The 57,671-nt window shown below is 62.6% G+C and carries 39 protein-coding genes (1 of these 39 running past the window's edge); 14 read left to right on the top strand and 25 right to left on the bottom strand.

Annotated elements, in window-relative coordinates; translation table 11 throughout:
* The 6 genes from HX803_RS13725 to HX803_RS13750 form a co-directional block, all read right to left on the bottom strand.
* A partial coding sequence (locus tag HX803_RS13725) for an acetyl/propionyl/methylcrotonyl-CoA carboxylase subunit alpha (RefSeq protein ID WP_178921279.1) occupies positions 1-1,268 on the bottom strand: 1,268 nt, incomplete at its 3' end.
* 132 nt (positions 1,269-1,400) lie between these two features.
* Positions 1,401-2,162, bottom strand: a complete 762-nt coding sequence (locus HX803_RS13730; protein ID WP_178921281.1) for an enoyl-CoA hydratase/isomerase family protein — start codon at positions 2,160-2,162, stop codon at positions 1,401-1,403.
* Entirely contained in the window at positions 2,159-3,316 is a 1,158-nt protein-coding gene (gene atuD / locus HX803_RS13735; RefSeq protein WP_178921283.1) for a citronellyl-CoA dehydrogenase, read from the bottom strand. The genes HX803_RS13730 and atuD overlap by 4 nt, the downstream gene beginning before the upstream one ends.
* Positions 3,317-3,329: 13 nt before the next feature.
* Positions 3,330-4,946, bottom strand: a complete 1,617-nt coding sequence (gene atuC / locus HX803_RS13740; RefSeq protein ID WP_178921284.1) for a geranyl-CoA carboxylase subunit beta — start codon at positions 4,944-4,946, stop codon at positions 3,330-3,332.
* A 3-nt stretch (positions 4,947-4,949) separates the two neighbouring features.
* On the bottom strand, positions 4,950-5,822 hold the full coding sequence (locus HX803_RS13745) for an SDR family oxidoreductase (RefSeq protein WP_178921286.1): 873 nt from the start codon (positions 5,820-5,822) through the stop codon (positions 4,950-4,952).
* Positions 5,823-5,834: 12 nt separating this feature from the next.
* Complete coding sequence (locus HX803_RS13750) at positions 5,835-7,613, bottom strand: acyclic terpene utilization AtuA family protein (protein WP_178921288.1); 1,779 nt, start codon at positions 7,611-7,613, stop codon at positions 5,835-5,837.
* 154 nt (positions 7,614-7,767) lie between these two features.
* Between HX803_RS13750 and HX803_RS13755 the strand changes: the two genes are divergently transcribed.
* Together HX803_RS13755 and HX803_RS13760 are read left to right on the top strand one after the other, a co-directional pair.
* Complete coding sequence (locus HX803_RS13755; protein ID WP_178921290.1) at positions 7,768-8,391, top strand: TetR/AcrR family transcriptional regulator; 624 nt, start codon at positions 7,768-7,770, stop codon at positions 8,389-8,391.
* A gap of 93 nt (positions 8,392-8,484) precedes the next feature.
* Positions 8,485-9,273 carry an ABC transporter substrate-binding protein gene (locus HX803_RS13760; RefSeq protein WP_178921292.1) on the top strand — a complete coding sequence of 263 codons (789 nt, stop codon included), beginning with the start codon at positions 8,485-8,487 and terminating at the stop codon, positions 9,271-9,273.
* Positions 9,274-9,443: 170 nt separating this feature from the next.
* Here HX803_RS13760 and HX803_RS13765 read toward each other — a convergent pair whose 3' ends face one another.
* Entirely contained in the window at positions 9,444-9,995 is a 552-nt protein-coding gene (locus HX803_RS13765; RefSeq protein WP_176998039.1) for an RNA polymerase factor sigma-70, read from the bottom strand.
* A 302-nt stretch (positions 9,996-10,297) separates the two neighbouring features.
* Here HX803_RS13765 and HX803_RS13770 point away from each other — a divergent pair, with 302 nt between their 5' ends.
* From HX803_RS13770 to HX803_RS13780, 3 genes are all read left to right on the top strand, one after another.
* Entirely contained in the window at positions 10,298-11,050 is a 753-nt protein-coding gene (locus HX803_RS13770) for a thioesterase II family protein (protein WP_178921294.1), read from the top strand.
* A gap of 54 nt (positions 11,051-11,104) precedes the next feature.
* Positions 11,105-23,983: a non-ribosomal peptide synthetase gene (locus tag HX803_RS13775; RefSeq protein WP_178921302.1), complete on the top strand. Its 12,879-nt coding sequence runs from the start codon at positions 11,105-11,107 to the stop codon at positions 23,981-23,983.
* 151 nt (positions 23,984-24,134) lie between these two features.
* Positions 24,135-26,837: a hypothetical protein gene (locus HX803_RS13780; protein ID WP_178921304.1), complete on the top strand. Its 2,703-nt coding sequence runs from the start codon at positions 24,135-24,137 to the stop codon at positions 26,835-26,837.
* A gap of 95 nt (positions 26,838-26,932) precedes the next feature.
* Here the strand turns inward: HX803_RS13780 and dsbG are convergent, their stop codons facing one another.
* The 3 genes from dsbG to dsbD are packed head-to-tail and all read right to left on the bottom strand — an operon-like array spanning position 26,933 to position 30,242.
* Positions 26,933-27,694 carry a thiol:disulfide interchange protein DsbG gene (gene dsbG, locus HX803_RS13785; RefSeq protein WP_178921306.1) on the bottom strand — a complete coding sequence of 254 codons (762 nt, stop codon included), beginning with the start codon at positions 27,692-27,694 and terminating at the stop codon, positions 26,933-26,935.
* Positions 27,670-28,512, bottom strand: coding sequence for a TlpA disulfide reductase family protein (locus tag HX803_RS13790; protein WP_178921308.1), 843 nt, complete (start codon positions 28,510-28,512; stop codon positions 27,670-27,672). Before HX803_RS13790 ends, dsbG begins: the two co-directional genes overlap by 25 nt.
* Positions 28,512-30,242, bottom strand: a complete 1,731-nt coding sequence (gene dsbD / locus HX803_RS13795; protein ID WP_178921310.1) for a protein-disulfide reductase DsbD — start codon at positions 30,240-30,242, stop codon at positions 28,512-28,514. Before dsbD ends, HX803_RS13790 begins: the two co-directional genes overlap by 1 nt.
* A 174-nt stretch (positions 30,243-30,416) precedes the next feature.
* Here dsbD and HX803_RS13800 point away from each other — a divergent pair, with 174 nt between their 5' ends.
* From HX803_RS13800 to HX803_RS13820, 5 genes are all read left to right on the top strand, one after another.
* Positions 30,417-31,100, top strand: coding sequence for a response regulator (locus tag HX803_RS13800; protein WP_176998046.1), 684 nt, complete (start codon positions 30,417-30,419; stop codon positions 31,098-31,100).
* Entirely contained in the window at positions 31,097-32,419 is a 1,323-nt protein-coding gene (locus HX803_RS13805) for an ATP-binding protein (protein ID WP_178921312.1), read from the top strand. The genes HX803_RS13800 and HX803_RS13805 overlap by 4 nt, the downstream gene beginning before the upstream one ends.
* A 125-nt stretch (positions 32,420-32,544) precedes the next feature.
* Positions 32,545-33,312, top strand: coding sequence for an N-acetylmuramoyl-L-alanine amidase (locus tag HX803_RS13810; protein ID WP_178921314.1), 768 nt, complete (start codon positions 32,545-32,547; stop codon positions 33,310-33,312).
* Positions 33,313-33,559: 247 nt separating this feature from the next.
* The gene (locus HX803_RS13815; protein WP_178921316.1) at positions 33,560-34,954 is read left to right on the top strand and encodes an aspartate aminotransferase family protein; all 1,395 of its coding nucleotides are present in this window, start codon (positions 33,560-33,562) and stop codon (positions 34,952-34,954) included.
* 82 nt (positions 34,955-35,036) lie between these two features.
* Entirely contained in the window at positions 35,037-35,258 is a 222-nt protein-coding gene (locus HX803_RS13820) for an MbtH family protein (RefSeq protein ID WP_135292242.1), read from the top strand.
* A gap of 122 nt (positions 35,259-35,380) precedes the next feature.
* Here HX803_RS13820 and HX803_RS13825 read toward each other — a convergent pair whose 3' ends face one another.
* From HX803_RS13825 to minC, 7 genes are all read right to left on the bottom strand, one after another.
* On the bottom strand, positions 35,381-37,549 hold the full coding sequence (locus HX803_RS13825; RefSeq protein ID WP_178921318.1) for a mechanosensitive ion channel family protein: 2,169 nt from the start codon (positions 37,547-37,549) through the stop codon (positions 35,381-35,383).
* 72 nt (positions 37,550-37,621) lie between these two features.
* Positions 37,622-37,798: a hypothetical protein gene (locus HX803_RS13830; protein WP_176998052.1), complete on the bottom strand. Its 177-nt coding sequence runs from the start codon at positions 37,796-37,798 to the stop codon at positions 37,622-37,624.
* A gap of 209 nt (positions 37,799-38,007) precedes the next feature.
* Positions 38,008-39,297, bottom strand: coding sequence for a M18 family aminopeptidase (locus tag HX803_RS13835; RefSeq protein WP_176998053.1), 1,290 nt, complete (start codon positions 39,295-39,297; stop codon positions 38,008-38,010).
* Between the two features lie 195 nt (positions 39,298-39,492).
* Positions 39,493-40,128, bottom strand: a complete 636-nt coding sequence (locus HX803_RS13840; protein WP_003192838.1) for an RluA family pseudouridine synthase — start codon at positions 40,126-40,128, stop codon at positions 39,493-39,495.
* A gap of 93 nt (positions 40,129-40,221) precedes the next feature.
* The gene (minE, locus tag HX803_RS13845; RefSeq protein ID WP_010208824.1) at positions 40,222-40,476 is read right to left on the bottom strand and encodes a cell division topological specificity factor MinE; all 255 of its coding nucleotides are present in this window, start codon (positions 40,474-40,476) and stop codon (positions 40,222-40,224) included.
* A 3-nt stretch (positions 40,477-40,479) separates the two neighbouring features.
* A complete protein-coding gene (gene minD / locus HX803_RS13850) occupies positions 40,480-41,292 on the bottom strand; it encodes a septum site-determining protein MinD (RefSeq protein WP_016970146.1) in 813 nt (270 codons plus the stop codon).
* 165 nt (positions 41,293-41,457) lie between these two features.
* Positions 41,458-42,195 carry a septum site-determining protein MinC gene (gene minC / locus HX803_RS13855; protein ID WP_034117002.1) on the bottom strand — a complete coding sequence of 246 codons (738 nt, stop codon included), beginning with the start codon at positions 42,193-42,195 and terminating at the stop codon, positions 41,458-41,460.
* 119 nt (positions 42,196-42,314) lie between these two features.
* Between minC and HX803_RS13860 the strand changes: the two genes are divergently transcribed.
* A complete protein-coding gene (locus HX803_RS13860) occupies positions 42,315-43,250 on the top strand; it encodes a lipid A biosynthesis lauroyl acyltransferase (RefSeq protein ID WP_176998054.1) in 936 nt (311 codons plus the stop codon).
* A gap of 97 nt (positions 43,251-43,347) precedes the next feature.
* Positions 43,348-44,478 carry a patatin-like phospholipase family protein gene (locus tag HX803_RS13865; RefSeq protein ID WP_178921320.1) on the top strand — a complete coding sequence of 377 codons (1,131 nt, stop codon included), beginning with the start codon at positions 43,348-43,350 and terminating at the stop codon, positions 44,476-44,478.
* Positions 44,479-44,588: 110 nt separating this feature from the next.
* Here HX803_RS13865 and HX803_RS13870 read toward each other — a convergent pair whose 3' ends face one another.
* The 8 genes from HX803_RS13870 to puuE form a co-directional block, all read right to left on the bottom strand.
* Positions 44,589-45,374 carry an outer membrane protein OmpK gene (locus tag HX803_RS13870; RefSeq protein WP_178921322.1) on the bottom strand — a complete coding sequence of 262 codons (786 nt, stop codon included), beginning with the start codon at positions 45,372-45,374 and terminating at the stop codon, positions 44,589-44,591.
* Positions 45,375-45,397: 23 nt separating this feature from the next.
* The gene (locus HX803_RS13875; RefSeq protein ID WP_178921324.1) at positions 45,398-45,766 is read right to left on the bottom strand and encodes a hypothetical protein; all 369 of its coding nucleotides are present in this window, start codon (positions 45,764-45,766) and stop codon (positions 45,398-45,400) included.
* A gap of 44 nt (positions 45,767-45,810) precedes the next feature.
* Positions 45,811-47,157, bottom strand: a complete 1,347-nt coding sequence (locus HX803_RS13880; RefSeq protein WP_178921326.1) for a nucleobase:cation symporter-2 family protein — start codon at positions 47,155-47,157, stop codon at positions 45,811-45,813.
* A gap of 142 nt (positions 47,158-47,299) precedes the next feature.
* Positions 47,300-48,595: a urate hydroxylase PuuD gene (locus HX803_RS13885; RefSeq protein ID WP_176998059.1), complete on the bottom strand. Its 1,296-nt coding sequence runs from the start codon at positions 48,593-48,595 to the stop codon at positions 47,300-47,302.
* Between the two features lie 51 nt (positions 48,596-48,646).
* On the bottom strand, positions 48,647-49,150 hold the full coding sequence (locus HX803_RS13890; RefSeq protein WP_016976354.1) for an ureidoglycolate lyase: 504 nt from the start codon (positions 49,148-49,150) through the stop codon (positions 48,647-48,649).
* Between the two features lie 120 nt (positions 49,151-49,270).
* On the bottom strand, positions 49,271-50,266 hold the full coding sequence (gene alc / locus HX803_RS13895) for an allantoicase (protein WP_178921328.1): 996 nt from the start codon (positions 50,264-50,266) through the stop codon (positions 49,271-49,273).
* Between the two features lie 80 nt (positions 50,267-50,346).
* Positions 50,347-50,862 (bottom strand): 2-oxo-4-hydroxy-4-carboxy-5-ureidoimidazoline decarboxylase, encoded by a 516-nt coding sequence (gene uraD, locus HX803_RS13900; RefSeq protein ID WP_178921331.1) that lies wholly within the window; start codon positions 50,860-50,862, stop codon positions 50,347-50,349.
* Complete coding sequence (gene puuE / locus HX803_RS13905) at positions 50,859-51,785, bottom strand: allantoinase PuuE (protein ID WP_178921333.1); 927 nt, start codon at positions 51,783-51,785, stop codon at positions 50,859-50,861. Before puuE ends, uraD begins: the two co-directional genes overlap by 4 nt.
* 429 nt (positions 51,786-52,214) lie before the next feature.
* Between puuE and uraH the strand changes: the two genes are divergently transcribed.
* Entirely contained in the window at positions 52,215-52,568 is a 354-nt protein-coding gene (gene uraH / locus HX803_RS13910; RefSeq protein ID WP_178921335.1) for a hydroxyisourate hydrolase, read from the top strand.
* Between the two features lie 144 nt (positions 52,569-52,712).
* Positions 52,713-57,671: the 5' portion of a dermonecrotic toxin domain-containing protein gene (locus tag HX803_RS13915; RefSeq protein ID WP_178921337.1), read on the top strand. Its footprint extends 204 nt past the window's final position; 4,959 of the gene's 5,163 nt are visible here — the first part of the coding sequence; the start codon lies at positions 52,713-52,715; its stop codon lies off the right edge, out of view.

Genomic DNA, 57,671 nt, shown 5'->3' on the forward strand with positions numbered 1-57,671 from the left:
ACCAGCAGCTGCTGGTTGGTGGTCACGCCCAGCAACAAGGTGTCTTCCACCGCCCGCAGCAGTTTGCGTCGCGCCTCTTCGCGGGTGCGGCCGTGGGCGATGATCTTGCCGAGCATGGCGTCGTAGAACGGGCTGATGCACTGGCCCTGGCTGACACCGTGATCAATACGGGCACCGGGGGCCGGCTCCCAGCGCAGCACCTCACCGGTTTGCGGCAGGAAACCCTGGGTCGGGTCTTCGGCGTACAGGCGCACTTCCATGGCATGGCCGTTCAGGGTCACCTCCTGCTGGGTCAGTGGCAACGCGTGGCCGGCAGCGATCTGCAACTGCCAGCCCACCAGGTCGAGGCCGGTGATCAGCTCGGTGACCGGGTGCTCCACCTGCAGGCGGGTGTTCATCTCCAGGAAGTAGAACTGGCCGCTGCGGTCGAGCATGAACTCCACGGTACCGGCGCCCACGTAGTTCACCGCGCGCCCGGCCTTGAGGGCGGCTTCACCCATGGCGTGGCGCAGTGGCGCGGTCATCACCGGGCAGGGCGCTTCCTCGATGACCTTCTGATGGCGACGCTGGACCGAGCAATCTCGCTCGCCAAGGTGGATCAGGTTGCCATGGCTGTCACCGAACACCTGGATTTCCACATGGCGCGGCTCAATCAACGCCTGTTCGAGGATCAGCTCGTCGCTGCCAAACGCGTTCCGGGCTTCGGAGCGCGCCGTGTGCAGGTTGTCCAGCAGGGCCTCGGCGCTGTGCACCAGGCGCATGCCACGCCCGCCGCCGCCGGCGCTGGCCTTGATCATCAGCGGGTAGCCGATGCGCTCGGCCTCGTGTTGCAACGTGGCGTCGTCTTGGGCGCTGCCTTGGTAACCGGCGATGCACGGCACCCCGGCGTCGAGCATGGCGAGTTTGGACAGGCGCTTGCTGCCCATCAGTTCGATCGCCTCGGCGCTGGGGCCGATAAAGGTCAGGCCGGCGTGCTGGCAGACGCGGGCGAATTCGGGGTTTTCCGAGAGGAAGCCGTAGCCCGGGTGGAGGGCGTCGGCGCCGGTGAGTGTGGCGGCGTTGAGGATGGCCTGAATGTTGAGGTAAGACTGTTGCACCGGGGCGGGGCCGATGCACACGGCTTCGTCGGCCATCTGCACGTGCGGGGCCTGGGCGTCGGCGTCGCTGTAGACGGCCACGGTGCGGTAGCCCAAGGCTTGGGCCGTGCGCTGGATGCGGCAGGCGATTTCGCCGCGGTTGGCGATGAGGATTTTGCTGAATGCGGGCATGGGGTTATCCCTTGGCTGGTGGGGTGTCGGGTCTGGCCTCATCGCCGGCAAGCCGGCTCCTACAGTTCAAGGTGTTCACCTCTTTATCTGTGAACGCATTCAACTGTGGGAGCTGGCTTGCCGGCGAAGGCGTCATTTGCACCACCTTGGCTTTCTCTTCTGCACAAACGCCTGTGTCCCCTCTATCCCTTCCTCACTCCTTACGGACTCGGCAAACCACTGCGCCCCGCGATCCAGCACAGCCTCCAGCGGCTCCTCCACGCTGGCCAGCAACAAGGCTTTGGTCCGCGCATTCGCCCCCGGCGCACACTTGAGCACCTGGCCCAATACCTCATCCAGCCGCTCCGCCAACGCCTGTGGATCGTGCTCGGTAAAGTGCACGACACCCAGTCGCTCCGCCTCCACCCCATCAAACCGCGCCGCCGTCAGCGCCAGCCGGCGAGCCTGGGTCAAACCAATCCTCTTCACCACAAACGGTGCAATCTGCGCTGGCAGCAACCCAAGGCTGGTCTCCGGCAAGCCGAACTGCGCCTGGTGGTCGGCAAGCGCAATATCACTCACACAGGCCAAGCCAAAACCACCCCCCAGCACCGCGCCTTGCAGCACCACGATGACGACCTGCGGCACGGCTTCGGCCTCTTGCAGCAAGGTGCCGAACGCGCGGTTCAGCGCTTCCAGTTGATTGCCTGCAGTGACCAGGTCCTTCACATCCGCCCCGGCACAGAAATGCCCGCCGGCGCCGCTGATCACCACCGCCCGGGTCTCACCGTCCAGCTGCGCCAGCACGCTGCGCAGCTCGTTGACCATCTCCAGGCTCATCGCATTGCGGCACTCAGGGCGGTTGAGGGTGATGTGCAGCACGCCGTTGTGAGGTTCGAGCAGCAGGGTGTTCATGATTTTTTCCCGGGCAGGGTGCCCATCAGTTTGCAGATGATGCCCAGCATGATCTCGTCGGCCCCGCCGCCAATCGACACCAAACGCACATCGCGATACGCCCGTGCCACCGGGTTGTCCCACATGAAACCCATGCCGCCCCAGTATTGCAGGCAGCTGTCGCTGACTTCGCGGCCCAGGCGCCCGGCCTTGAGCTTGGCCATGGAGGCCAGGCGGGTCACGTCCTGGCCCTTGATGTATTGCTCGGTGGCCTGATAGACCAAGGCGCGCAGGCATTCGATTTCGGTGGACAGTTCAGCCAGGCGAAAGTGGATGACCTGGTTGTCGATTAGCGCCTTGCCGAACGTTTGGCGTTCCTTGCAGTAGTCGATGGTGCTGTCGATGCAATACTCCAGGCCCTTGATCATATTGGCCGCGCCAAACAGGCGTTCTTCCTGGAACTGCAGCATCTGCATCATGAAGCCTGCGCCTTCGTGGCCGATGCGGTTGCGCTGCGGCACGCGCACGCCGTCGAAGAACACTTGGGCGGTCTCCGAGCTGTGCATGCCGAGCTTTTCCAGGGGCGGGCTGACGCTGATGCCGGGGGTGTTCATCGGCACCATGATCAAGGATTTGTTGATGTGCGGCTTGTCGTCGGAGGTGTTGGCCAGCAAGCAGATAAAGTCGGCGTTGGGGGAGTTGGTGATCCACATCTTGCTGCCGTTGATGACGTAGTCGTCGCCGTCTTTGCGCGCATGGGTCTTCAACCCGGCCACATCGGAACCGGCCCCGGTTTCCGACACGCCGATGCAACCTACCTGCTCGCCGCTGATGGCCGGGCGCAGGAACTCCTCGCGCAGTTCATCGGAACCGAAGCGGGCGAGGGCGGGGGTGCACATGTCGGTCTGCACGCCGATGGACATGGGGATGCCGCCGCAGCGCACGGTGCCGAACTCTTCAGCGGCGACGATCGAATAGCTGTAGTCCAGGCCCATGCCGCCGAATTGCTCCGGCTTGGAAATGCCCAGCAGGCCGAGTTCGCCGGCCTTGCGGAAGATGTCGTGGATGGGAAAGCGCCCGGCTTTTTCCCATTCGTCCACGTAGGGGTTGATCTCGCGGTCGACGAAGGCACGCACGGTGCGGCGCAGTTCCTGGTGTTCCTGGGTAAAGATCATTTTTATTGTTCTCCTAAAAACGCCCTACACCGAAGGTATTGGCGTGCAACTCACGCACCTCGGCCTCGTGGCAGATATCCAGCAAAAAACCGAGCAAGGTGCGGGTGTCCCGAGGGTCAATCAGCCCGTCATCCCACAGGTTCGCGCTGCCATACAGCGCAGTGGACTGGCTGTCGAGCTTCTGCGCGGTGACCTGCTCCAGCATGTCCAGCACCTTGGGGTCGGGCACCAGGCCGTCTTTCAGCTGCTTGGCCTCGGTGACGATGCGCAGCACCTTGCCCGCCTGCGCGCCACCCATCACCGCCGTGCGGCTGTTGGGCCAGGCGAAGATGAAGCGCGGGTCCAGGCCACGGCCACACATCGCGTAGTTGCCGGCGCCGTAGGAACCGCCAACCACCACCGTGAGTTTAGGCACCCGGGCGTTGGCCACCGCCTGGATCATCTTGGCGCCGTGCTTGATCACGCCTTGTTGCTCCGACTCGGTGCCCACCATGAAACCGGTGGTGTTGTGCAGGAACAGCAGCGGCGTGCGGCTCTGGTCGCACAGCTGGATAAACTGCGCGGCCTTGCTCGCGCCCTTGGGCGTGATGGGGCCGTTGTTGCCGATCACACCCACGGCGCGGCCCTGGATATGCAGATGGCCGCAGACGGTGTGGGCGTCGAACTCGCCCTTGAATTCGAGAAACTGCGAACCGTCGGCCAGGCGCGCGAGGATTTCGCGCACGTCGTAGGGTTTTTTCGGGTCGTCCGGGATCAGGCCCAGCAGCTCTTCGATGGGGTACAAAGGCGCTGCATAGGTCTTTTGGGGCGTCAGTGGCAGGCGATCATTCCAGGGCAACAGGCCCACGATCTCCCGGGCGATACGCACGCCGTCCGCATCGTTTTCCGCCAGGTATTCGGCGGTGCCGGCGATTTGCGCGTGCATCTCGGCGCCGCCCAGTGCCTCATCCGTGGCCACTTCGCCGGTGGCGGCTTTAAGCAGCGGCGGCCCGGCGAGAAACAGCTTGGCCTTGCCGCGCACCACCACCACGTAATCCGACAGCCCCGGCTGATAGGCGCCGCCCGCCGTGGCCGAGCCGTGCACCACGGTAATCTGCGGCAGGCCCATGGCCGACATGCGCGCCTGGTTGGCAAAACTGCGTGCGCCTTCGACAAAAATCTCGGCGGCGTAGTTGAGGTTGGCGCCGCCGCTTTCGGCGAGGGTCACCACCGGCAGTTGGTTTTCCATGGCGATCTGTTGCAGGCGCAGGGACTTTTTCAGGCCGGTGGGGGAAATGGTCCCGCCCTTGATTGCGCTGTTGTTGGCCACCACCAGCATGCGCACGCCGCTGACGTAGCCGATGCCGGCGATCAACCCGCCACCGGCGGCGCTGCCATCCTTGTCGTCGTGGAGTTTGTAGCCGGCCAGGCCTGCCAGTTCCAGAAAGGGTGCGCCGGGGTCCAGCAGCAAATTCAGGCGCTCGCGTGGCAACAGTTGGCCGCGCTTGTCGAACTTGGGCTTGGCCTCATCGGCCTTGGCCAACAGGTCTTGTTCCAGCTGACGCAGGTGGGTGAGGGCGGCGAGCATGGCCTCGCGGTTTTGGGCGAACTGGGCGCTGTGGCTGTCGATCAGGGATTCAATCACCGGCATGGTTTATTGCTCCGCCTTGAGTACATCCGGCAGGTACGCACGGTGGAAGCCATTGAACGGCTCGCTCGGTGGCTGCGCCTTGTGCAGCGGCCAGGCGCGGTTGCCCAGGCTGGCAGCGCCGTCGATGCGCAGGGTGCTGCCACTGATGAAGGCGGCGGCGGGGCTGAGCAGGAACACAATGGCCGCGCTGACTTCCGACTCAGTGCCGATACGCTTGAGCGGCACGTGCTCCCGCAATGTCGGGATCACGGACTTGAACGCGCCTTCGTAGGTGTCCATGCCGCTGGAAGCAATCCAGCCCGGCGCCACGGCGTTGACCCGCACCCCGGCATAACCCCACTCGAAGGCGGCGGTCTTGGTGAAGTTGTCCATGCCCGAACGTGCCGCGCCCGAGTGGCCCATGCCGGGCATGCCGCCCCACATGTCGGCGAGCATGTTGACGATGGCGCCGCCGTGTTTGCTCATCGACTGGTTGAACACCTCGCGCGCCATCAGGAAGCCGCCCACCAGGTTGGTGCGCAGCACGGTTTCAAAGCCCTTCTGGTTGATCGAGGCGAGCGGCGACGGGTACTGGCCACCCGCGTTATTCACCAGACCGTGGATCGGGCCATGCTCGTGCAGGACCTGGCTGACCAGCGCCTTCACGGCGTCTTCGTCGCGAATGTCGCACGCCAGCCAATGGGCCGTGCCGCCGTCTTCGCTGATTTCGGCGGCCACCTGCTGCAGCTTCTCGGGCTTGCGTCCCACCAGCATCACCGTGGCGCCGAGTGCCGCCAGTTCATGGGCGGTGCAGCGGCCAATGCCACTGCCGCCCCCGGTGACTATCACGGTTTGCCCCTGGAACAGGTCGGCTTTGAAGATCGAGTCGAAGGCCACGGTGACGGTCCTTTAGCGGAGTTGATCGGCGATGTGTTGCGGCACGGCGATGGGAATTTCCAGCAGCTGCTGGGCGAAGGCCTTGCCCTGGGGGTCGATGCGCAGGCTGGCGATACCGCCGCCGCCCAAGGCGTTTTCCAGCAGGAAGTTGAGGCTGTGGCTGCCGGGCAAATACCAGCGTTCGACGCGGCCCTGCACAGGGTCGAGCACGTGGCCCATCCAGTCGACGATCACTTCCGGGGTCAGCGCCTCGGCGATCCACGGCAGGTAGTCGGGGTGGCGGGCGATCACGCCGATGTTGCTGTGGTTGCCCTTGTCGCCGGAACGCGCCACCGCCAGTTTCACCAGCGGCACGCTGGCGTCGGCGGCGCCTTGGGGTTTGGGCGGATCAACCGGTGCGGCGAGCGGAGCGAGGGCGGTGTCGGCAGGCAATACGCAAAGGTGGCGCGCACCTTGGAACTCGACCACGGGCTCGCAGTGGGTTTTGTCGATCAAGAAGGAAAACAGCCGAATCAGCGGGTACACCGTTGGCCGCCCGCCGACGATGCCCGTCAGCCCTGGCGCCATGCCGGTGGCCGCCTGGGCGATCTCGCGGGCGAACAGCACCAGCGCCTGCTTGTTCGGGTGACGCACCGCCAGTTTCACCACCACCTCGCGGCAGTCGCGGCGCAAGGCGTGGGCGCCGTAGGTGGCTTCACTGCCGAGCAGTTCGATATTCACTTCGGTGTAGGGCGCCCAGCCGCGCTGGCTGAACAGCTCCGAGGTCTTGTTGATGATCGCTTGGCTGATGCGCTCGGCCTTGGCCACGGCGTCGATCCCCGCCAGCAGGCAACTGGCGGTGCAGCGAAAACCATCCGGGTAAGTGGCGCTGACCTTGTAGTGAGCGGTGGGCGGCGAGCCCTTGGCGCCGTGCACGCGCACGCAATCGAGGCCGTGTTGCTGCAACTGGACCTGGCTGAAATCGCAGATCACGTCGGGCAGCAAATACGCACGCGGGTCGCCGATTTCATACAGCAGCTGCTCGGCCACACTCAATTCGCTGATCAGCCCGCCCGTGCCGTCGGCTTTGTTCACTGTGAACGTTCCGTCGGCGCTGACCTCGACGATGGGAAAACCGATGTGCTCGTAGTCGGGGACGTCGCGCCAATCGGTGAAATTGCCACCGGTGCACTGGGCGCCACATTCGATGATATGCCCGGCCAGCGCGGCGTGGGCGAGGCGGTCGTAGTCTTGCCAGGACCAGTTGAATTCATGCACCAGCGCTGCGCTGACCACGGCGCTGTCCACCACGCGGCCGGTGATCACGATGTCAGCGCCCAGTTCAAGCGCCTGGGCGATGCCGGGGGCGCCGAGGTAGGCGTTGGCCGAGACGCACATGGGTGGCAACGGCGCGCCGTTGAACATGTCGTGGATGCCGTGCAGGTGCTTGAGTTGGGGGTGCAGGTCGTCGCCCAGCAGCACGGCGATTTTCAGCGGGACTTGCGCCTTGTCGCAGGCAGCCTGGAGGGCGGCGGCGCATGCCTGGGGGTGAATGCCGCCCGCGTTGCTGATGACGCGAATGCCCTGGCGCTGGATATCGGCCAGCAGCGGTGTGAGCACCTCGACAAAGTCCGTGGCGTAGCCGGCCTGGGGATCTTTCATCCGGGCGCCGGCGAGGATCGACATCGTGACTTCCGCCAAGTAGTCGAACACCAGGTAATCCAGCGCGCCGCCGTGTACCAATTGGGCGGCGGCGGTGCAGGTGTCACCCCAGAACGCGCTGGCGCAGCCGATACGAACCGTCTTGCTCATGAGAAGTCCTTCTCCAGAGGGCTGGCGTCGAGACTACCAAGCAAGCGCTTGGTTTGTAAACTCTCGACACAAGTTTTGACCCAAGCGCTTGCTTGGTTGGCGACCACGGCCTAAATTGCCGGCCAAGACGTCAGTAGCAGTGAAGGAGAGAGACATGGATGAGCACAAAGCCCTGCGGGTGATGCGCACCATGGTCGACGAAGGCCGTTTGACCGACCCTGACAGTGCGCGGGGCAAGTTGCTGCAAACCGCGGCCCACTTGTTTCGCAACAAGGGCTTCGAGCGCACCACGGTGCGCGACCTGGCCAGTGCGGTGGGCATTCAGTCCGGCAGCATCTTTCATCACTTCAAGAGCAAGGACGAGATCCTGCGGGCGGTGATGGAAGAAACCATCCACTACAACACCGCGATGATGCGTGCCTCGCTGGAAGAGGCGAAAGACGTGCGCGAGCGCGTGCTGGCGCTGATTCGCTGCGAATTGCAGTCGATCATGGGCGGCAGCGGCGAGGCCATGGCGGTGCTGGTGTACGAGTGGCGCTCGTTGTCGGCCGAGGGCCAGGCGCAGGTGCTGGCATTGCGGGATGTGTACGAAGAGCTGTGGCTGCAGGTGCTGGGCGAAGCCAAGGCGGCGGGCTATATCAAGGGCGATGTATTTATTACCCGACGCTTCCTGACCGGCGCCCTGTCCTGGACCACCACCTGGTTCCGCGCCCAAGGCAGCCTGACGCTCGAGGAGTTGGCCGAAGAAGCCCTGTTGCTGGTTCTGAAAGCCGACTGACGCGCAAGCTATTAATTTGGCGGTGGAAAGTTGTCTCGCCTGACAAAAACGCCTAGCTTATCGCCATCAATGTGTTGAACGGTGTGTGCCTCGATGTTTTCGCCATGGCGGCTGGCTGCAGGACTAACTCTATGGGCACTGGGTACCGCGGGGTGGATGCCGGCTTCGGCTGCGCAATTGGTGAGGATTGGGGCGGCGCATTTTCCGCCGTACACCGTACGCCCTGAACAAGGCGCCGACACCGGTTTGTTGCCGCAACTGGTGGAAGCCCTGAACGCCTTGCAAACCGACTACCAGTTCGTGCTGGTGCCCACTTCCATTCCGCGTCGCTTCCGTGATTTCGAACAGGGCCGGGTCGACATGGCCATCTTCGAAAATCCCGAATGGGGCTGGAAGGCGATTCCCCACACCAACGTCGACATGGGGCTGGAAGATGCCGAAATCTTTGTTGCCCAGCGTGCGACCGGTCGCGATCAGAGCTATTTCGCCGACCTGACCGGCAAGCGCCTGGCAGTGTTCAGCGGTTATCACTACGCCTTCGCCAACTTCAATCCCGACCCCAAGTACATGGCCGAGCACTTCAACGCCACGTTGACCTATTCCCATGACAGCAATTTGCTGATGGTGGCGCGCGGGCGAGCCGATATTGCGCTGGTCACGCGCTCGTACCTGAGTGATTTCATGGTGCGCAACGCGGACATGGCCGGGCAGTTCCTGGTGTCCGAGCGTATCGATCAGATCTACCACCACTACGCGTTATTGCGACCGAAGGCGCCGATTACCGGCGAAGCGTTTTCCGCGTTGCTCAAGCGCTTGCGGGACAACGGGCAGATGCTGAAGATTTTCGAGCCGTATCGCATCGACGTGATGGCGACGCCCTGATAGGTACACCACATAACCAAATGTTGGGGCTGTTTTTTGTGGGAGCGGGCTTGCTCGCGAAAGCGGTGCGTCATTCAACCGATTAGTGACTGAACTACCGCATTCGCGAACAAGTCGAGTCGTCGCACCGCCGCTCCCACAAGCCGGCCCCTACAGGTTCCTGTGGCGTGTCAGACCCGGCGCGCAAACGTATCGCTATGGCTGCCCGACACCTTGCGGCAGTGCACCAGCGCATCGCGGATCATGAAGTTCACCAGCGTGGGCGAAACGCCCAATTCCTTGGCGATGTCCTTTTGCGGTACGCCGTGCAGGCGGTACATCTCGAACGCGTAGCGGGTGCGTTGTGGCAGCTCCGTCAGGGCGTCGGCGATGTTTTCCAGGGTGTTGAAATTGATGTGGGAGGTTTCCGGTGAAGCGCCGTGAATGACCACATTCAAGCCTTCCTCTTCCGTCCCGGAGTACTTGAGCTCCAGGGCTTGCTTGCGGTAGTGATCGATCGCCAGGTTGCGCACGATCTGGAACAGGTAACTCAATTGGGCCTTGAACGATGAGGTGATCGTCGGCGCCGATTGCAGCCGGAAGTAGGCGTCCTGCACTACGTCTTCGGCACGGGAGCGGCACCCGGTGATGCGTGCCGCGATCTTCACCAGAATCAGTCGATTGTCGACGAATGCCTGGAGAAGCGGTGAGTCGCACCTGCCTGTGGTTACTTGTTCCGTCATGGAAATCACCTTGTCGCAAAAGAGGTTAGGGGAGGGCGTCCTTGCTGAGGCCTCCTACACATCGGGCAACAAATTATGCTTAATGATAATGATTGTCAAATGAGAAGGCGAACTAATCTTATGCTTTCTTGTTCGGTGTGAACCACGTCTCGCTCGTCCCCGGCGACTAATTATTTGTCGGGGCCGTCCGTTCTTCTGGGTGACAGGCCCGTTAGCCAAACGGCCAAGGATCCGTACCCGCAGGAGAACGAAATGGGTTTTTATCGTGCATACAGCGTGTTTCAGTTTGGAGTCGTCACGCGATGACTACGCCGACTCGACTGCGCCTGTTCTGCCTGCCCTATTCGGGCGCCAGCGCCATGGTGTATGCGCGCTGGCGTCGAGCCCTGCCTGACTGGTTGCAGGTGTGCCCGCTGGAATTGCCCGGCCGTGGCATGCGTATGGATGAGCCTTTGCAGCGCGATATCAAGGCCTTGGCCGCGCAACTTGCCGATGAAATCAGCCGCGACCTGGTCGGCCCTTATGCGCTGTTCGGCCATAGCCTCGGTGGCCTGCTGGCGTTCGAATTGGCGCACGCGCTGAACGCACGCAACGTTCCCGCACCACTGGCCTTGTTTGCGTCCGGCACGGCGGGCCCGGCGCGTCGCGACGTCAGCGAATACGCCATCGAAAAGACCGATGAACAACTCATCGCCCGCCTGCGCGAGCTGCAAGGCACCGCCGAAGAAGCCCTGGCCAACCCTGAACTGATGCAGTTGATGCTGCCGATCCTGCGCGCCGATTTCCTGCTGTGCGGCAGCTTCACCTATGGCCAGCGTGCGCCGCTGGGCATGCCGATCCATGTGTTCGGCGGCAAGCAAGACAGCGTGCGCGCCGACCAGTTGCTCGACTGGCAGGCAGACGCCGCCAGTGGTTTCTCCCTCGACCTGTTCGACGGTCACCACTTCTTCCTCGTGCAGCACGAAAGCGCCGTGCTGCGCTGCATACGCCGTTATGCCGACGAACACCTGGCCCGCTGGCGCAATGGCGCAGCGCGGCAACGCGTAGCTGGCTGAACACGCCCCACGAATTCCCGATTTTCCCGTAAGCCGCTTTCAGGCAGGAACCCCATGATGGACGCCTTCGAACTCCCCCAAACGCTGGTCCAGTCCCTTCAACGTCGCGCCGCGCAGACGCCGGACCAGGTCGCCCTGCGCTTCCTCGCCGACGCTGCCGAGCACAACGTGGTGCTCAGCTACCGCGAGCTGGACCAACGCGCCCGCACCATCGCCGCCGCCTTGCAGGCCAATGCGGATTTGGGCGACCGTGCCGTGCTGTTGTTCCCCAGCGGTCCGGACTACGTCGCGGCGTTCTTTGGTTGCCTGTACGCGGGCGTGATCGCGGTGCCGGCGTATCCGCCGGAATCCACGCGCCGTCACCATCAGGAGCGCCTGCTGTCGATCATCAGCGACGCCGAGCCGCGCCTGCTGTTGACCATCGCCAGCCTCGCCGAGGGCTTGTCGCAGATTGAAAATGCGCCACCGGTCTTGAGCGTCGACAGCCTGGAAAATACCGGCGATTGGACTGGCCCGGTCCTGCACCCCGACGACATCGCTTTCCTGCAATACACCTCCGGTTCCACCGCCTTGCCCAAAGGCGTGCAAGTCAGCCACGGCAACCTGGTGGCCAACGAAGTGCTGATCCGTCGCGGGTTTGGCATCGACCTCAATCCGGACGACGTGATTGTCAGCTGGCTGCCGCTGTACCACGACATGGGCTTGATCGGCGGCCTGCTGCAACCGATCTTCAGCGGCGTGCCCTGCGTGCTGATGTCGCCGGCCTACTTCCTCGGCCGGCCGTTGCGCTGGCTTGAAGCGATGAGTGAATACGGCGGTACCATCAGCGGCGGCCCGGATTTCGCCTACCGCCTGTGCAGCGAGCGGGTCAGCGAATCGGCCCTGGAACGCCTGGACCTGAGCCAATGGCGTGTGGCCTATTCCGGCTCCGAACCGATCCGCCTCGACACCCTGGAACGCTTCGCCGAGAAGTTCGCCACCTGTGGGTTCACCCCGAACAATTTCTTCGCCTCCTACGGCCTGGCCGAGGCGACGCTGTTTGTCGCCGGTGGCACCCGTGGCCACGGCATCCCGGCGCTGCGTGTTGATGAGCAAGCCCTGGCCGCCAACCGCGCCGAACCGGGGCAGGGCAGTGCGATCATGAGCTGCGGCACCCGCCAGCCGGACCATGCGGTGCTGATCGTCGACCCGCACACCCTCTCAGAACTGGCCGACAACAGCGTCGGCGAACTCTGGGCCACCGGCCCGAGCATCGCCCACGGCTACTGGCGCAACCCCGAAGCCACCGCCAAGACCTTCGTGCAACACGCCGGCCGTACCTGGCTGCGCACGGGCGACCTGGGTTTTATCCGCGAGGGCGAGGTGTACATCACCGGTCGCCTCAAAGACCTGCTGATCGTGCGTGGCCACAACCTGTACCCGCAGGACATCGAGCAGACCATCGAGCGCGAAGTGGAAGTGGTGCGCAAGGGCCGTGTCGCGGCATTTGCCGTCAATGACCAGGGCCTGGAGGGCATCGGTATCGCCGTTGAAATCAGCCGCAGCGTGCAGAAAATCCTGCCACCCGAAGCGCTGATCAAGGCGATCCGCCAAGCCGTGGCCGAGGCCTATCAAGAGGCGCCAAGCGTGGTGATGCTGCTCAACCCCGGCGCCTTGCCGAAGACGTCCAGCGGCAAGGTGCAACGTGCGGCCTGTGCCCTGCGCCACGCTGATGGCAGCCTCGACAGCTACGCGCTGTTCCCTGGCCTGCAAGCGCACGCTGGTGACGCCGCGCTGGAATCCGAATTGCAAAATCAGATCGCAGCGATCTGGTGCGAGCAACTGCACGTGGCAACGGTCGCGGCGGATGATCACTTCTTCCTGCTCGGCGGTAACTCCATCACCGCCACCCAAGTCGTGGCGCGCCTGCGTGAGGCCCTCGGCCTGGAGCTGAACCTGCGCATGCTGTTCGAAGCGCCGACCCTGCAAGGTTTTGCCGCCAATATCGCGCAATTGCAGCAGGACGGTGGCGTCGCCCAAGGCGCGATTCATGCGTTGTCGCGCCAGGACGAGTTGCCCCAATCCCTGGCACAGAACCGCCTGTGGATCACCTGGCAACTGGACCCGCAGAGCAGCGCCTACACCATTCCCGGTGCCCTGCGTTTGCGTGGCGAACTGGACGAAGACGCGGTGCGCGCCAGCTTCCAGCAGCTGATCGAGCGCCATGAAGCCCTGCGCACCCGCTTCTACGAACGAGACGGGCAAGCCTGCCAGCGTGTCGACGCAACCACCGGGTTCGACCTGCACGTCATCGACCTCAGCGACCTGCCCGCCGCCGAGCGTGAGGCCCGCGCACAACAGATCCGCGAGGACGAAGCGCGCACCCAGTTCGACCTGGAAAAAGGCCCGCTGCTGTGGGTGACCCTGCTGCGCCTGGACGATGAAGAGCACCACCTGCTGGTGACGTTGCACCACATCATCGCCGATGGCTGGTCGCTGAACATCCTGATCGACGAATTCTCCCAGCTGTACGCCGCGGCCACCCAAGGCCAACGTCTGGAGTTGCCGGCACTGGCCCTGCAGTACGCCGACTACGGCAGTTGGCAGCGCCAATGGCTGGCTGAAGGCGAAGGCCAGCGCCAACTGGCGTACTGGAAAGCGCAATTGGGCGATGAGCATCCGACGCTCAGCCTGGCCACCGACCATCCGCGCTCGGCACAACACCGCCACACTGCCGCGCGCCACACAGTGCGCCTGGGCGCGAGCCTCAGCGAAGCCATTCGCCAGACCGCCCAGGCCAACGAATCCACGCCGTTCATGCTGTTGTTGGCCGCGTTCCAGAGCCTGCTCTATCGCTACAGCGGCCAGCGTGATATCCGCATCGGCGTGCCCAATGCCAACCGTCCGCGCCAGGAAACCCAAGGCCTGGTCGGGTTCTTCATCAACACCCTGGTGTTGCGTGCCGAGCTGGACGGGCGCCTGCCGTTCACTGAACTGCTGACCGCAACCCGCCAAGCAGCGCTGGGTGCGCAGGCTCACCAGGACCTGCCGTTCGAACAGCTGCTGGAAGCCTTCCCCCAAGCCCGCGAGCAAGGCTTGTTCCAGGTCATGTTCAACCACCAGCAGCGCGATTTGAGCGCCTTGCGCCGTCTGCCCGGCATGCTCGCCGACGAGTTGCCGTGGCACAGCCGCGAAGCCAAGTTCGACCTGCAACTGCACACCGAAGAGGACCGCAACGGGCGCCTGAGCCTGTCGTTCGACTACGCCGACGAACTGTTCGACAGCGCGACCATCGAGCGCCTGGCCGAGCACTACATCCACCTGTTGCAGGCCGTCTGCGAGCACCCCCAGCAAGCCATCGGCGACCTCGTACTGATGCAGCACGACGAACAGGCGCGTTACAGCGAAGCCCCCTGCGCGCCGGCCCGGCAGTGGTTGCCCGAACTGCTCAACCAGCAGGTCTCGGATAACACCGCCGTGGTCTGGGACGGCGGCAGCCTGACCTTCGCCCAACTGCACACCCAGGCCAACCGCCTGGCCCATTACCTGCGCGACAAAGGCGTCGGCCCGGACGTGTGCGTGGCCATCGCCGCCGAGCGTTCGCCGCAGTTGCTGATCGGCTTGCTGGCGATCATCAAGGCCGGTGGCGCCTACGTGCCGCTGGACCCGGATTACCCCGCCGACCGCCTGGCCTACATGCTCAAGGACAGCGGCGTACACCTGCTGTTGACCCAGACCGCGTTGCTGGAACACCTGCCGACGGCCGAGGGCGTGTGCGTCATCGCCATGGACAGCCTGCACCTCGATAGCTGGCCGACCCAGGCCCCCGGCCTGCACCTCGACGGCGACAACCTTGCCTACGTGATCTACACCTCCGGCTCCACTGGTCAACCCAAAGGCGTGGGCAACACCCATGGCGCCTTGGCCGAGCGCTTGCAGTGGATGCAAGCCACGTATCAACTCAACGACACCGACGTGCTGATGCAAAAGGCGCCGATCAGTTTCGACGTGTCGGTGTGGGAATGCTTCTGGCCACTGATCACCGGTTGCCGCCTGGTACTCGCTGGCCCGGGTGAACACCGTGATCCGCACCGCATCGCGCAGTTGGTGCAAGAACACGGCGTGACCACCCTGCACTTTGTGCCGCCGCTGTTGCAGCTGTTTATCGATGAGCCGTTGGTAGCCGAATGCACCAGCCTGCGTCGCCTGTTCTCCGGTGGCGAAGCCTTGCCTGCCGAATTGCGCAACCGCGTGTTGGCGCAGTTGCCGGCGGTGCAATTGCACAACCGCTATGGCCCGACCGAAACCGCGATCAACGTGACCCATTGGCACTGCACCGCTGCCGATGGCGAGCGCTCGCCGATTGGCCGCCCGCTGGGCAATGTGATCTGCCGCGTGCTGGATGAACAGCTCAACCCCGTGCCGCTGGGTGTACCGGGCGAGTTGTGCATCGGCGGTATCGGCCTGGCCCGGGGTTACCTGGGGCGCGCTGGCTTGACCGCCGAGCGTTTTGTCGCCGACCACCAGGGCGCACGCCTGTATCGCACCGGTGACCGTGCCCGCTGGACGGCCGATGGGGTCATCGAGTACCTCGGCCGCCTCGATCAGCAGGTCAAGTTGCGTGGCTTCCGTGTGGAACCGCAAGAAATCGAAGCACGCATGCTGGCCCTGGACGGCATCGCCCAGGCCGTGGTGCTGGTGCGTGATGCGCAACTGATCGGTTACTACACCGCCCACGCCGAGCGGGATGAAGTCGACGTAAAAACCGCCCTGGCCGCCGAACTGCCGGAGTACATGGTGCCCGCGCTGTTGATGCGCCTGGAGCACATGCCCCTGAGCCCCAGCGGCAAGCTCGACCGCCGTGCGTTGCCCGAGCCCGTGTGGCAAACCCGCGAGCACATCGAGCCCGAAACCCCGTTGCAACAGCAGATCGCTGCGATCTGGCGCGAAGTCCTCGGCGCGCCGCGCATCGGCTTGCGTGATGACTTCTTCGCCCTCGGTGGACATTCGTTGCTCGCCACCCAGATCATTTCCCGCACCCGCCAGGCGTGCGATGTGGAGCTGCCGCTGCGCACCCTGTTCGAAGCCAGTGAGCTGGGCGCCTTTGCCGAGCAGGTCGGGCAGATCCAGGCCTCGGGCCAACGCAACCAGCAAACCGCCATTGCCAAGGTCGACCGCCGCCAGCCTGTGGCGTTGTCCTATTCCCAACAGCGCATGTGGTTCCTCTGGCAGATGGAGCCGGACAGCCCGGCGTACAACGTGGGCGGTATGGCGCGCTTGCGCGGCGTGCTCGACGTTGGCCGTTTCGAGGCCGCGTTGCAAGCGCTGATCATGCGCCACGAAACCCTGCGCACCACCTTCCCGAGCGTGGATGGCGTGGCGTACCAGAAGGTCTCGCCACAGACCGGCCTGCGCATGGACTGGCAGGACTTCTCGGCGCTCAACGAAACCGAGTGCCAGCAGCGTCTGCAGCAACTGGCCGATGTTGAAGCCCACACCCCGTTCAATCTGGAAACCGGGCCACTGTTGCGCGCCTGCCTGGTCAAGGCCGGCGAGCAGGAACACTACCTGGTGCTGACCCTGCACCACATTGTCACCGAAGGCTGGGCCATGGACATCTTTGCCCGTGAACTCAGCGCGCTGTACGAAGCCTTTATCGATGAGCGTGACTCGCCGCTGGCGCCGTTGCCGGTGCAATACCTCGACTACAGCGTGTGGCAGCGCCAGTGGCTGGAGTCTGGCGAACGCCAGCGCCAACTCGACTATTGGACGCAGCAGTTGGGCAACGAACACCCGCTGCTGGAACTGCCCGGCGACCGCCCACGGCCACCGGTGCAAAGCCATCAGGGCGAGCTGTACCGCTTTGACTTGAGCGATGACCTGGCCGCCCGCGTGCGTGCCTTCAATGCCGAGCGCGGCCTGACCTTGTTCATGACCATGACCGCCACCCTGGCCGTGTTGCTCTACCGCTACAGCGGCCAGACTGACCTGCGCATCGGCGCGCCGGTGGCCAACCGTATCCGTCCGGAAAGCGAAGGGCTGATCGGCGCGTTCCTCAATACCCAAGTACTGCGTTGCCAGCTCAACGGGCAGATGAACGTCGGCGAGCTATTCGAGCAAGTGCGTCACACCGTAATCGAAGGCCAGTCCCATCAAGACCTGCCGTTCGACCACGTGGTGGAAGCCCTGCAACCGCCGCGCAGTGCGGCGTACAACCCGCTGTTCCAGGTGATGTGCAACGTGCAGCGCTGGGAATTCCAGCAAAGCCGGCAACTGGCCGGTATGACCGTCGAGTACCTGGCCAACGATGCCCGCGCCACCAAGTTCGACCTCAACCTGGAAGTCACCGACCTCGACCATCGCCTGGGTTGCTGCCTGACCTACAGCACCGACCTGTTCGACGAGCCGCGCATTGCACGCATGGCCGAGCATTGGCGCAACCTGCTGGAAGCGCTGATCGCCGATCCGCAGCAGCGACTCAGCGAACTGCCCTTGCTCACCGTCGTCGAGCAACACGCGTTGCAAGACAGCCTGGGCATCGAAAAGGGCGAGCATCGCCTCGACCAGTGCATTCATCAGCTGTTCAGCCAACAGGCCGCAGCCCGTGGCGATGCCCCTGCACTGACCTTTGCCGGCGCTACCCTCAGCTACCGCGAACTGAACGAACGCGCCAACCGCCTGGCTTGGATGCTACGCGAGCGTGGCGTGGGCCCGCAGGTGCGTGTCGGCCTGGCGTTGCCGCGTTCCCTGGAAATGGTTGTCGGCCTGCTGGCGATCCTCAAGGCCGGCGGCGCCTATGTGCCGCTGGACCCGGAATACCCGCTCGACCGCCTGCACTACATGATCGAAGACAGTGGCATCGGCCTGCTGCTCAGCGACGCGGCGATGTTCGAAGCCCTCGGCGAATTGCCGGCGACGGTGGCGTGCTGGTGCCTGGAAGATGACCTGCCGGTGCTCGCCAACTACCCGTCGGATGAGCTGCCGTTTATCAGCCTGCCGCAACACCAGGCGTACTTGATCTACACCTCCGGCTCCACCGGCAAACCGAAAGGCGTGGTGGTGGCTCACGGTGAGATCGCCATGCACTGCGCGGCAGTGATCCAGCGCTTCGGCATGCGTGCGGACGACTGCGAGCTGCACTTCTACTCGATCAACTTCGATGCCGCCACCGAGCGTTTGCTGGTGCCGTTGCTCAGCGGTGCCCAGGTGGTATTGCGCGCCCAGGGCCAGTGGGATGCCGAGGAAATCTGCGGGCTGATCCGCACTCATCGCATCAACATCCTGGGCTTCACGCCCAGCTACGGCAGCCAGTTGGCGCAATGGCTGGCGACCCAACAACAGACCTTGCCGGTGCGCATGTGCATCACCGGCGGTGAAGCACTGACTGGCGAACACTTGCAGCGCATTCGTGCGGCCTTCCAGCCCGAGGTGTTCTTCAACGCCTATGGCCCGACGGAAACCGTGGTCATGCCGCTTGCCAGCCTTGCGCCCGAGCAACTGGAAGAGGGCGCTGGCAGCGTGCCGATCGGCAGCATCATTGGCGATCGCGTGGCCTACATTCTCGACGCCGACCTGGCGCTGGTGCCCCAAGGCGCGACCGGCGAGCTGTACGTCGGCGGCGCGGGTTTGGCCCAGGGTTATCACCAACGCCCGGGCATGACGGCCGAGCGTTTTGTCACTGACCCGTTCGCCCATGACGGCGGGCGCCTGTACCGCACCGGCGACCTGGTGCGCCAACGCGCCGATGGCTTGGTGGAGTACCTGGGGCGGATCGACCATCAGGTGAAGATCCGTGGTTTCCGCATCGAGCTGGGCGAGATCGAAACCCGCCTGCTGGAGCACGAAGCCGTGCGTGAAGCCGTGGTGCTGGCGCTGGATTCGCCGAGTGGCAAACAGCTGGTGGCGTACCTGGCCAGCGATGCCGAACACGGCGCGCTGCGTGACGCGCTGAAGGCTCATCTCAAGGCGCAACTGCCGGACTACATGGTGCCCGCGCACCTGATCGTGCTCGACAGCATGCCGCTCACCGCCAACGGCAAACTCGACCGCCGTGCCTTGCCGCAACCGGACCCGGAGGCCAACCGTCAACACTACGTGGCTCCGCGCAATGAACTGGAAAGCACGCTGGCCGCCATCTGGTGCGCGGTGTTGAACGTGCAGCAAGTCGGCCTCGACGATAACTTCTTTGAACTGGGCGGCGACTCGATCCTGTCGATCCAGGTGGTCAGCCGTGCGCGGCAGGCGGGCATTCATTTCAGCCCCCGCGACCTGTTCCAGCACCAGACCGTGCAAACCCTGGCCGCCGTTGCCACGCGCACCGAGCAAGTCACCGCGGAGCAGGGCGTGCTCACCGGCCGCTCGGGGCTGACGCCGATCCAGCATTGGTTCTTTGACACCGAGATCCCGAACCGCCAGCACTGGAACCAGGCGCTGCTGCTCAAGCCGTTGCAATTGCTCGACCCACACCGCCTGGAGCAAGCGCTGTTGGCGGTGCTGGAACACCACGACGCCCTGCGCCTGAGCTTCACCTCGCGTGATGCGCAATGGCACGCCGAACACTTGGCGGTGCCGCAAGGTGGCGTGTTGATGCAGGCGCAGGTGCGTGACATGGCTGATTGCACCGCGCTGTTCACCGATACCCAACGCAGCCTCGACCTGGAACACGGCCCGCTGTTGCGCGCCTTGCTGGTGGACGGTCCCGAGGGCCAACAACGCCTGCTGATTGCGATTCATCACCTAGTGGTGGACGGCGTGTCCTGGCGTGTGTTGCTTGAAGACCTGCAAAATGTCTATCGCCAACTGAGCGACGGCCAATCCGTCAGCCTGCCGGCCAAGACCAGCGCGCTGCGTGACTGGGCCGCCCGCTTGCAGGCCTATGCTGGCAGCGAATCCCTGCGTGAAGAGTTGAGTGTGTGGCAACTCCAGTTGGCCGGGCCTGACGCGGCATTGCCGGTGGCACGCCCACAAGGTTCGCTGCGCAATCGCGATGCCGACACCGTCAGCGTGCGCCTGGATGCCGAGCGTACCCGCCAGTTGCTGCAACAGGCCCCGAGTGCGTATCGCACCCAGGTCAACGACCTGCTGCTGACCGCCCTGGCCCGTGTGCTGTGCCGTTGGAGCGGCCATGCGTCGGCGCTGATCCAGCTGGAAGGCCACGGCCGCGAAGCGCTGTTCGATGACATCGACCTGACCCGCAGCGTCGGCTGGTTCACCAGTGCTTACCCGCTGCGCCTGACGCCGCAAGCCGGGCAGGGCGACTCGATCAAGGCGATCAAGGAGCAACTGCGCGGCGTGCCGCACAAAGGCTTGGGGTATGGCGTGCTGCGTTACCTCGCGGAGGACGGGGTCAAGCACGCCATGGCGGCGTTGCCGACGGCAGGCATCACCTTCAACTACCTCGGCCAGTTCGACCAGAGCTTTGGCAGCGATGCGCTGTTCCACCCGCTGGACGAATCCGCAGGGCTCGCCCATGACCCCGACGCGCCGCTGCCCAATGAGTTGAGCGTCGACAGCCAGGTGTACGGCGGTGAACTGGTATTGCGCTGGACCTTCAGCCGCGAGCGCCACGATCAACACACCATCCGTGAACTGGCGGATGCGTACCTGGCCGAGTTGCAAGGCCTGGTCGCCCATTGCCTGCAGGACGATGCCGGTGGCCTTACGCCGTCCGACTTCCCCCTGGCGCACCTGACCCAGCTGCAACTGGATGCGCTGCCGGTGCCGGCCGGCGTCATCGAAGACGTGTACCCGCTGACCCCGATGCAGGAAGGCCTGCTGTTGCATACCTTGCTGGAGCCGGGCACCGGCCTCTATTACATGCAGGATCGCTACCGCATCAACAGTGCCCTGGACCCCGAGCGTTTCGCCCAGGCCTGGCAGGCAGTGATCGCCCGTCATGAAGCCCTGCGCGCGTCGTTCTGCTGGAACGTCGGCGAAGACATGTTGCAAGTGATCCACAAGCCGGGCAGCACGCCGATCGAATACCTGGATTGGAGCAACGACCCGGAAAGCGAACAGGAGCCGCGCCTGCAAGCCTTGCTCAAGGCCGAGCGGGAAGCCGGGTTCGATCTGCTCAACCAGGCGCCGTTCCACCTGCGGCTGATCCGCGTCGGTGCCGAGCGCTACTGGTTCATGATGAGCAACCATCACATCCTCATCGATGCCTGGTGCCGTTCGTTGCTGATGAATGACTTCTTCGAGATTTATAGGGCCCTTGGTGAAGGCCGCGACGCGCAGTTGGCCACGCCGCCGCGCTACCGCGACTACATCGCCTGGCTGCAACGCCAGAACCTCAATGAAGCGCGCCAGTGGTGGCAGCAGAACCTGCAAGGCTTCGAGCGCACCACGCCGATCCCGAGCGACCGGCCATTCATGCGTGACCACGCCGGCCACGGCGGCATGGTGGTGGGCGACTGCTATACCCGCCTCGATGCCCGTGACGGCGCACAACTGCGTGAGCTGGCCCAGGCTCACCAACTGACGGTCAACACCTTCGCCCAGGCGGCATGGGCCTTGGTGCTGCGCCGTCTGAGCGGCGATCGCGACGTGCTGTTCGGCGTCACCGTGGCGGGGCGCCCGGTGGAAATGCCGGAGATGCAGCGCACCGTCGGCCTGTTCATCAACAGCATCGCCCTGCGGGTGAAGCTGCCCGAGGACGATCAACCCTGCAGCGTGCGCCAGTGGTTGAGCAGCCTGCTCGACAGCAACATGCAGTTGCGCGAGTACGAATACCTGCCGCTGGTGACCATTCAGGAGCACAGCGAACTGCCCAAGGGCCAGCCGCTGTTCGACAGCCTGTTCGTGTTCGAAAACGCCCCGGTGGAGGTCTCGGTACTGGACCATGCACAAAGCCTGAATGCCACCTCGGACTCCGGCCGCACCCACACCAACTTCCCGCTGACGGCCGTGTGTTATCCGGGCGATGACCTGGGCTTGCACCTGTCCTATGACCAGCGTTATTTCGACGAAACCACCGTGCAAGGCATGCTCGCTGAGTTCAAGCGCTTGCTGCTGGCGCTGGTGCAGGGCTTCCATGGCGACATGGCCGACCTGCCGCTGATTGGCGAACAAGAGCGCGAATTCCTGGTGGACGGCTGCAATCAGAGTGAGCACGACTACCCGCTGGAGCACAGCTACGTCGCGCTGTTCGAAGGGCAGGTGGCGGCGCATCCGCACCGCATCGCCGCCAGTTGCCTGGACCAGCAGTGGACTTATGACGAACTGAACCGCCGCAGCAACGGCCTGGGCCACGCACTGATCGCAGCGGGTGTCGGCCTGGACCAACCGGTGGCCTTGCTGGGCGAGCGTAACCTCGACCTGCTCGGCATGATCATCGGCAGCTTCAAGGCCGGCGCCGGTTACCTGCCGCTGGACCCAGGCCTGCCGAGTCAGCGCCTGCGCAGCATCATCGACTTGAGCCGCACGCCGTTGCTGGTGTGCACCGAGGCATGCCGCGAGCAGGCCATCGAGCTGCTGGACGGTTTCGACTGCCAGTTGCTGGTGTGGGAAGAAATCCCGGCGCGTGGCGAAAACCCCGGCGTCTACAGCGGCCCGGATAACCTCGCCTACGTGATCTACACCTCCGGCTCTACCGGCCTGCCCAAAGGCGTGATGGTGGAGCAGCGCGGCATGCTCAATAACCAGTTGAGCAAGGTGCCGTACCTGGACCTGAGCCCGGCGGACGTGATCGCGCAGACTGCCTCGCAAAGCTTCGATATTTCCGTGTGGCAGTTCCTCGCTGCGCCGCTGTTTGGCGCCCGCGTGGACATCGTGCCGAACACCCTGGCCCATGATCCCCAGGGCCTGCTGGAACATGTGCAGGCCCAGGGCATCACGGTGCTGGAAAGCGTACCGTCGCTGATCCAGGGCATGTTGGCCCAGGACCGCATCGGCCTGGACGGTCTGCGCTGGATGCTGCCGACCGGTGAAGCCATGCCGCCTGAATTGGCGCACCAGTGGTTGCTGCGTTACCCAGGGATTGGCCTGGTGAACGCTTATGGCCCTGCGGAATGCTCGGATGACGTGGCGTTCTTCCGTGTCGATCTGGCCTCGACCCGTGGTACTTACCTGCCAATTGGCACGCCGACCGACAACAACCGCTTGTACCTGCTCGATGGCGCGCTGGAGTTGGTGCCGCAAGGCGCCGTGGGTGAGTTGTGTGTGGCGGGCACCGGTGTTGGTCGCGGTTATGTCAGCGACCCGTTGCGCACGGCACCGGTGTTTGTGCCGAACCCGTTCGGCGCACCGGGTGAGCGGCTGTATCGCACCGGCGACCTCGCGCGCCGTCGCAGTGACGGTGTGCTGGAATACGTCGGGCGTGTCGACCATCAAGTGAAGATTCGCGGCTACCGCATCGAACTGGGTGAAATCGAAGCGCGCCTGCATGAGCAACCGGAAGTCCGGGATGCGGCGGTGGGCGTGCAGGAAGGTGTCAACGGCAAGCATCTGGTCGGCTATCTGGTGGCGGCGGATGAAGCGCTGAACCCAAGCGAGCGCCTGGACCGCATCAAGCAGCGCCTGCGTGCCGAGTTGCCGGAATACATGGTGCCGCTGCACTGGCTATGGCTCGACCGCCTGCCGCTCAACGCCAACGGCAAACTCGACCGCAAGGCGCTGCCGGCCCTGGAGATCGGCCAGTTGCACAGCCAGGATTACCTGGCGCCGCGTAACGAACTGGAAACCACCTTGGCTGCGATCTGGGCTGAAGTGTTGAAAGTGGAGCGGGTGGGGGTGCAGGACAACTTCTTCGAACTGGGCGGGCACTCGCTGTTGGCCACGCAAATTGCCTCGCGCGTACAGAAGACCTTGCAGCGGGATGTGCCGTTGCGGGCGATGTTCGAGTGCAGCACGGTAGCGGAGTTGGCCGAGTATATCGACGGGTTGGCGGCCAATGAGATCAGTGCCGAGAAGGTGGATCGGTTGAGTGATTTGATGGCGGAGTTGGAGGGGTTGTAAATCTGCCGTTGATCGGGAAAGCCGATGTGTTTCGTCAGACCTGTCAGTTCTCACAGTTGGCGAAGGCATGTTTCTAGCGCTCACTTCAGGAGGAAACCCTGGGCCTTTATCGGGCTCGGGGCACTCCCTCTTCGAACACGGAGTTCTTACCATGGCTAAAAAGATTTCAGCACCTGAAGCGCGATCGGCCATTGTCAAAGCACCACCCAAAAAAGCGGTGAAGCCCAAGGCGGTGGAGGTTGAAAGCCCTTCAATCTCCAGTGAATTGGAGGGTGTCGTCGAACCTTCCCGGATGGTGGTGAGTTACCTGACCGTCGATTCACGCATGGACGACAAACCGATCACCGTTCACTTCAGCACAAAAGAACAGCCTGGGCCGTTATTTGAAGACATCGTGGACGACAGCGAAGAGCCGGGTGCCAGGAACATTGATATTCCACTGGACTACCTGACGAGCGCCATGGGGTTCACGCTGTTGGTGTCCTATATAGGGACGTCACAGGGACAGGCCGCTGCTTCACGGGTCAAGGAAGTCGGGATTTCGTTCTATCCGGCCAGCGAAAGCGAAGAGCTGGCACCTCGGCTACTGCATGAAAAAATCGTCCATAACACGCCTACTTACGACATGCATGACCATACAGGGGATGAAACAGTGCTTGTGCCTGTTACTCCTCTGGCCAAAAAGGGTGACAAGGTTTATTGCACGGCTGTCACTGAGCAGGACGCTATTCCCTATACGTTTTATACCGTGGTGTATGGACATGTGTTAACGGAGGAAGAGGCCGTCGCCGGGCACGTACTCAAATTCTTTATTGCCCGTGGCTGGCTGGCACGCCGCAAGCCTTGGCGCTCTATCACGCTTCAAAGTGCCTGGATCACCAGCGGTTTGCCAGCTGAGCCTCCTGCTGACGTCGACCCGCACCTTGAAACACGATTGCCGGCGAATGCTCTAGAGATCCAACACCGTCGGACCGCAACGTTGATTGTGGCACCCGGACTGGACTTGCCTCCTCCACATTTGCGGCAGTCTGTGAACTACAACGACGGGTGGTGCCTTAATCCCGAGCTCACTAAAGAGGGGGGCGATGTAGACGTTCCCGGTCTGGCTACCTGTGCGGGCGATCGTGTCTGTTTTTTTGTGAGTGGGCCGGGATACGCGAAGAAGCCGCTGGGTTGCGTGGCCATTGAGCACGACGGGGATCCGGCGTCGGTCAAGCTATCGGCCTGTATCGTTGCGTGTTTGTTCAACAAGTCGATGACGCTGATCTACACCCTTGCCTTCAACGAAAGTGAACAGTCATCACCTGCACAGGACATCAGTGTTCCGGTGCCCCAGTTCACACATCCGAATATTGAAGAGGCAACCAATGGCACAGTGGATCTCAACACATTCACAGGACCTGCATTGGCTACAGTGCCTGTATGGGCCTATGCCGAGTGTTCGAATCTTTGTTGGATGTGGATTTCAGGTGAACACGACGACGGCAGTGCCTACCGGTATGACATTTTGCTGGATGAACCCGTGACAGACGATTGGAAGGCTAAAGGAGTGGGGGTGTCTGTTCCAAGGGCTGAACTGCAAAAAATGGCCGATTGCAGCACGTTTGAACTGCACTTCGCGACGAGCTTTTGTGAGGCCAATGGGCTACAAAGCGCCCACGAGTTTCCTGCTCAGGCTTTCAAGATTGAGCAAAAGCCTCTAGATCTTTCTAAGCCTTCGGTGACCGAAGCAGTGGGCGATGACCTGACCGTCTGGAATGGGCGTGACGGTGTCCATGTCGAAGTGGATTACGTCGGAATCAGCTCCCAACACACCGTCACCGTGTGCTGGATGCAGCCAGATGGTAGTTGCTTGCCGTTGGCTGCCCAGCCTGGCAGTGATGCGGGGCCTGTGCGCTTCTTCATGCCACGGGAAGCGGTGATCGAAAGTATCGGTAAAACTGTAAAGATCACTTACACCGTTGCCACTGCGTGCAAGGTGCAGACCTCACCGCCTTTGAATTTGAAGATTAGTAAACCGACACGTGTGCCAACGCCCGTCGTGGAACAGGCTACCCCACGCGCAACTCAATACGGCATTCTAGATCTGGGCACTTTCGCGGGTAATGCGTTAATCACCGTTGAAAAATGGTGGTTTGCGCTAAAGGGGAGCCTTGTCTGGCTGAAATGCACAGGCATTAAAAGGGAGGGGGGCAGTCATACATTCTATGTGATTAACGGTAGGCCACTCACGGATACGGAGGCCAGGGATGGGCTTTCCGAGACACTGAACCGATCAGAGCTTCAGTTGTTAAAGCATGATTCCCCCCTGACCGTCACCTGCATTACGTCGCAAAATTCCAACGAGTTTGGAAATGAAGCCGTCGTTTTTCCGGTGTTGAACCTGATTTTGAAGAGGGCTTTGATTTGCCAGCAGGAACGCTTCGAGTCACTGCCGTTAGGGACTTTTGGCGTAGGAAGTAGTATCCAGACGGATCTGATGAAAATAACCTTTGAGTCTGGATCAGGTTTGGCGGGTATCGTTAATTACGGCAATGATGAGTACTACTCAGGTAAGCACTTTGTCATGTGTGAGAATTCCGATCATCAAATTCCACCACAGTTACATCGGTTTGATTTCAGTCGTGAACTGGAATCTGTCAGGTTCAGTTGGGCATGGAAACAACGACCAGCGACGGTCACCTTTTATGATCGCACCGGTAATGTAGTCCAGGAACAGACCTACTCTGACGATTGGCGAGGCGGATTTTGGGTCGAATTGGTAACGTCGCCTGGCACCGCTGTTGCGTGGATGACAGTTCTTGTACAGGATTACTCGTTTATCGATAACTTCAGCATGTGCTATCGAGAGTAAACCCTATTCGCTAATTCGCCGTTGGCGGATCCCATGATTCGTCGTTCACAGAGAGTGCCCGCTCAGAGCGGGCATTCTCTTGACTAATGCAGGTGTTACCTCGGCCCAAGAATCTTCACCAGCTTCTCCGGCGACGGTGCCCCTTGCTGCTGCTGCAACCCACCCTTGTCGTCCAGATAGAAAATCGCCGGCGTCGCCGACAATTCCAGTTCATCCATCAACTTCATGTTGGCATCCAGCTTGGCCTCGATATCGGCCGGGATCTTGTCCAGCGCCTGCAACTTGCTGCCCTTGCCAGCGGCTTCATGTTCTTCCAGGGCCTTTTGCGGGTCTTTGGCGGCGAACAGCGCGGCGGATTTGCCCGGGCTGTCTTCGCGGATGATGCCGACCATGATGTGGCGCAACTGCACCTTGCCGGCCTTCACCCACGGGCGAGCCTGTTCCCAGAACATGTTGCAGTAGGGGCAGTTGGGGTCGCTGAACAGGTAGACGATGCGCGGCGCTTTCACGTCGCCATCCTGGATCCAGCTGCTTTTTTCCATCTTGGCCCAGACTTCCTTGGCCATCGGCGCGTACACCAGTTTGTCCAGGGGCGCGCTGCTCAGGTCATTGCCCTGGGCGTCGTACAGGTTGCCGGCGATTACACTTTTGCCGTCGGCGGTCAGGTACAGCGCCATGCCCCGGTTCTGGTATTGCGCGGCGTAGCCGGTGAGGCCGCTGGGGGCGTCGAATTTGCCGAGGATCTTGGCCCCCTTGGCCTCGATCTGTTTGATCGGAGCGGGCCACTCTTCGGCCTGGGCCAGGGTGGCCGCGAGCGTCAGCGGCAGCGAGATCAGCAGGTGGCGGAGGCTTGGCATGTCGGTTTCCTTGTTGTGGCGTCGAAGGGTTCCATGGCACGGGCCAGGCTGGCCTGGGACAGTTCGCCCAGGTGGCTGTTGATCAGCCGCCCATCGGCTTGGTAGAAGAGGGTAGTCGGCAACGCCATGGAGCCCACGGCCTGGCCGAGGCGGCCGCTGGCGTCGAACAGCACGTTGTCGAGGGTCAGGCCCTGGGTGGCGAGGAAGGTGCTGACGCTCTGCATGCTTTCGGCCTGGTTGACGAACAGGAAGGTCACGTCGGGGCGTTGGTGTTGCGCGCGCTCCAGCACCGGCATCTCGCGCCGGCACGGCGGGCACCAGGTGGCCCACAGGTTGATCACCAACGGGCCGCCTTTGTAATCGGCCAGTTGCACCACGTCGCCATTGGCATTGCGCAAGGTGATGTCCGGCAGCTGCGAGCCCTTGTCGTAGAGGCTCAGGGACAAACTGGTCAGGCCCCAGAACACCAGGCCGGTCACCACCCCGGCACCCAGCGGCGTGCGCAGGGCTGGACGACGCCAACCGTAGGCCAAGGCCCCGAGTATCAGCACGATCACGCCGGGCCAGGCGAGGAAGCCCCCGTCGCGCAGGTCGACCATCTGCAGCCAGTCGTTGCGGTAATCGCTCCAGTACATCAATACAAAGCTGACACGCGCCGCCAACATGCCCAGCAGGAACAGGCTGAACAGCACCGATTCCGGGTTCTCACCGCCACGCTTGGCCACGCGCCAGCCCACCACGGTGGCCAGGATCAGCGCGCTGATCAGCAGGATGTGATTCAGGGCGATGGCGAAAGTACCGATGGTCAGGGTCAGCATCAGCGCGCGTCTCGGGTTTGCGTCCAGCGTTGCAGGAAGGCGGCAGCATCCATTTCGCCGGTGATGCGTTGGGCGCGACGTTCTTCACCGTCCGGGCCGATCCACACAAAGCTCGGCGGTCCTGGCACTTTGTAGCGGCCGAGCAGCTCGCGGCTGGCGGCGTTGTCGGCGGTGACGTCCAGGCGCAGCAGGCGCACGTCCTTGAGGGCGTCCATCACCTCAGGTTTACCGAAGACCTGTTTTTCCATGATCTTGCAGGACACGCACCAGTCGGCGTAGTAGTCCACCAGCACCCATTGGCCCTGGGCCTTGGCGGCGTCGAGTTGGCTTTGCAGCACGGTCGGGTCGTTGATCGTCATGAAGGCGTCGTGGGCGCTCGGCACAGCCGCCACCGTCGAGCCGCTGTAGACCTTCAACGGTCGCCACAGGTCATCGCTGCCACCGGCCGCACCCACCACCAGCACTGCGCCCCAGAGGCCCAGCACCAGGGAGCCTGCACCAAATACTTTGGCGGCCAGGCCATATTCGCGGGCAAGCGTCCAACCGCAGTAGGCCATGATCAGGGCCAACGCCCCCCACAGGCCGATCCACAGGCTGGCATCGATCACCGGACGGATCATCAGTACCGCGCTGCCGAGGAACAGGAAGCCGAAGATGCCCTTGACCAGGTTCATCCAACTGCCGGACTTGGGCAGGACACCGTTGCCCAGGGTCACGAGCAACAGCAGCGGCACACCGATGCCGATGCCGAGGGTGAACAGCGCAAGGCCGCCAAATACCACGTCGCCGGTTTGGCCGATGTACAGCAGCAGGCCTGCCAGGGGGGCCGTCATGCAAGGGCCCACCACCAGGGCTGAGAGGGCGCCGAGGATGCCGGCCCCCACCATGCTGCCACCGCTTTGCTGGCGGCTGAGGTTGTCCAGGCGATCACGCAGGAATGCCGGCAGTTGCAGTTCGAAGAAGCCGAACATGGGCAGCGCCAGCAACACAAACAGCGTCGCAATGGAGCCGAGCACCCAGGGCTGTTGCAACCATGCCTGCAAATTGGAACCCAGCAAGGCCGCCACGACGCCCAACGCGGCGTACACCAGGGCCATGCACACTACGTAGCTGCCAGCGAGGGCGAAACCGCGTCGCGGGCTGGCACCACTACCCACCACCAGGCCAGCGAGAATCGGCAACATGGGCAATGAGCAAGGCATGAACGCCAGCCCCAAGCCGAGCACGAAAATAGCCAGTAACGCCCAGAACAGATTTTGTTCACTGAGGAACCTGGCGATTTTCTGGTCGTCAGCCGTACCAACAACCGCTGCGGGCTTGGTTGGCCCGCCCAGGTCCACGGTGATCGACTGCGGCGGGTAGCACAGGCCAGCGTCGGCACAGCCTTGCCAGCCCAGCTTGACCTGACCGGTGGCCCCGGCCGGGATCTTCACTTCCAGGCCCTGGCGATACACTTGCTGTTCGCCAAAGAATTCGTCGCTGTGGGCTTCACCTTGGGGCAGCGTCGGTTTTTCGGCCAGGCCGTCGAACTTCATGCGCTGCTGGTACAGGTAATAACCGTCGGCAATCTGCCAATACAGCTGGGTTTCGCCACTTTCCAGGCGTTCGGAGGTAAAGGTGAAGGCTTTGCCCACCGGGAGGAAGTCGGGTTTGGTCTCAAACGGATTGCCCGGCGCTGCCTGGGCGAATCCCGCGAACAACACCAGCAAAAAGGTAAACAGATGCCGCATGGTCAAGCCTTAGTTCGTTGCAAGTCAGCACACAATGTGTGGCGTTGATTAACCGATGATTAACCAAGGCTATTCTAAAGTGTAGGGAAAGTCTGAGCGCGCCTCTTTTCACGGCATAATCGGCGCTTAATCCGTGGCCTCTTTAATCCTCCCATCTTTCATGAAGGGTTCAGCATGCACGTACTGGTCTGTGAAGACGACGAACTGATCGCCAGCGGTATCGTGGCCGGCCTCACCGCCCAGGGCTTTACCGTGGAGCGCGTGGGTACAGCTTCTGCCGCGCGCGCGATGCTCAAGGCGGCCACGTTCGACATCATGGTGCTCGACCTTGGCTTGCCCGACGAAGACGGCCTCAAGCTGCTGCAGCAACAGCGCAGCCAGGGCCTGGAGATTCCGGTGCTGATCCTCACCGCCCGCGACTCGGTGACCAACCGTGTCGACGGCCTGCAAGCCGGTGCCGACGACTACCTGCTCAAACCCTTCGACCTGCGCGAACTCGCTGCGCGCCTGCAAACCCTGCTGCGGCGGGTGGCGGGGCGCAGCGTCAACCTGATCGAGCATGGCCGCCTGGCCTATGACCCAAGCAGCCGCGAGACTTTCCTGGGGGGCGAGCCGGTGGACCTGTCCCGCCGCGAGCAGGCGCTGTTGCAAGCCCTGCTGCACAACAAGGGCCGCGTGCTGTCCAGCGAACAGCTCAAGGACAGCGTCTACGGGTTCAATGACGAGCTGGAAAGCAACGCCTTGAACGTGCACATCCACCACCTGCGCCGCAAATTGGGCAACGGCATCGTCGAAACCGTGCGTGGCCTGGGTTACCGCCTTGGGCCGGCAGATGCGGGTGGAGAGGACGCTTCGTGAAAAGCCTGCGCCTGCGCCTGACGTTCAAGCTGGGCGCTGCCTTTGTATTGATCTGGGCCCTGGCGGCCGCCTGGATGCTCAACGACCTGCGCAACCAGATGATGTTTTCCCTCGACCAGCGCCTGGTGGCGTCGGCGCGCATGGTGGCCGGGCTGACCGAGCAGATGCCGGGCCTGGCCAGCGTGAGTGGCGGCACGCATCTGCGCACCGAGCAATTGAACGTGCCGGGCGGCATGGCCTGCCAGGTCAGCTCCCTGCGCGGCGAAATCCTGGCGCGCAGCCACACCACGCCGGATGAAGGGCTGGAGTCACGCAAAAGCGGTTTTCGCGACCAGATGATCGATGGCGTGGGCTGGCGCAGTTTCACTCTGTCCCGGGGCGACCTGCTGATCACCACCGCCGACCGCCAGGTGGAGCGTGAGGCGCTGAACCTGTCGATCCTGCTCGCGGCCTCGGTGCCGGTGGGCGTGGCGTTGCTCGGTTGCCTGTGCTTGCTGTGGCTGGGTATTGGCCAAAGCCTGTTGCCACTCAACCGCATGCGAGACGCCTTGATGCGCCGCAGTGCCGATTCCCTCGAACCGCTGCAGATCCATCCGTTGCCCAGCGAGCTCAAGCCGCTGCTCGACACCCAGAACCAACTGCTGCAACGCATCGCCAAGACCATCGAGCGCGAGCGCCGCCTTACCGGTGATGCCGCCCATGAGTTGCGCAGCCCGTTGACGGCGATCAAGACCCACCTGCAAGTGGCGCGCATGACCGACGGCGCCGCGCGGGATCAATCCCTGGCCCACGCCGAGGAGGGGGCCGACCGCCTGCACCGCACCCTCGAACAATTGCTGCTGCTGGCGCGGGTGGAAGGCAGCCTGTCGTTCGACGACGGCTTGCAGTCCAGTGCCGAACAAGTGGCACGTCTGGCGATCCAGGACGCCAACGCCGGGGACAACTCGCGCATCGGCCTGATCCTGCCGGAAGGTCTCAGCGACCGGCCGGTGGAAATGCCCGTGGGCCTGGCGGTTGCGGCCCTGCGCAACCTGCTGGACAACGCCTTGCGCCACACGCCAGCCGATACCCGCGTGGAACTCAGTGTGTCCACCGACGCCGAGCACGTGGTGTTCCGCGTGCGTGACCACGGCAAGCAGATCTCTGCCGAAGACCTGCAGTACCTCACCCAGCGTTTCTGGCGTAATGGCAACAGCGAAGGCTGCGGCCTGGGCCTGGCCATCGTGCAAGCGATTGTGCAGCGCTGCTCCTGCTCGCTGAAGTTCGACAGCCAGCCCGATGGCCTGCGGGTCGACCTGGGTATGCCGCTGCGTCGCTGATCAACGTTCTTTCAGGTGCCAATTAGTTACCGCCCGCTTGAGGTTCAACGCTTCAGGATGGCGGTAATTTTTTTGTGCTTGAACGGGCCGAATGAGTCGGCCTGTAGTGAAAAGGACGGCTTTTTATGTTGGTCATCGATACCAGTTTTCCTGCCATCGGCTTCAACGAACGGTGCGGTGAGCCCGTGCAGCAGGTGATTTTGCATTACACCGCGGCGCCCTTTGCGTCATCCCTGCGCACCCTGACCCAGGACGGGGTGAGTGCGCATTACCTGGTGCCCGACCCGGAAGAGCCCAGCTATCGCGCGGCTGGCTATGACGAGTTGCGTGCGTTCCGCCTGGTGGAAGAAAGCCAGCGAGCCTGGCATGCCGGGGTCAGCCACTGGGACGGGCGCGACAACCTCAACAGTCGCTCGATCGGCATCGAGCTGGCCAATCTGGCGCGGGATGACGCGGGCGTCTTCACCTTCCCCGCGTACGCCGAGGAACAGATCGAGGTGCTGACCGCGCTGCTGCGCGACATCGTGAGTCGCTACCCACAGATAGAGCCTGTGGGCATCCTTGGGCATTCGGATGTGGCGTATGGGCGCAAGAGCGATCCAGGGCCGAGGCTGCCGTGGTGGCGTCTGCACGAAGCAGGCATCGGCGCCTGGTTCGATGAGACGACACGGGCAATGTACCAGCGCCGGTTTTGCGTCGGGTTGCCGCCAGAGGTGGAGCTGGAGCGGGCGTTCCAGCGCTATGGGTATGCACCGGCGAAGAATCGGCAAGGCTTTGAACAGCGCACGCGGGCGTTTCAGATGCACTTCCGGCCCCGGGATTATTGCGGGTTTCTGGACGCGGAAACCTGCGCGATTTTGTACGCACTGAATGAAAAATACCGAGGTCTCTGACGTCTGGCTCCTACGGGTCTATGGATTCACACCGTCCAAATGTGGGAGCGGGCTTGCCCGCGAATACGGTGGCCCAGACAACATTTCTGGTGGCTGACACTGCGCCTTCGCGAGCAAGCCCGCTCCCACCTCTGGATCTTCACCCCTCAGTTAAAGATCAGCGGCCACTAAATCCCTCTCGCGCTGATGCGTTTCCAGAACAGGAAATCCGTGCGCATGCCCCTTGGGCCCGATGAGGGATCTTGTAATGTCCGTCGCTATCAGCCATATCGAAGACACCCCGCTTCAAGAAACGCTTTACCAGTTTGACGAGTCCCCGCTGCTGGCCCGCCAGCGCCAGCAGGAGTCCAACGCCCGCAGCTACCCTCGGCGTATCCCCCTGGCGCTCAAGCGCGCCAAGGGCCTCTATGTGGAGGACGTGGAAGGTCGTCGTTTCATCGACTGCCTGGCCGGCGCTGGCACCCTGGCGCTGGGGCATAACCATGCGGTGGTGATCGAGGCCATTCAGCAGGTGTTGAGCGACGAATTGCCGTTGCACACCCTCGACCTGACCACGCCGGTCAAGGATCAATTCGTGCAGGACCTGTTCGGCCTGCTGCCGGCCGAGTTGGCGCGCGAAGCGAAGATCCAGTTCTGCGGCCCCACGGGCACCGATGCGGTGGAAGCTGCGTTGAAACTGGTGCGCACCGCCACCGGTCGCAGCACCGTGCTGTCGTTCCAGGGCGGTTACCATGGCATGAGCCAGGGCGCGTTGAGCCTGATGGGCAGCCTGGGGCCGAAGAAGCCGCTGGGCGCACTGCTCGGCAATGGCGTGCAGTTCCTGCCGTACCCGTACGACTACCGCTGCCCGTTTGGCCTGGGCGGCGCCGAAGGGGTTCGGGTGAACCTGCATTACCTGGAAAACCTGCTGAACGACCCGGAGGCGGGCGTCTTGCTGCCGGCGGCGGTGATTGTCGAGGCGGTGCAGGGCGAGGGCGGCGTGATCCCGGCCGATCTCGACTGGCTGCGTGGCCTGCGGCGCATCACCGAGCAGGCGGGTGTGGCGTTGATCGTCGATGAAATCCAGAGCGGTTTCGGCCGCACCGGCAAGATGTTTGCCTTCGAGCACGCCGGGATCATCCCGGATGTGGTGGTGATGTCCAAGGCCATCGGCGGCAGCCTGCCCCTGGCCGTGGTGGTGTACCGCGACTGGCTCGACACCTGGCTGCCAGGCGCCCATGCCGGCACGTTCCGTGGTAACCAGATGGCGATGGCGGCGGGTTCGGCGGTGATGCGCTATCTCAAGGAGCACGACCTGGCGGGCCATGCCGCCGCCATGGGCGAACGCCTGGGTGAACACCTGCGCATCCTGCAACGGGATTTCCCGCAACTGGGGGATATCCGTGGCCGTGGGCTGATGCTCGGCGTGGAGCTGGTGGACCCGAACGGCAAGCCCGATGTTCAGGGCCATCCACCGGTGCATCGCCAACTGGCACCGCTGGTGCAGCGCGAATGCCTCAAGCGCGGCCTGATCCTGGAGTTGGGCGGGCGCCACGGCAGCGTGGTGCGCTTCCTGCCTCCGCTGGTGATCACCGGCGCCGAGGTCGACCGCGTCGCCGAGATTTTCGGCAGGGCGTTGGCCGCAGCGGTCGCCAGCCTCTAATTTTTTTGCCGTTTGGTACGTTTCTACAGATATCAGCGCTGCGCAGTGTGCGCAGCCAGCCTTTTTGCGATGGAGAACAGCAATGACCTCAGTATTTGACCGCGACGACATCCTGTTTCAGGTAGTGGTCAACCACGAAGAACAGTATTCGATCTGGCCCGACTACAAAGCCGTGCCGGAAGGCTGGCGCACCGTGGGCAAGAGTGGCCTGAAAAAAGAATGCCTGGCCTACATCGAAGAAGTCTGGACCGACATGCGCCCGTTGAGCCTGCGCCAGAAGATGGACAGCGCCGCCCTCGCCTAAACACCACCCATCCCATGTGGGAGCTGGCTTGCCTGCGATAGCGGTGTGTCTGGGCCAAATCTACTGGCTGGCCCACCGCTATCGCAGGCAAGCCAGCTCCCACATTAAGGTTGCGTTGCCTTTTAGGTGTTCTTCTCTTTTTCCAGCCCGCCAGAAGCCCCCGTCACCACCTGCACGCTCAAGCGCGGCGTCGCCAGGTCCAACCCCGCTTCATCCAGATGCCGCTTCAACGACAAGTTGAACGCCCGCGACACTTCCCACTGCTTGATCGGCGCCGTCTTGAACCGGGCGCGCAGGATCGCGCTGCCCGACTCGAAACTCTCCACGCCCTGGATCTCCAGCGGCGACCAGATATTGCGGCGTTGCAGCGGGTCGTTGCGCATTTTCTGGCCGACGTCGCGCATCAGCTTGATGGCGTCGTCGATTTCCATGTTGTACGGGATCGCCACCCGGAAGATCGCGTAGCCGAACTCCCGCGAGTAGTTCTTGATGCTCTTGATCTCGCTGAACGGGATGGTGTGCACGATGCCGTCGATGTCCCGCAGGCGTACAGTGCGGATGGTCAGGCCTTCAACCGTGCCGAGGTGACCGCCGACATCCACGTAGTCATCGATGGCCAGGGAGTCTTCGATGATGATGAACAAGCCGGTGATCAAGTCTGCCACCAGCGATTGCGCACCAAAACCGATGGCCAGGCCGATCACACCGGCACCGGCCAGCAGCGGCGTGACGTTCATGCCCATGTTCGCCAGGGCGACGATGGCGGCGATGATGAAGATGGTCACGAACAGCACGTTACGGATCAACGGCATCATCGTTTGCGCGCGCGCGTTGGCCAGGCCTTTGCGCGAGCGGGTGAGGGCATGGTGGATGGCGGTGTCGCTGAGGATCCAGATCAGCCAGGCGAACAGCAAGGTCCCGGCCAGGCCGAACAGCTTGACGCTGACTTCATGGCCATCGCCTTCGGTAAAGCGGATCAGTGACAGGCCCCACACCCGCAGGCCCAGTTCGATAAACACCAGCCACACCATCAGGTGCGCCAGGGTGTAGACAAAGCTTTTAAGGCGTTCGGAGTACAGCGCATGGCGCTTGTGGCCGCGTTGCGGCTTGAGGGCGTGGCGGCGTACCAGGCCGTTGATCACCATGCACAGCACCAGCAACACCGTGCATAACAGCGACTGACGCAGGGCGGTGCTGGTGTCGCCGGCCGACACGAAGGTGGCGAACAGCGAGATGCCCACCAGCAGCAGGGCCGGGATGTACCAGAACGAGCCGATGATCTCGATGGTGTCGCTGAGGGCGCGGCGGGTCAGGCGACGCGACAGCGGCTGGTTGCGGATCAGGTGGGCGATGGGGCGGCGGAAACGCAGGATGAACACGCCGGTAGACAGCGCTGCCATCACATTGGCCACCGTCGCGGCCGTGTGGGACAAGTGCTGGCCCAGGGCCTGGACCAGTCGCGGGTCGCTCAGGGCTTCACCAAAGGCGGCAAAGCTGCCGATCCACCACAGCGGGCGGAAGGCCTGGTGACGCAGGATGTACAGCGCGCGATGGCGGTGCGGGCCGTCGAGCAGGGAAAACGCGATCACACAGATGGCCGAGAAGCAGGTGCCCACCACCAGCGCGTAGGCCAATACCATCGCCAGGGACTTGCCCAGGGAAGAGGGCAGGGCGTAACTCAGGTACACCGTGATCACCAGGGCGATCAGCCACGGCCCCAGTTTGCGCAGGGCGAAACGCACCATGTCCCAGGTGCGCGGGTGCTGCGGCAGTTCTTCGGGCAGGCCGAAGCGCTCGCGCACCCGGTGGCTGAGCCAGATCAGCGCGGCGGCCAGCAAGCTCCATACGGCCAGGATCAGGGCAAAACCGAAAATGATCGGCAACCATTCGCTCGCCGGCAACATCAGGGCGTCAAGTTCGTCCTTGGCCTGGTCGATTTCATTGGACCAGCGCCCCAGCGGGCTGTCGGCCCCGGAAAACTGCGCTTCGAGGTTGGCCAGGGTGCCGCCGATCAAACCCAGCACACCTTCTTCGGTGGCCGGTTGGGCTTTTTTCGTGGTTTCACGGAGTTTTTTCAGGTCGCTCAGCAGCTGGGTGCGCTGTTGGTCGTTTTCCAGGGTCTTGATCACTTCGTCCAGCGACTGCCCCAGCGGCACATCCGCCTGGGGTTGGGACTTGGTGGCGTTACCCAGCAGACCGGGCAGGCTCACGGCCTGGGCAGGCGCGAGCGGCAGCAACATGAGCAGGGCGATCAGCAGGGTGCAGGGCAGGGCGAACAGACGGGAGAACACTAGGCGGTCAACCTTGGAAACGACGGGTTGATCGAGTGTACGAGGCCGCTATGCCAGATGCGAGTGCATTTGTCATTCCGCCAGTTTGGCGAGGATCTTGTAGACCACGGTGCCCAGGATCAGCAGCATGCCGATCCACATGCCAAACACGCCCAGGGGCTTGTCGCGAAAGTTGAAGCCCGTCGCCAGCAGGATCATGCCGATCAGGATCGGGATAAGCATGGCGTGGAACGAGGACATGGAGATCATGGGACGACGGCCTTGTCGGAGTGGGAATACTGACAAGTCTAGGTCGGATTACAGAAAGTGCAGGTGATGTAGATCAGGTGTACACAACACTAAATGTGGGAGCGGGCTTGCTCGCGAATGCAGGGTATCAGTCAATATAAGTGTGACTGATCCACCGCTTTCGCGAGCAAGCCCGCTCCCACATTTTTTGACCGTGTCAGCCCAAATTATTAGGGCAAATCACGACTGGCGTAAAACGCCCCCAACACCTTCACCAGATGCGCCAAATCATGGCTGCCGCACAACTCACGAATGGAATGCATGGCAAACGTCGGCAAGCCGATGTCCACGGTGCGCACACCCAAATGGCTGGCGGTGATCGGGCCGATGGTGGAGCCGCAACCCATGTCGCTGCGCACCACGAAGCTCTGCACCGGCACTTCCTGGGCCATGCACAGGTGGCGGAAGAAGCCTGCGGTTTCGCTGTTGGTGGCGTAGCGCTGGTTGCTGTTGACCTTGATCACCGGGCCGGCATTGAGCTTGGGGCCGTGGTTGGCGTCGTGCTTCTCGGCGTAGTTGGGGTGCACGCCGTGGGCGTTGTCCGCCGACACCAACAGTGATTTCTGGATGGTGCGTACGAACTCATCACCTTCGGGCAGCAGGCGGCGCAGGGTCTGTTCCAGCATCGGGCCGTCGGCACCGCAGGCCGAGCAGGAGCCGACTTCTTCGTGGTCGTTGCACACCAGCACGCAGGTTTCATCGCTGTCGCTGGTGAGCAAGGCCTGCAGGCCGGCGTAGCACGACAGCAGGTTGTCCAGGCGTGCGCCGGCGATGAAGTCGCCATTGAGGCCGATCACTGCGGCGCTCTGGGTGTCGTAGAAGCTCAGCTCGTAGTCGAGCACCACGTCGGCGTTCAGGCCGTGTTCGCGTGCTAGCTGCTCGGTGAGCACGGCGCGGAAGTCCACGCGCTCGTCACCGGCAAATTGCGCGAGGATCGGCGGCAGCTCGGTCTGGGCATTGATCGCCCAGCCCTGGTTGGCTTCACGGTTCAGGTGGATGGCCAGGTTGGGGATGATGGCGATGGGCAGCTTGAAGTCGATCAGCTGGCTTTCGACCTTGCCGTCACGGCGGAAGGTGACGCGGCCGGCCAGGGACAGGTCGCGATCGAACCACGGCGCCAGCAGCGCGCCGCCGTAGACTTCCACGCCCAACTGCCAGAAGCCCTGGCGTTGCAACTCGGGCTGGGGCTTGACCCGCAGGCACGGGCTGTCGGTGTGGGCGCCGACCAGGCGAATCCCGCCCAACAGCGGCGAGTGGCGGCCCAGCTTGAAGGCAATGATCGAGGAATCGTTACGGGTGACGTAATAGCGACCGTTGGCCTCGGTGGCCCAGGTTTCGCGCTCGTCGAGCCGCTGGTAACCCGCCGCTTCCAGGCGCTGGGCCAGGGCAGCAGTGGCATGAAAAGGAGTAGGGGAGGCCTTGAGGAAGTCGATCAGGCCTTGATTCAACGCTTCGCGCATAAATAGCTCCAGACAGCAGTGCGCGGAGTTTACCGTATTGGCTCTACATTTGAAGTGAAGCTACCTTCTTGAGCACAACACAAAACCACTGTGGGAGCTGGCTTGCCTGCGATAGCGGTGTGTCAGTTCCACATTTTTTGCAGAAAGACCGCTATCGCAGGCAAGCCAGCTCCCACATTGAATGCGTTTGCAGCTTTAGAAGGGAGCAGGGCACTCGAAGCGCAGGCGTTCGCCACTCTGAGGATGGGTGAAGCTCAGCATGCTTGCATGCAGGCACAGGCGCGGCCAGGCGGCCAGGGCTTGTTCGTGGGCATAAAGGCCATCACCCAGCAGCGGGTGGCCGATGGACAACATGTGCACGCGCAGTTGGTGCGAACGCCCGGTGATCGGCGTCAGTTCCACGCGGCACCAGTCGCCGCAACGTTCCAGCACCTTCCAGAAGGTCAGCGCATGTTTGCCGAACTCATGGTCCACCACGTGGCGTGGCTTGGTCGGCGGGTCGTAGCGCAGGGGCAGGTCGATGCTGCCGCTGTCCAGCGCCGGTTGGCCCCAGGCCAGGGCGGTGTAGGCCTTTTCGGTTTCGCGGTCATGAAACTGGCGGGACAGTTCGCGGTGGGTATCGGCGTCCCGGGCCAGCAGGATGATCCCCGAGGTTTCCCAGTCCAGGCGATGCACGATGCGGGCTTCGGGGTAGCCGTTTTCCTGCAGGCGGGTGATCAGGCAATCCTTGTTGTCATCGGCGCGACCGGGCACCGAGAGCAGCAGGGTGGGCTTGTTCACCACCAGGACGGCGTCGTCCTGGTGAAGGATGTGGATATTGGACAACGGCATCAAACAGCCTCGTAACAAACGCCAACGGCGGCACGGTCACCGGTTCCCTTGCGGGATCCTGTGACCGTGCCGCCGTGGCGGCCGCCTGTTCGATCAACGATCAGGCAGGGTGATATTGAGTTCCAGAATCGAGCAGCTGCCGTCGTTTTCCAGGGCGACATGCACGTCGTCGTTCCCGATATTGACGTACTTGCGGATCACCTCGACCAGTTCCTTCTGCAAGGCTGGCAAGTAGTCCGGCGTGCTGCGTTGGCCGCGTTCGTGCGCCACGATGATCTGTAGACGCTCTTTCGCGACCGACGCGGTCGTTGGCTTTTTGTTGGCGCGAAAGAAGTCGAGAAATTTCATTGTTTAGTTGCCTCCAAAGATACGCTCGAAGAATCCCTTCTTCTTGACATCGAGGAAGCGATGTTCCACGGACTTGCCCAGCAGGCGGTCGACGGCATCGCTGTACGCCTGGCCGGCGTCGCTCTGGTCGTCGAGGATGACCGGAACACCTTGGTTGGAGGCTTTGAGTACGGCCTGGGATTCAGGGATCACGCCCAGCAGGGTGACGGCGAGGATTTCCTTCACGTCTTCAACGCCGAGCATTTCGCCGTTGCTGACGCGCTCAGGGTTGTAGCGGGTGAGCAGCAAGTGCTCCTTGATCGGGTCTTCGCCTTTTTCGGCGCGCTGGGACTTGCTGGCCAGCAGGCCCAGCATGCGGTCCGAGTCACGTACCGAGGAGACTTCCGGGTTGGTCACCACGATGGCTTCGTCAGCGAAGTACATCGCCAGGTGCGCACCGGTTTCGATACCGGCCGGCGAGTCGCAGACCACGTATTCGAAGGTTTCCTTGAGCTCGGCCAGGACTTTGCCTACGCCTTCTTTGGTCAGCGCGTCCTTGTCACGGGTCTGGCTGGCGGCCAGCACGTACAGGTTCTCAAGGCGCTTGTCCTTGATCAGGGCCTGTTGCAGGTTGGCTTCGCCGTTCACCACGTTGACGAAGTCGTACACCACGCGGCGTTCGCAGCCCATGATCAGGTCGAGGTTACGCAAACCGACGTCGAAGTCGACGATGACTGTCTTGTGGCCGCGCAGTGCGAGGCCGGTACCGATAGCGGCGCTGGTGGTGGTCTTACCCACACCACCCTTGCCGGATGTAACCACGAGAATCTTGGCCAAGGTGTTTCACCCCTAAGGAAAAAGGACTTTTCGGTCCCTGAAAAACATCTCTTGGAACTCGCTGCAGGCGGACAGCCTTGTAGGAAAAATAATTCCTACACAAGTAATGCCGGTTTCGCTGTGCTATCAGAGTCTAGAGATGCTTGGAAAATGCGGCAGTATCCGTTAAAGACGGATGATGTTCAACACATCGCCCGACAGGTTGACCTGCACCGAAGCCCCCCACAGCGGATCACGGCGCAAATCTTCTGAAACCTTGTACTGGCCTGCGATGGACACTAGCTCAGCGGTCAACTGCTGGCAAAAAATACGGGCCTTGGTATCACCCTTGATGCCGGCGAGGGCGCGTCCGCGCATCGGGCCGTATACATGGATGTTGCCATCGGCGAGAAGTTCCGCCCCTGGGCTGACCGAGGAAATCACCACCAGGTCGCCGCCTTGGGCGTAAATCTGCTGCCCGCCGCGTACGGGCGAGGTGATGATCTTTGTAGGCTTGATCGCAGGCTCGGGTGGTTTTTCCGGTTTTTTCTTCTCTTCACCGACCAATGGTTCCAGCGGACGCTCGCGCGCACCGGACGGTGGCAATACTGGCAGTTCAATGGCGATGGCGGCGGCAATGTCTTCGATACGGCTGGCACGGATCGCCAGGGTACGCAGGCCATGGGAGCGGCACACACGCATCAGGCCGGGCAGGTCGATGGCGCCCTGGCCGGCTGGCAGTTTGTCCAGGGCCAGCACCAACGGGGCATTGTTGAAGAAGTTCGGCGCCAGGGCGACCTTGGCGGCCAGTTGGCGGTCCAGGGCATCGAGGTCGTTGCGGGCCAGTTCCAGCACGGTAATGGCGAGCATGCTGCCTTTTAACTGGAACACGGGATCTTGGTCTAGCGGTTCGGTTTGGCTCATGGTCGGCAAAAGCGGCTTGTCACGAAAAGTGTCGAGACTTATAACGAGAACATCCACGGGCCGCAAGCCGGGTCGAACCGTTGTAGAATGCGCGGCCCTTGTCTTTACCGGAATCTGTAATGGATCGCCCGCGTTTTCGAGCTGTATTTTTTCACCCGCGTTTTTGGCTGTTATGGCTGGGACTCGGCCTGTTGTGGCTGATCACTCAATTGCCCTACCGCGCCTTGTTGACCATTGGTCGCCTGCTGGGCGCCGGCATGTACCGTGTGGCCGGCGAACGCCGCCGCATCGCTGCGCGCAACCTGGAGCTGTGCTTCCCGGAAATGTCCGCCAAAGCACGCAAGCAACTGCTCAAGGAAAATTTCGCCTCCACCGGCATCGCCTTCTTTGAAATGGCCATGAGCTGGTGGTGGTCACGCCAGCGGCTGGCACGCCTGGCCCATGTCGAAGGGCTTGAGCACCTCAAACAGGCGCAGCTGGACGGCAAGGGCGTGATCCTCATGGCCCTGCATTTCACCACCCTGGAAATCGGCGCGGCCCTGCTCGGGCAAAAGCACACCATTGATGGTATGTACCGCGAACACGGCAATGCGTTGTTCGACTTCGTGCAGCGCCGTGGCCGTGAACGCCACAACCTCGACTCCCTGGCCGTCGAGCGCGAAGATGTGCGCGGCATGCTCAAGCTGCTGCGTGCCGGCCGTGCGATCTGGTACGCGCCGGACCAGGACTACGGCGCCAAGCAAAGCATCTTCGTGCCCCTGTTCGGCATCCAGGCAGCCACCGTGACCGCCACCAGCAAGTTTGCCAAGCTGGGCAAGGCGCTGGTGGTGCCGTTCACCCAGGAGCGCCTGGCCGATGGCAGCGGCTATCGCCTGGTGATTCACCCGCCGCTGGAAGACTTCCCTGGCGAATCCGATGAAATCGACTGCCTGCGGATCAACCAATGGGTCGAAGCCTCGGTACGTGAATGCCCCGAGCAATACCTGTGGACGCACCGGCGCTTCAAGAGCCGGCCACCGGGTGAGCCCAAGCTGTATGAGAAACGCCGTCGATAAAGTTATTGCAATTGTAAGGACCAGGACTGCTGCGCAGTCGAACGGGAGCAAGCTCCCTCGCCACACATAACGACCCTTCCCCACATGGAGTGACGCGATGCGCCCAGCTGAACCGGTAACAGGCTTGATTCTTTCCGGTGGCGGGGCGCGGGCGGCGTATCAGGTGGGGGTGTTGGCGGCGATTGCCGAGTTGCTGCCGCCGGGGGCCCCCAACCCTTTTCCGGTGATCGTCGGTACTTCGGCCGGTGCGATCAATGCGGTGAGCCTGGCCAGCGGCGCCATGGACTTCACCGCCGCCATCGGGCGCCTCACGGCGTTCTGGCAAGGCTTTCGCAGCCACCTGGTGTTGCGCAGCGACTGGCCCGGGGTGATCCGCCAGGCGGGTCGCTTTTTTATCCATAGCCTGCTGGGCTTTGGCGCACAGGTGCCCGTGGCGTTGCTCAACAGCACGCCGCTGCGCGATCTGCTCAACGACAAACTGCACCTGCACGGCATCGATGAAGCCATCCGCAATAAGCACCTGCACGCGGTGGCGGTCACGGCGTTCGGCTATGAGTCCGGCCAGGCGGTGACCTTCTACCAGGGCGGCGGCACCATTGACGCCTGGCTGCGTCATCGACGCATCGGCGTACCCACCCAACTGACGGTTGAACACCTGCTGGCCAGCTCGGCGATCCCCTTGCTGTTCGCCCCGGTGAAACTCGACCAGGAGTATTTCGGTGACGGCGCCGTGCGCCAATCGGCGCCGATCAGCCCTGCCTTGCACCTGGGGGCCAGCCGCGTGCTGGTGGTGGGTGTCAGTGGCAACCCGCGTGGCAACGAGCCGGCCACACAACGCACTTTCACCGGCCAGGAGCCGACCCTGGCGCAGATCGGCGGGCACATGCTCAACAGCACGTTCATTGACAGCCTGGAAAGCGATATTGAATTGCTGGAGCGCTTGAACCAGTTCAGCCATGCCGCGCCCGGGTTGGCGGCGGTGGACGTGCTGGTGATTGCGCCGAGCCAGCCGATCGACGAAATCGCGGCACGGCATCGGCAGGAATTGCCGGCGGCACTGCGCCTGTTCCTGCGCGGGCCGGGGGCGACCAAGACGAGCGGGGCGGGGGTGTTGAGCTACCTGCTGTTCGAGGCGGGGTATTGCAGCGAGTTGATCGAGTTGGGGCGACGCGATGCGTTGGCCAAGCGCGAGGAAATTACTCGGTTTCTGGGACTACCCCCAATCTAAATGTGGGAGCGGGCTTGCTCGCGAATGCGGTGTGCCAGTCGACTAATGTGCTGACTGATCCACCGCATTCGCGAGCAAGCCCGCTCCCACAGGGGGGATGCGGTTTTCAGTTAGAAATGGTATTTGACCAGCAGGCTTGCCGTGTCCTGGTTGGTTTCGAACGCACCGGTATCCTGGATCCCGTACTTGTTCTTCCAGTAGTCATACTCGATACCCACGTACAACTGTTTGTCGCCCCAGTGCAGCGCCTTGCCCAAGTCATATTTGATCTGTGGGTTGAAGTGCAGGTTGGCGTGGTAAGTGCCACGGGCGTTCTTGTCGTTGTCCACGACCCAGTCCATGAAGCCGTCGATCAGCACGTTGGAGTTGCCCACGGGAATGGTGTACGACCACACCGGCGTGATCTGCCACACGCCGTCACCCGGGCGATTGCCTTCGGTCTGGCGCTGGTAGAAGTTCAGCTGGAAGTAGTCGAAACCCGGGATGTTCAAGTCAAAGCCAGGGCCGAGCAGGTAGGACTCGTTGTCGCCTTCGCCGAACTCGTAAGTGAAGGCCAGCAGCACGTCCTTGATCGGGCCGAACGACAGGTCCTTATCGAAGATCTTGCCGAACGACAGGCGTGGGCTGAACTCGCCGTAGTAAGTACTGGGGCCGACGTTGCCGTCTTCCTTGCCGTTGTAGAAGATGCGGTCGACGAACAGGAAGTTGTCGCCGTACTTCCATGCGTCGGCATGTTCGAACGTAACGGTCTGCTGGATCTGCGGGTTGACGGTGAAGTTCTTGCCCCACAGGTAAGTCAGGCTGTTGTTCTGCCACTGCAACAAGTCACCGGCCACGGCTTGGCCACCGGCCAGCAGGGATCCCGCCAGCATCAGGCCTTTGAACATAGGTTTCATTCGGTTGCTCCCGAGTTAAAGTTTTATGGTTTTTCTTCTACGCAGGCGCTCTGATGTGGCGCCTTTTGGTTCGCTGCAAAAATCGTCTGTTTGGTCAGCTTTAGTGCTTTTAGCAAGACCTGCGCCAAGGTATTTAAAAAGCCAAAAAATCCCCGTCGGCTGCATGAGATGCAGTCGATCCGGAGGACTTTTTGCGTAGGTTGGCCGCAGACAACAGGCCGGGATAAGTTGGCCTTGCAGTCAGCTTTTACATCTGCTGTTTTTTTTTGAGTCGATTCGAGCGGGCGCGGAGAATACTGGCTCCCAGGCCTGGGCTCAAGTGCGCTGTAACAGAGCGCGTGGGGCGAGAATGGGGCGCGGCTTGTGGCCGGCCCCAGGTGGAGGATGTGCATGCGTGTGTTCCCGTTTCGTTATTGTTTTTGTGCGAACGAAGGAATCAATGCGTGTGGGCAACGGCAGGTCGTTCAGAACCACCGAGAATGTTGAACAGGATATTCAGCGACAACGCGCTGAGCGTGGCCATGGCGATACCACTGTGGGTAATCGGGCTCATCCACAGCGGCAGCTGTGCGAAGAATTCCGGGCGTACCACGGGGATCAGGCCCATGCCGATGCTCACCGCCACCAGCAACTGGTTGCGGCGGTCGGCGATGTCGGCTTCTTGCAGGATCTTGATCCCGGTGGCCGCTACCATGCCGAACATGGCAATCGCCGCGCCGCCCAGCACCGCCGGTGGAATCGACGCGACCAGGTAGGCCGCCTTGGGCAGCAGGCTCAGCACAATAAGGAACACCCCGGCCATGATCGTCACCGAGCGGCAACGCACGCCGGTCATCTGCACCAGGCCGATGTTCTGGGCGAACGAGGAGTGGGTGAAGGTGTTGAAGAAACCGGCGAAGAACGACGCACCGGCATCACACAGCAGGCCACGGCGCAGCATCTTCGGCGTCACGTCCTGGCCGGTGATCTTGCCCAGTGCCAGGAACATCCCGGTGGACTCGACAAAGATGATTACTACCACCAGGCACATCGACAGGATGGGGGCCAGCTCGAACTTGGGCATGCCGAAGTGCAGCGGCGTTACCACTTGCACCCAGGGCGCCATCGCCAGGCCACTGAGGTCGACCATGCCGAGCGCACCGCACAGGGCGTAGCCCAGGCCCATGCCGATCAGCACCGAGATATTCACCCAGAAGCCGCGCATGAAACGGTTGATCAATAGGATGGTGGCCAGTACCAGTGCGGCAATGGCCAGGTAGATCGGCGAGCCGAAGGTGGCGGCCGCGCTGCCGCCACCCGCCCAGTTCACGGCCACTGGAAACAACGACAGGCCGATGGCGGTAATCACCGTACCGGTCACCAACGGTGGAAAGAAGCGCACCACCTTGGACATGAACGGTGCGATCAACATGCCGAAGAACCCGGCGGCGATGGTCGCGCCGAAGATCCCCTGCAGACCGATGCCGGGCATGCCGGCCATGGCGACCATGCTGCCGACGGCGGCGAAACTGGCGCCCATCATCACCGGCATGCGAATGCCCACCGGGCCGATACCGAACGACTGCACCATGGTGGCGATGCCGGCCACGAGCAGGTCGGCGTTGATCAGGAAAGCGATTTCTTCACGGCCGAGGCCTGCGGCCTGGCCAATAATCAGGGGCACGGCGACGGCGCCGCCGTACATCAGCAAGACGTGTTGCAGGCCTACCAGAATCAGTTGCAAGAGGGGCAGCCGCACCATGGCGGGCGCGGCAGGAATCTGCGGTTCGGCTAACTCGGTCATGCAACACCTCGAATCTTTTTTATTGTTGTGTTGTTTGGCAACCGCTGCGCGGTTGATCGCTGGCAAGCCAGCTCCTACAGGTTTGCGAATCCCCTGTAGGAGCCGGCTTGCCGGCGATAGCGGCCGTCAAGCCACCGAAAATCTAATTGGTACGCGCCCCCTGGTTGATCCAGGTGCCAATCAAATCCCGCTCCTGCTGGGTCATCTGGGTGATGTTGCCCAGCGGCATGATCTGGCTGGCCACGGCCTGCGCTTGGATGCGCGCCGCCTGCTGCTGGATCTGCGCCGGGGTGTCGAACATCACCCCGGCCGGCGCGGTGCTGAACAGCGGGCTGGTCGGCTTGGCCGAGTGGCACACGGCGCAGCGTTCCTGGATCACACCGTGCACCTTGTCGAAATCAATCGTGGCCTGGGCTGGGGCAGCGGGGGCTGCCGCCGGTTCGGCAGGTGCGGCGGGTTTCAAGCCACCCCCCAACGCTGTTTCCGGCAACGGTTGGTACTCGATGGCGGCAGGCGCCTTGGCCACATCCGGTGCGGTCGACACCGGTTTCGGGCCGGTCACGTAGGCCAGGCAAATCATCGCCAACGCGCCGACGGGCAGCGTCCACGCATATTTCTGGCTGTCATGACGGGTGTTGAAGTAGTGACGCACCAACACCGCTGCCACGGCGATACCGGCCAGGATCAGCCAGTTGTATTGGCTGCCGTAGGTGCTCGGGAAGTGGTTGCTGATCATGATGAACAGCACCGGCAGGGTGAAGTAGTTGTTGTGACGTGAACGCAGCAAGCCCTTGGCCGGCAGCGCCGGGTCCGGTGTGCGGTTTTCGGCGATCGCCGCCACCAATGCGCGTTGCGCCGGCATGATGATGCGGAACACGTTGCCCACCATGATGGTGCCGATCACCGCACCCACGTGCAGGTAGGCGCCACGGCCGCTGAACACCTTGCTGAAGCCATAGGCCGCCGCAATCAACAGCACGAACAGGATGAAGCCGAGCAGGGCAGGGCGTTTGCCCAGGGCCGAGTCGCACAGGAAGGAGTAGATGAACCAGCCGGCGAACAGCGAGCCGATGCCCAGCAATACGCCTTCAGGCCCACTGAGGCTGCTGCCCGGGGCCAGCAGGTACAGGGTGGGGTTGGAGTAGAACACCACGCACAGCAGCGCGATCCCCGACATCCAGGTGAAATAGGCTTCCCATTTGAACCAGTGCAGGTTGTCCGGCATGGTTGGCGGGGCCAGTTTGTATTTTTCCAGGTGGTAGATACCGCCACCGTGGATTGCCCACAAGTCACCGGCCAGGCCGTCCTTGGGGTTGACGCGATTGAGGTTGTTTTCCAGCCAGACGAAGTAGAAAGAAGCGCCGATCCACGCGACGCCAGTGATCATGTGAACCCAGCGCACGCTCAGGTTCAGCCATTCCAACAGATGTGCTTCCACAGTCTTTACCTCTCGCCTGTCACCCTTGTTGTCGGGTGATCAGACCTTCTCTTATTGGTGGGGGGCGAGGATCAACCGCTCATCCTCTTTGAAAAAATGCTCATCGCAGTTATTGCCTGTGCCACTGCGATCAACCACCAGGAAGTCATCCCGCTTTTCGATCGTCAGCACCGGGTGGTGCCAGACGCCGCGATGGTAATTAATGCCCTGCCTGCCGTTGGTAACGAAGGCGCGGACCAAGCCTGATACAGGTTCATCGCCAAGTGGCGCGACCACGATCAGAAAGGGGTTGCCGAGCAGCGGAATGAAAGCCTGGCTGCCCAGCGGGTGTCGTTCCAGCATGCACACGGTCAGCGGCATGTCCTGCGCGTCTGCGCGGAAGATGCTGATGATCGCGTTGTCCTCAGGCTTGGCGGTTTCCACCGTGGCCAGTTTATGGAAGCGCATGGTCGACCCGTTGTTGATCATGAAGTGATCGCTGCCATCGGTTTCGATAACGTCTCCGAAAGGGGCGAAGGCTTCTTTGGTCAGGGGTTCGATCACGAGTGTGCGCATGGCTGTCTTCTTATCCGAATTTTGTGTTGTTTGATCTGACGCCTTCGCGAGCAAGCCCGCTCCCACAGGGGAATGCATTTCAAATGTGGGAGCGGGCTTGCTCGCGAATGGCATCACCGCTTACTTCGCTACCTTGCCCAAAACGCGCAGGCGGCTCACACCCCCATCCGGGAACACGTTCAGGCGGATGTGGGTGATGGGCCCCAGCGCCTTGATCTGCTCGACGAAGGTGTGTTCAGCGTGCATTTCCAGTTTCTGCGCCGGCAGCAGTTCGCGCCAGAACAGCGATTGGGTTTCGATCTGGCTGTCGGTGCCGCCCTTCACGAAGGCGCCCTGGATCGAGCAGGTGTCCGGGTAGTTGCCCTTGAAGTGCAGGGTGTCGACGATGATTTTCTCGATCTCACCCGGGTGGCCCAGGGCGACGATCACCCAGTCATTGCCCGGCGTGCGACGACGTGCGGTTTCCCAGCCATCGCCCATGTTGATGCCACGGCCCGGGTTGAGGATGTTGCTCATGCGGCCGAAGTGTTCGTCGGAGCAGGCCAGGGCACGGCCGCCGTTCAAGGCGGCGGCCAGGTCGACCTGTTCGTTGTCGCCCACCGAAGACCAATCGCGGAACGGCACGCCGTACACACGCAGACGGGCCACGCCGCCATCCGGGTAGATGTTGAAACGCAGGTGGCTGAACGCCTGGTCGTTGTTGATCTCGTGGAAGTGATGGCTGTTGCCTTGCAACTCGACGGCCGACAGTACTTCTACCCACTGGGTGTTTTCATCAGGGTCGCCCGAGGCAAGGAAGCAGGCTTCCAGGGAGGCCGACGGCGGGAAGTTGCCGGTGAAGAATGAAGTGTCGATGTCCACGCCTTTGATCGAGCCCGGTACGCCCAGGCGGATCACGGCGCTGTCGTAGCCTTCGAAGCGCTTGCGGCGCGATTCCCAGCCGTCCATCCACTTGCCGTTGTCATCGAAAACGCCCTCCTTCCACACGGCCGGGGTCGGCTGGAACAGGCGGTTGGCGTCGGCGAACCAGTCATCGGTCACGGAGAGGATCTTGGTGCCCAGGCGGGCGTCGGCCAGGTTGACGAACTTCTCGAAAGGTACGGGTTGCGCTTTCATTCTTCTTGTCTGCCTTAAATAGAGTGGCTTGGGATGCTCACCAGGCCCTGGGTGCTCATGAACACTCGGGCGAGGGTTGCTTAAAGAGTCAGTAAACGGAACAACGCGATCTTGTTGATCTCGGCCAGTGCGCATTTGAACTCGGTGTCGACCGAGTGGTGGATGCGCGTTTCGAACGCGGCAAGGATCTGATGCCGGTTGCTGCCTTTTACCGCCATGATGAAGGGAAACTTGAACTTGGCCTTGTAGGCATCGTTCAGCTCGGTGAAGCGAGAAAACTCTTCGGCCGTGCATTGGTGAATCCCCGCGCCAGCCTGTTCATCGGTGCTGGCTTGGGTCAGTTGGCCCTGGACGGCGGCTTTGCCGGCCAGGTCCGGGTGAGCGTTGATCAGGGCCAGCTGACTGGTGTGATCGGCGCTCAACAGGATGTCGCTCATGCGTTGGTGCAGGGTTTCGATTTCGTCAATCGAAGGGTCCTGGCCCAGGTCGAAGGCCTTTTCGGCCACCCATGGCGAGTGTTCGTAGATGTCGGCGAAGGCCTGGACGAATGCGTCGCGGCTCAAGGTCGAGGGCTTCAGGGTGTGGAACGCAGTCATTTCGCCGCTCCCGTGTGGGGGTGGGTTTGGTGCCAGTGACGGGCAATGTCCACTCGGCGAGTGAACCAGACCTGCTCGTGACCTTTGACGTATTCAATAAAGCGCTTCAGCGACGCCAGGCGCGCAGGGCGGCCAATCAGGCGGCAATGCAGGCCGATGGAGAGCATCTTCGGTGCCTCGGCGCCTTCAGCGTAGAGCACGTCGAACGCGTCCTTGAGGTACTCGAAGAAGTCGTCGCCCTTGTTGAAGCCCTGCACTTGGGTGAAGCGCATGTCGTTGGTGTCCAGGGTGTAAGGGATCACCAAGTGCGGCTTGCCAGTGGGGGTGTTGGGCTCCCAGTAGGGCAGGTCGTCGTCGTAGGTGTCGCAATCGTAGAGGAAGCCGCCTTCCTCCATCACCAGCCGGCGCGTGTTGGGGCCGGTGCGCCCGGTGTACCAGCCCAGTGGGCGTTCGCCGGTCAGTTCGGTGAGGATGCGGATGGCTTCGAGCATGTGCTCGCGCTCCTGGGCCTCGTCCATGTACTGGTAGTCGATCCAGCGATAGCCGTGGCTGCAGATCTCGTGGCCGGCCTCGACCATCGCGCGGATCACGTCCGGGTGGCGCTGGGCGGCCATGGCCACGGCGAAGATGGTCAGCGGAATGTCGAACTCTTTAAACAGCTTGAGGATGCGCCACACACCGGCACGGCTGCCGTATTCGTACAGCGACTCCATGCTCATGTTGCGCGCGCCTTGCAGCGGCTGGGCCGAGACCATTTCCGACAGGAAGGCTTCGGACTCTTTGTCACCGTGCAAAATGTTGCGTTCGCCGCCTTCTTCATAATTGAGTACGAAAGACAGCGCAATGCGTGCCTTGCCCGGCCAGTGGGGGTGAGGAGGGTTACTGCCGTAACCGATCAGGTCGCGTGGGTAGTCAGCGCTCACTGCAGTCTTCCTTCTTGTTCGTGATCATTCATGTGGCGGCCGGGCAGTGAAATGACTGGGTGGCGTCACAGCGATGAGTGATTGTATACAACTTATTGCCAACTTTGTAAGCCTGCATTTCTGCATTTTTTCTGTCACACCCCACTCAAAGGTACTGCAAGAAACTTGCCTGCCTGGTCAGCTAAACCACAAAATCTTTCTACACAACACCGATTTGTAAGAGCCGGCTTGCCGGCGATCGCCTCCCAAGGGACTATCAGGCACACCACCCCCGTCGGCAACCCGGTTCGAATGGCGATCCGGTAATTTGTTGAATTTATTGTGTACAATTTTTTTAAAAAGTGTCTTAATCAGTCATCGCCGGCTTTTTTGATGCCCCGGAAAAGTGCGGACCTTTCTTCTACTGGCTTAAGGAGGCGCGTAGACGCCATGGGACGTTTGACCACACACGTTTTAGACGCCGCACACGGCTGCCCCGGCAGCGCAATCCAGGTCGAGCTGTACCGCGTCGAAGGCGCGCAGCTGGAACTGGTTGCCACGGCCCTGACCAACAGCGATGGCCGGTGCGACGCCCCCTTGCTGCAAGGTGACGACTACCGCAGCGGTGTCTACCAGCTGCAGTTCGGCGCCGGCGATTACTACCGCGCCCGCGGCGTGCAATTGCCTGAACCGGCTTTCCTGGATGTGGTGGTGCTGCGCTTCGGCATCAACGCCGAACAGGATCACTACCATGTCCCGCTACTGATTTCGCCCTACAGCTACTCCACGTATCGCGGTAGCTAGCGTCACCTCGCTTCACACCCCCAAAGCTCTTCGTTGGATTTTCGCCCGCCCACACTGCGGGCTTTTTTTCGTCTGCCAATTATGTAACGCACCGGCACAGGAGAGAGTGCCTAGGCTCGGCTGTTTCAGCCTTGAAGAGCCGTCATGAGTCCAGACACGCCCGATCCTATCTCGCCCGCCTTCGATTTCGACGATCCCGCCGTGACCCGGGAGCAGCGCCTGGCGGCGATTCGCGCACTGCTGACACAGCGGGTCAATCGTGCGCGCGAACCCAGCCGTACGATCAACCAGATCCATGCCGCCCACGCGCGCTGCATGCACCACGCGAAAGAGCTGGGGCACCTGGCGGGGCGGGCGCCGCGCATTTTGTCCATCATCCGCCATGCCTTGCGCGAAGCGTTCGCCCTGGACCCGGACACCCTGCTCTTCAGCGAACCGCCACCGCCCCAGTCGCCCCTTCACGTCAACAGCTTGACCGATCGGGCGCTGGCCTTGTTCAGCGACCCCGGTGTGCCGATCAACCTGCACCATTTCACTGCCTTGAGCGTGCAAGGCCAGCCTACGTGCGCGCTGGCGTTCAATGCCTGGCAGGCGCTGGAGCGTGTCCGACAGTTGCGGCTGTTGGACCGTATCAATAGCGCCACGGCGGACTACTGGCAGCAACTGGCCCAAGGCACCTGGCTTTCGCGTCGCGAACGCTGGGTCGAATTGCGCAAGGCGTTGTTTGCCGACCAGGCTTTCCTCGCGCATCAGCTGTTCCACCTGTCGGATAACGGTTACGCCATGCTCGGGCAACTGATCGACGCCCCCGACGCAGAGACGCGCCAGCGGGCCGGAGGGGCCTGGGCGACGGTCCAAGTGGCAACAGTCTCATGGCCCCATGCCGAGCACGGGGTGCTGGCGCTTCCGGGTGCCTTGCACATCAGTCGGGCAGGGGCCGTTGATGGGTTGCAGGTCATCTACCTGCCAGGGTTATCGCGCGGGTTTCATGAGTTCAGTTCCGGGGCCCAGATGCAGGCGCAGTTGCCCGATCTCGTGCATCGATCGTTGTTGGGGCAATGGTGGCACTACCTGCCACTGCATCGTCAGGTGCAGGCGCCGATGCCGGTCGGGAGTGCACTCACGCAAGACGCGTTGGCCCACAGTGCGCAGGCCTTGCTGGAGGGCCAATGGAACAATGAATGGGGCTGCGTGCTGTCCCTTCATTACGCTGCGCCGACAGCGCCTGACGATCCGTTGCCGAGTCGATGGCTCGCGCGCCTGCTGCGGACGGTTGAGCAGGGCCGCACGCGCCTGGGCAACGGCCTGCCATTTGAGACGGTCCTGGACACCTTGCTGGAGTGGGATCGCCAGCGTCGCCAGGCAGACATCGTGTTCTCCCGAGTGTCGGGCGACCTTTCGCGCGGTGCCTGTGAGCGTCAGGTGCAGCGTTACGAAAGTGGCATGGAGGCCTTGCTGCAGACGCCCGGTGACGATACGGCCTACCAGGCCTTTGCACGCCGCGAAGCCCAGCGCCAAGCCCAGGCGCAGATCATCGGGCATTCGACCCAGGCTGAGGAGGGGCGTCTGTTCGAGACAGGGTTCTGGCTGGAACGGCTTGATGACACCCACAAGCGCGCCACGCGGGTATTGAATGCCCGGCGCCTGGCGTTGCGGCTGGACGCCCAGCTTGATCACAGCTTTGGAATCATCAAGCAGACCCACCTGGACCGGTTGCTGGAAGTCCTCAGCAAGCCTCTGGCCAGCCAGCGCCTGGGCAGTGACACCTGTGTGCTGCGTATCGCGATGGGCAGCCACCGTTTGCAGGGGGCTTTCGTGGTGACCACCGCCCGCGCAGTGATCGAACCGACCTGGGTGCAACCGGTGATCCTGGTGGTGGCGGGCGGCTTCGGCGGGACTGCGGTGTTCGATCACTTGGAGGCCTTGTCCCAAGCGCTTCGGGCCAGCTTTGCCAGCCGTGACGGCTCGGTGTTGTGGCGGTGCATCGCTCGGGATGAGCGCGCCGCTGCACGTTTGGCCTTCTCCCGACCGACCGTGCCGGACTATCGAATCACTGAAAATGACGTACTTCACGAAGACTTCAAGGCAACGGTTGAACACTATGCGCGGTTGCGCAAACAGCTGGAGGCGGACAGGCGAGTGTTCAGTGAGGTCAGTGACCCGGCCCAGGGCCTGCAATGGCTGGCGATGGAACTGCGCGAGCACCTGCAGGTGCCGGGCAATGATGCGCGGACCCTGGCCCTGGCCAACGTCGACTTTGTTCGTTTTGCCGCCGAGCAGGCGAAAAGCCGACCGGCCTGGCTGGCCACGGCCACCACCGCCCAGCGTCAGGTCTATGGACGTTTGCAGCGGCGCTACCTGTCCAGTGCCCTGGCGCTTGAGGATCGGCTGTGGCAGGTCCTGCCGCCGTTGCACACCTTTGCACGCGAGCGGCTGGTAGCCCAACTGACCCAGGATGGTTTTTACCCGGAGCTGGACGTGGACCAGCCGCTGCTGGAGATGCCGGATGATGTCAGTGCCCAGTTCTGCGGTTGGTCGAGCCAGTGCGTGCCCGGCGAGCGCCAGGTCAAAAAGGTCGCCAGCGCACAGCGCACGCCGTTCAGCCTGCTGGACCTGGCATTGCACAATCTGGACGCCCAGGCGCCGTGGACCGAATGGCGACTCAATCGCGCGCGTTATCTGCAACCTGCGTGGAAACAGCGCCTGACCCCGCGCTACCTGATCAAGACCCTGTCGGCACTGGACCTCGGTGGCCAATACCAGCGCTTGATCCAGCGCGTATTTGCGCCGGGCCCGCGCGCGCTCCCACCAGGGCTCATCGATCGCACCACCTTGCAGCTGGCGCAGATGCAGGTGTATTCGGCGTTGCGCCAGGGGCTTTCGGCAGCCGGTAAAAGCCTGTTCGACACGGCCATGACCACCAGGGGTGCGGATCACGTCAGCCTTGGTTTCTTGCGCTTGCGCGGCCATACGCTCGCCCATGACCGACATATTGCCGGCGTGCTGGTCATCACCGATACCCTGTCCCAGCGTTGCCTGGTGTATTGGCCGGGTGCCATGGGCTACCCGGTGCTCGCCGAATACAGCAGCCAGGCCGAGGCCCTGGCGCATTTGAATCGAGCAGGTGCCAACGCAGACTGTATCAAGGCGTTGGCGCAACGGGTCGCACCTGGCTGGGAAGAGGACGCCTTGGCCACTTATCCCGGGCAACCGGTACCCTTGCGAACGCCCCTGGTACTGTTGATTGCCGTCGGGTCCAGGCCTGTTCATGGCTATGGGATTCTCAGGGTGTACGAAGCGATCCGACGACTGGTGCGCAGCTTTCAGATCAGGCACAAACTGCCGGTTGCCACGCTGTCCGCCATCGAGGCGCAAATCCAGGAGCAGATCGATGCGCAGCCGGGCGCCTGGTTGGCGATCGTGCCCACCTCCCAGCGCGACGCCCTGGCCCTGTTCGCCCACGCGCGCAGGCTTGAGCTTCAGCAGCAGGCCCACGCCAGTGCCAACACCCGTGCGACGCTGGCGCGCTACCGCGAGCTGCGTCTGGGCGAACAGGCGGACGCCACGGTGCGTGGTCTTTTGTCCTTCATTCCGGTGATCGGTACGGTTGTCAGCCTGTATGAACTGTTGCTGGCTGCCGGGCGCTATCACCTCAGCGGCACGCCCGAGGATGCGGTGGACGTGGCGTTTCTGACGCTGATGGCGTTTATCGATGTGCTGACGGCATTTGCCCCCGGCACCCGACCAGGCGGCAGCACCGGACTGCGCAGAGGGCTGCGCCAGCTCCATCGCCGGGGGCGCGGGTTGACTCGGCTGCCGCCAGCCCCGCGCCCCGTCACGTTGCTGGAGCGCTTCAGGAAACCCTTCTCCAGCGACGGCGCCGTGCCCCTGAGTGGGCCGGGCAACAAGGGCGTATACGTTAAAAACGGCGAGCTGTTCATGGCCGATGGCGAACACCATTACCCGATCTATCGGCGCGGGGATGAGCAAGCATGGCGGGTGAAAAGCCCGGGCGGCGAAGCGGAGGGGGAGCTGATGCTGCAGATCCGCGAGGATCGCGACTGGGCGCTGGGCGCGGATGCGCCACCGCCATCCCCACAACCCGGCCCGAGTTCAGCGGTATGGCGGCCTTTTGCAGCGTCGCACACCACAGAGTGGGTGCCGCCGTCATTGGGGGCGCTAGAGCAACGCCTGTCCCAGGTGACCATGGCGCCCAAGACCTTTGAAGCCTGGGCGATCAATACGCCCATGACCTTGACCAACGCTGTCCCTGAACTCGGGATCTTCGACGTGTCCGTGCCGCCCTCGGCGCAGCGTTACAGGGTGCTTCAGTATGACGCTCGCCACTACCGACTGCTGCCTGACGGTTCCCAGGTGTCGCCACGTAAAGTGGTGTTCATCATTCGTGATCGTCCGCTGGAACATGCGGCCTCGTTGGACATTGCCTATTGGCTGGAGGCCGGGACCTTTGATCAACCGATACCGGCCACCTTGGGGGCGGACGGTCGCTGGACGTTCCATCGCCCGTTGTTCAGCGAGTCGTTACGGGTGTCGCTGGCGCGGGGCTTTCCGGGCATGACCGCCAACAGTCGCACGTTCCTGATCGACCGCCTGCTGGAGTTGTCTGACCCCAGCAGGCGCCTGACCGCTACCCATCTGCTGCGCCTGAAGGCGACCCTGGAGCGGTGGGGGGTGCCCAGCACTGCCGGGCAAACCGATGATCTGCTCAAGTTGTTGCGGCCCCTGCACAGTGCCAGCAGTACCAGTGTCTATATTGGCCGCGAATCGACCACACCGGGGTTTGACCGGTTGGACTTCATTCTGCGGCAACCGCCGCCACTTGATCTGCGAGCGCCCACCCAGCACAACCTGCTCGAGCGGTCCCATATGATGCAGCATGCCGTCAGGGATATCCTCGAACAACAGGGGTTCAGCGTACTTAGCGTCGAAAAGAAAGCCGGCTCTGGCGCGACCGTGGATTTCAGCTGTACCCATCCACAGTCCAACAACCTGTATTTCGTGCTCACACGCTGGGCCAATACCGCCAGCTTCAAGTTGTATGCGGCGCGTGCCATGCAACTGACTGACGAGTGGTTCAACTAC

The sequence above is a fragment of the Pseudomonas sp. P7548 genome (assembly GCF_013386585.1).
GTDB lineage: Bacteria > Pseudomonadota > Gammaproteobacteria > Pseudomonadales > Pseudomonadaceae > Aquipseudomonas.

Coding starts and splice junctions, on each gene's coding strand:
- HX803_RS13730 (WP_178921281.1), bottom strand. CDS start 2,162: ATGAACACCCTGCTGCTCGAACCTCACAACGGCGTGCTGCACATCACC.
- atuD (WP_178921283.1), bottom strand. CDS start 3,316: ATGATCTTTACCCAGGAACACCAGGAACTGCGCCGCACCGTGCGTGCC.
- atuC (WP_178921284.1), bottom strand. CDS start 4,946: ATGCCGGTGATTGAATCCCTGATCGACAGCCACAGCGCCCAGTTCGCC.
- HX803_RS13750 (WP_178921288.1), bottom strand. CDS start 7,613: ATGAGCAAGACGGTTCGTATCGGCTGCGCCAGCGCGTTCTGGGGTGAC.
- HX803_RS13755 (WP_178921290.1), top strand. CDS start 7,768: ATGGATGAGCACAAAGCCCTGCGGGTGATGCGCACCATGGTCGACGAA.
- HX803_RS13760 (WP_178921292.1), top strand. CDS start 8,485: ATGTTTTCGCCATGGCGGCTGGCTGCAGGACTAACTCTATGGGCACTG.
- HX803_RS13765 (WP_176998039.1), bottom strand. CDS start 9,995: ATGACGGAACAAGTAACCACAGGCAGGTGCGACTCACCGCTTCTCCAG.
- HX803_RS13770 (WP_178921294.1), top strand. CDS start 10,298: ATGACTACGCCGACTCGACTGCGCCTGTTCTGCCTGCCCTATTCGGGC.
- HX803_RS13775 (WP_178921302.1), top strand. CDS start 11,105: ATGATGGACGCCTTCGAACTCCCCCAAACGCTGGTCCAGTCCCTTCAA.
- HX803_RS13780 (WP_178921304.1), top strand. CDS start 24,135: ATGGCTAAAAAGATTTCAGCACCTGAAGCGCGATCGGCCATTGTCAAA.
- dsbG (WP_178921306.1), bottom strand. CDS start 27,694: ATGCCAAGCCTCCGCCACCTGCTGATCTCGCTGCCGCTGACGCTCGCG.
- HX803_RS13790 (WP_178921308.1), bottom strand. CDS start 28,512: ATGCTGACCCTGACCATCGGTACTTTCGCCATCGCCCTGAATCACATC.
- dsbD (WP_178921310.1), bottom strand. CDS start 30,242: ATGCGGCATCTGTTTACCTTTTTGCTGGTGTTGTTCGCGGGATTCGCC.
- HX803_RS13800 (WP_176998046.1), top strand. CDS start 30,417: ATGCACGTACTGGTCTGTGAAGACGACGAACTGATCGCCAGCGGTATC.
- HX803_RS13810 (WP_178921314.1), top strand. CDS start 32,545: ATGTTGGTCATCGATACCAGTTTTCCTGCCATCGGCTTCAACGAACGG.
- HX803_RS13815 (WP_178921316.1), top strand. CDS start 33,560: ATGTCCGTCGCTATCAGCCATATCGAAGACACCCCGCTTCAAGAAACG.
- HX803_RS13820 (WP_135292242.1), top strand. CDS start 35,037: ATGACCTCAGTATTTGACCGCGACGACATCCTGTTTCAGGTAGTGGTC.
- HX803_RS13830 (WP_176998052.1), bottom strand. CDS start 37,798: ATGATCTCCATGTCCTCGTTCCACGCCATGCTTATCCCGATCCTGATC.
- HX803_RS13835 (WP_176998053.1), bottom strand. CDS start 39,297: ATGCGCGAAGCGTTGAATCAAGGCCTGATCGACTTCCTCAAGGCCTCC.
- HX803_RS13840 (WP_003192838.1), bottom strand. CDS start 40,128: ATGCCGTTGTCCAATATCCACATCCTTCACCAGGACGACGCCGTCCTG.
- minE (WP_010208824.1), bottom strand. CDS start 40,476: ATGAAATTTCTCGACTTCTTTCGCGCCAACAAAAAGCCAACGACCGCG.
- minC (WP_034117002.1), bottom strand. CDS start 42,195: ATGAGCCAAACCGAACCGCTAGACCAAGATCCCGTGTTCCAGTTAAAA.
- HX803_RS13860 (WP_176998054.1), top strand. CDS start 42,315: ATGGATCGCCCGCGTTTTCGAGCTGTATTTTTTCACCCGCGTTTTTGG.
- HX803_RS13865 (WP_178921320.1), top strand. CDS start 43,348: ATGCGCCCAGCTGAACCGGTAACAGGCTTGATTCTTTCCGGTGGCGGG.
- HX803_RS13870 (WP_178921322.1), bottom strand. CDS start 45,374: ATGAAACCTATGTTCAAAGGCCTGATGCTGGCGGGATCCCTGCTGGCC.
- HX803_RS13875 (WP_178921324.1), bottom strand. CDS start 45,766: ATGCACATCCTCCACCTGGGGCCGGCCACAAGCCGCGCCCCATTCTCG.
- HX803_RS13880 (WP_178921326.1), bottom strand. CDS start 47,157: ATGACCGAGTTAGCCGAACCGCAGATTCCTGCCGCGCCCGCCATGGTG.
- HX803_RS13890 (WP_016976354.1), bottom strand. CDS start 49,150: ATGCGCACACTCGTGATCGAACCCCTGACCAAAGAAGCCTTCGCCCCT.
- alc (WP_178921328.1), bottom strand. CDS start 50,266: ATGAAAGCGCAACCCGTACCTTTCGAGAAGTTCGTCAACCTGGCCGAC.
- uraD (WP_178921331.1), bottom strand. CDS start 50,862: ATGACTGCGTTCCACACCCTGAAGCCCTCGACCTTGAGCCGCGACGCA.
- uraH (WP_178921335.1), top strand. CDS start 52,215: ATGGGACGTTTGACCACACACGTTTTAGACGCCGCACACGGCTGCCCC.